Consider the following 57,671-nt stretch of genomic DNA (forward strand, 5'->3'; position numbering starts at 1 on the left):
ATAAAAAAATTAAAAGTATAAAAAAAGCCGATAAAATCGACATATTGAAAGAAATGGTTTAAATGTAGTTCTAAAAAATATAGTGATAACTTCTAAAGACGGGCTTTAGAAATGTTAAAGTGAATGTTAATGTCAATAAAATTAAATTCTAGGGATTGTCTAGCAATTCCTTTTTTATTGTGTTTATTTATTTAATTTCGTAAGAAACTATGATAGAATATGAATATATTTTGGAAGGAAATGTGTATGGAAAAAGTAAGAAAAAAATTAATTAGAGAAAAAGCTGTTATTGCAGTTTACCAATATCTTTTAACAAATTCAACAGAAGAAGAAATTATGAATTATTTAAACGAATGTTATAAACCAAGAATGGATGAAAGAGAAATTGAACTTTGTAAAGAAATTGTTTTCAATACGATTGAACGTATTGATGAATATGTGCCTCTTATTGAAAAGAATTTGAAAAAATCATGGTCAATTGATCGTCTTTCTATAATGGAAAAAGCAATTCTTTATGTAGCTATTTATGAACGAAATGAAGTTTCTAAAGAAATTTCAATTAATCAAGCAGTTGAATTAGCAAAAAAATACTGTGATGAAGATGCTTATAAATTTATTAATGGAGTTTTAGGTGCCATTGGATAAAAAATATATAACAGTTTCTACTTTAAATAACTATTTAAAGCGAAAAATAGATGTTGATATGCAATTACAGCATGTCTTCATCAAGGGTGAAATATCTAATTTTAAAAGAAATATGAGTTCTGGTCATTTGTATTTTACACTAAAAGATGGTAAATCACATATTAGTGCGATTATGTATAAAGGATTTGCTGAACAATTAAATTTTGATGTAAAAAATGGTGATTCAGTTTTAATAGAAGCAACTGTTTCTGTTTATGCAGTTACAGGATATAATCAATTAATAGTTAAAAATATTGAACCTGATGGAGTAGGTTCATTATTTTTAAAATTTGAGAATTTGAAAAAATCATTACTACAAGAAGGTTTGTTTGATGAAAAATATAAAAAAAATATTCCTTCTTACCCTAGCAAAATTGCTGTTTTATCAGCATATCCTAGTGCTGCATTAATGGATGTAATGCGTACTTTAAAAAAACGTTTTCCTGTGTGTAGAGTTATCATTTTTCCTATACCTGTACAGGGGAAAGACGCATATTTGAAAATTATTTCAACTTTGAAATTCGTAGATGAACTTCACTTTAATACCATTATTTTGGCACGAGGTGGTGGCTCGTTAGAGGATTTATGGAATTTTAATGAAGAAGCATTAGCAAGAACAATTTTTGAATTAAAAACACCTATTATTTGTGGAATAGGGCATGAAATAGATTTTACAATATGTGATTATGTATGTGATTTAAGAGCGTTAACACCTACCTATGCAGCTATTGAAGCCACACCTAATATAGAAGATATGTATAAGCATTTATCAATGTTAGATGGTCTTTTAAAATCAAATATGAAGTATAAAATTGAAACATTGAATACAAGATTAAATCGCTTAACACACTTTTATTTATTTAAAAATCCTGAAAAACTATATGGTGATCACTTACAATATGTTTCTTATTTACAAGATAAAATTTCTAATCTCATGGAAAAACGTTTAAATAATAATATGGTTATTTATACAAAACTTAATTTACAATTACAATCTCAAAATAAAGTATTTGTAAGTCATTATCAACAAAAGATTCAAACATATGAAAATTTATTAAAAATAAATTTTCATAATAAACTTAAAGCCAATCAAAATAACTTAAGTATGTTGATTTCTAAATTAAATGCATTAAGTCCTTTACAAACGTTAGAAAGGGGCTATGCTTTAGTAAAAAAAGAAAATCAATATGTTTCAAGTATAGATGATTTAAATAATGAAGATAATGTTTCTATCTATTTAAAAGACGGTTACGTTAAAGCAACGATTCATAAGGAGTAATGTATATGGAAAAAATGACATTCGAACAGGCAATAAAACGATTAGAAGAAATTGTCAATTTATTAGAAAATAACGAAACATCTTTAGATGATAGTGTTGAACTTTTTCAAGAAGGCGTACAGCTTTCTCAATATTGTTCAAAAAAATTAGGAAATGTAGAAAATAAAGTTTCTAAAATACTTATTGATGGTCAATTAGAAGATTTTGATGTAGAGGTAGAAAATAATGAATAATGTTATAAATGAAATTAATCAAAGACTTGAAAATATTTTATCTCAATATCCTGATAGTAAGGTTAAGGAAGCTATGTATTATTCTTTAAAAGCAGGGGGAAAGCGAATTAGACCATTAATTGTTTTACAAGTGATTAGAGCATATGGTCTTGATTATAGAAAGTATATTGATATTGCTTGTGCATTAGAAATGATACACACTTATTCATTGATCCATGATGATTTACCTGGAATGGACAATGATGATTTAAGACGTGGAAAACCAACATGTCATAAACAATTTGGTGAAGCAACAGCAATTTTAGCAGGAGATGGTCTTCTTAATGAAGCAGTAAACATCATTTTACAAACCAATCTAGATGATTCATTAAAACTTTCACTTGTTTCTTGTTTATATACATCAAGTGGTATAAACGGGATGATTTTAGGACAAGAATATGATATTGAAAATGAAGGTAAAAAGCTTTCAAAAGAAACATTAGATAAAATTCACCATTATAAAACAGGAAAATTATTATCTTGTGCCTTTCAAATGGGGGCTTTAATTGCCTCACCAAACGATTTAGAAATTTTAAAACAAATAGGTTATAAAATTGGCTTAGCATTTCAAATTCAAGACGATATTTTAGATGTGACATCTGATGCCAAAACATTGGGTAAAAATACAGGAAGTGACGAAGCAAATCATAAAGAAACTTATGTTACACTTTTAGGAATTGAAAATTCTCAAAAAGAAGTTGATTTACTATTTAATGAAGCTCAGCAACTTGTGTATTCTTTAACACTAAATCATGGATTGATTTTGGAAATTATTGAAAAATTATGGAAAAGAGTGAGATAAATGGATTTAACAAAAATTAAAGGTCCTTCTTTTTTAAAAGAATTAACAGAAAAGGAATTGAATGACTTAGCAAAGGATATTCGCCAATTTATTATTGAATCTGTTTCTCAAACAGGTGGACATTTATCAAGTAATTTAGGAATTGTTGAATTAACTATTGCTTTGCATTATGTGTTTAACTCACCTGAAGATAAAATATTTTTTGATGTAGGACATCAATGTTATGTTCATAAAATTTTAACAGGACGTGCAAAAGATTTTACACATTTAAGAAAATTCAATGGTTTATCAGGCTTTCAAAAACGTTGTGAAAGTAAACATGATGCTTGGGAAGCTGGTCATTCTTCTACAGCTCTTTCGGCAGCTGTAGCAATGGCAATCGCAAGAGACTTAAATAAAGAAAGTTTTAGCATTGTTCCTGTAGTAGGCGATGGAGCTATTGTAGGCGGCGAATCTTTAGAAGCTTTAAATCATCTTGGTTCAATTAATAATAAAGTAATTTTAATTTTAAATGATAATCAAATGTCAATCTCTAAAAGCATTGGTGGCATGAACAACTTTCTAAATAATGTGCGTATGTCTAATACATATAATAAAATGAAAGATGACTATCGTTCGATTTTACAACATGGGAAATTAGGAGAAAGTGTTTATAAAGCTACAAAATATATTAAAGACTTTGTAAAAAGAGGTTTTATAAATGATACTATTTTTGAAGACTTTGGTATTGATTATTTAGGTCCGGTGGATGGACATAATATTGTTGAATTGATAAGAGTATTGCAACTTGCACAAAAGAATAAAAAGAGTGTCGTTGTACATGTTGTTACTGAAAAAGGAAAAGGTTATTCATTTGCTGAAAATGATCAAGAAGGTAAATGGCATGGAACTCCACCATTTAATGTAAAAAATGGCCGTGTGCTTTCTTCTGGAAATCCTTCAAAAAAATCATGGTCGGAAATTATATCTGATCAGGTTTTACAATGGATGAAAATTGATAAGGATATTGTTTCAATTACTCCTGCAATGATTAAAGGATCTGCAATGAATACTTTATTTAAAGTATTCCCAGAAAGATGTTTTGATGTAGGAATTGCTGAAGAGCATGCTCTTACTTTTACAGCAGGTTTATCTATTTCTCAAAAAAAACCTTTTATTTCTGTCTACTCTTCTTTTTTACAAAGAGCTTATGATCAAATTAATCATGATATTGCTAGAATGGATTTACCATGTCTTTGCAGTATTGATCGTGCAGGTATTGTAGGAGAAGATGGCCCAACGCATCATGGGGTATTTGATGTAAGTATTTTATCACCTATTCCTAACATCGTTCTTTTTGCTCCTAAAGATGCTAGAGAACTTCGTCAATTTGTAAATACAGCATTTCATAATTTTAATAAACCTTATTTTATTAGAATACCTAGAGGAAGTATAGATGATATAAAAGTTGATTATAATAATCAATTAGAATTAGGTACTTGGACTATTGAATCTTGCAAAGATGACTATAAAATGACTTTAATTTGTTATGGTGATAATGTTGAAAAGATAAAAACAATAATCAAAAGTAAACATTTAAATATTAGAATTATAAATGCGAGATTTATTAAGCCTATAGATGAAGATATGGTACATAAAATATTTACTGAAAATGATAAACCGATTCTTGTATATGAAACTATTTTAAAAACAGGATCATTAGGTTCGATATTATTGACTTATTGTAATGAAAAACATATTTTAAGAACTTTTGAACATATTGCACTTGCAGATCATTATTCAAAGCAAGGATCTGTACAAGAAATATATGATGATGAAAAAATTGATTTAGATACTGTTATAAATAAATGTGAGGAATTAATGAATGGAAAAAAAGAGAATTGATGTATTACTAGTAGAACAAGGATTCTTTGATTCGCGTGAAAAAGCAAAACGTGCTGTTATGGCTGGAATAGTTCATAATGATCATGAAATTATTGATAAACCTGGTACAAAAGTTCCTGTGGATATGGAGCTTTTTGTAAAGGGAACGGTTATGCCCTATGTTTCTAGAGGCGGTTTAAAATTAGAAAAAGCACTAAAAATATTTGATATTTCAATGCAAAATCGTGTTATGGTTGATATTGGTTCTTCAACAGGAGGATTTACAGATTGTGCTCTTCAAAATGGTGCACAATGTGTTTATGCTGTAGATGTAGGTACGAATCAACTTGTTTGGAAATTAAGAAATGATCCACGAGTTATTGTTAAAGAAAAAACGAATTTTAGATATGCTACCCGTGATTTGTTTGAAAATGGGATACCTAATATTGCAACGATTGATGTTTCTTTTATTTCTTTGAAACATATTTTTATCCCTCTTAAAGATATATTAAATGAAAATGATGATATTGTAGCGTTGATCAAGCCTCAATTTGAAGCAGGAAAAGATGAAGTTGGGAAAAAGGGAATTGTAAAAGATCCTAAAACACATTTAAAGGTTATTGAAAATGTCATTGCGTATGCAAATGAATATCATTTGAGCTTACAAGCATTGTCTTTTTCTCCAATTACCGGTGGAGAAGGTAATATTGAGTTTTTAGCTCATTTTAAAGTTGGTGGAGTAAATAATCCTATTGATATTGAAAATGTTGTAAATGAAGCACATATTTGTTTTAAAGGGTAAAGGATGGGTGATACTATGATAGAAAGTTTATATATAGAAAATTTTGCAATCATTGATCAAGTTCAAATAGACTTTCAATCAGGAATGACAGTTTTAACTGGAGAAACAGGGGCAGGGAAATCAATTATCATTGATGCTATTGGTCAATTGATAGGTCAACGTAGTCAACCATCATTTGTAAAAAATGGAGCTGATTATGCATTTATTGAGGGTGTTTTTTCTTCTAATAAAGAAATAGATAAAATTTTATTGGATAATAATTTCCCCATTGATGAGCATCTTGTTATTTCAAAAAAAATTAATCGCGATGGTAAATCAGCAATCAAAATTAATTATCGTAATTCTAGTCAATTATTATTGAAAAAAATAATGTCACAAATTGTAGACATACATTCTCAATTTGAAACACATCAATTATTTAATGAATCCTATCATTTAAAGCTATTAGATAATTTTATTGGAAATGAATTAACTGATTTAAAAAAAGAATACCTTACTCTTTATCAAACGTATAAAAATCTAAATCAAAAATATCTTTCTTTAACAAAAGAAGAATTAACTGATGAACAATTAGATTTTTATTTAGCTCAATTAGAAGAAATAGAAGAATTAGATTTAGAAAATTTTGATGAAGAAGAGTTTTTAAAAGAGAGAAATAATCTATTAAATTATGAAAAAAATTCTCAACATATTAAAAACTATAAAGCATTAATGGATTCTTCAAAAGGAATAATGGATCTCTTCAAACAAAGTTTAAACGAACTTTCATATCTCGAAATTGATGATGTTAAGCACAATTATGATCAACTATATGATCTTTATTATACAGTAGATGGTATAAATCAAGATATTTATGATCAATTTTCTCAATCATACTTTAGTGAAGAACATTATAATGAAGTGCAAGAAACCTTTTTCAAATTAAACAAGCTTAAACGTAAATATGGCCAAACAATTGATGCTATTATTGATTTTAAAAATAGTTTAATAGAAAAAATAGAATTATTCAAAAATAGAGATCAAATGATTGAAAATATCAATTTAAAACTTAAAGAAACAGAAAATCAATTGATTTACTATGCTAAAAAAATTTCTATTTTAAGAAAAAATAAAGCATTAGAATTAGAAAAAGAAGTAAAATATATTTTAAATCAAATGTATCTTCAACAAGTTCAATTTAAATTTGATTTTCAAATTAATGATTTTAATGATAACGGAATAGATAATGTTAAAATTATTGTTTCAACAAATAGTGGTCAACCACTTCAACCACTTCAAAAAATTGCTTCAGGTGGAGAATTATCACGCATTATGCTAGCAATTAAAGCTGTTTCACAAAATTCAAAAGATGGTGGTACAATCATTTTTGATGAAGCAGATACAGGAGTCAGTGGTAAAGTGGCTGAAAGCATTGGGTACGTTATGAAAAAAATCTCAAAAAAACAACAAGTTATTTGTATTACACATTTAGCTCAAGTCGCATGTTTTGCTAATAACCATTTGTTTATTGAAAAAGAGCAAATGGATAACACAAGTAAAGTACATGTAAGATTACTTAATGAAAAAGAAAGTGTTTATGAATTAGCTAAAATGATTTCTGGTAAAGAAATTACACAACAATCTATAGACCATGCAAAAAAATTGAAAGAAATATGTGTATAAAATTAAAGCATAGATACCAAAATATGTTGTAGCAAAAAAAAGCTACAGGAGGTATCTATGCTTTTTAAAAAGCTTAAAATATCCTTCTATACCTGTTGTCTATCTATTATATTAATGATAGTACCTATTAATGCAATTGATGTTTTAATTGGAGGAGAATCTGTTGGAATAATATTAAATTATGATGGTGTTTGCATTACTGGTTTCTATAAAATAAAAGTTGACAATGAAATTATTGATCCATCTAATTATTTTGAAATCAATGATATTATTACCAGTGTTGAAAAGAAAAATGTTAAAACAATTGATGATTTAACAAATATAATAAAAAATTGCAATACAAGTAATTTAGAATTCACAATAAAAAGGGCATCGAATATTTATCATAAAACTATGAAAATTTATAAAAATAATGCTGAATTTAGTACAGGGTTATATGTAAAAGATTGTGCTAAAGGAATAGGAACTGTTACCTATTATCAATTAAATACAGGCAAATTTGCTTGTTTGGGGCACAATATGGTTGATGATGATCTTGATATAAATGATGGTTCACTGTATTCTGCTTCCATAAAAGGTATAAAGAAAACCGAGTCATACAATATAGGTCAAAAAATTGGTAATATTGATAATCAATCTATAGGTGAGATAGAAAAAAATAATAATTTTGGCGTTTATGGGAAAATTAATAATCTTCCAAATAAAAATGTTTATAAAACTGCTACCATAGATGAAGTTAAATTAGGAGATGCCTATTTTCTAACGGTTTTAAATGAAAATAATGTAGAAAAATGTAAGATAAAAATTACTGATCTATTAAAACAAGATAAACCTATGGAAAAAGGAATAAAATTTATTGTTACAGATCAAAAAATCATAGAACAATGTCATGGTATTATTCAAGGTATGAGTGGTTCTCCGATCATTCAAAATAACAAATTAATAGGTTGTGTTACACATGCAAGTAAATCAGAGATATTGGAAGGGTATGGCATGTATATACAATGGATGATAGATAACGAATAAAAGCCATGTTTTTGACATGGCTTTTATAAAAAAATAATACTAATTTTATCTTATTTTTAACAAAACATGTAATAATTTGTATTTCTTATTTTTCTAAAATTCGACAAATAATAAAAAATACTTAAGAAAAATGTAGATATATTTTTAAAAATACTAAATATTAGTTATTAAATTTATAAATTTATGTTAATTTTTATCTAAAATCTAAACATAAATTAGAATACTTTATATAATATGGTTGTTGGTAGTGGATGGGAGGTAATTATGGAAAAAAAGAAAATCTTTATTATTGTGGAAAATCATGAACTGTTAGAAGGTATAGCACAACAATTTGAAAAATTTTCCAATTATCAAATTGTAGGTACTGCTAATAGTGCAGGTGATGCAATTACTTTTTTTAAAACAAACAATTGTGATTTATTAGTTATTGATCTGATGCTCACTGATATTGATGGTGTCGGAGTATTAGAGAAAGTGAGGGAAGTCAATAAAAATGCTTATCAAAAAGTTGTATGTATTACAAGTTTTACTAGTCCATTGATAAGTAATGCACTAGAAAAATTAAATGTAAGCTATTGTTTTAAAATTCCTTTTGATTTTAATTATTTTATGGATGTTATTAAACGCGTTTTTTCAGATGAGACAAAAATCAATGAGACTCATGTTAATGAAACTGAAAAAATTCAAAAAGTTAAAATCGAAAATGAAATCACAGAAATTTTACATGAAGTGGGTATTCCTGCTCATATAAAAGGATATATGTATTTAAGAACAGCAATTATGAAAACATATGATAATATTGATATTTTAGGTCAAGTAACGAAAGTACTATATCCAGAAATTGCAAGAAATTATAATACCACTTCTTCAAGAGTAGAAAGAGCTATCCGACATGCAATCGAAGTTGCATGGAATAGAGGAAATACTGAGGCCATTGATGATATCTTTGGATACACAGTATCTGCTTCCAAATCTAAACCAACAAATTCTGAATTTATTGCAATGATTGCCGATAAATTGAGATTAGCACATAAAACAGCATTAGCAAATAAAGGGCACTATTTATAATTAAAATATGTTACAATGTTGCTAAGGGAGTGAGCTGCTATATGCAAATTATATTTCATATAGATTTAAATGCATTTTATGCAAGTGCTGAAATGGCAAATGATTCTTCTTTGGAAGGAAAACCTTTAGTAATATCTGGAAATAACAGGCGTGCGATTGTTTCTACTGCTTCATATGAAGCAAGAAAATATGGAATCCATTCTGCAATGCCATTATTTCAAGCTAAACAATTATGTAAAAATTTAATCATAAAACCCGTAAATTTTGATTTATATAGACGTTTATCAAGTCAATTTTTTGAATTGATTTCAACATATAGTCCTTTGTTAGAAATAGCAAGTATTGATGAATGTTATGTTGATTTTTCTAATTACATTATCGAACATAATATTCATCCTTACAAACTTGCAAAAATCATTCAAAATGATGTTTTAAATACATTAAAACTAAAATGTTCTATTGGAATTGCTCCTAATAAATTTATGGCTAAAATGGCTAGTGATATGAAAAAACCAATGGGTATTACCATTTTAAATAAATCTAATTATAAACAATTACTTTGGCCCCTTGATGTTTCTGAAATGTTTGGAATCGGTAAAAAAACTGCACCTAAACTCAAAGAAATGGGCATTTTAACTATTGGAGATGTAGCTAATTATGATAACTATAATAAATTACGTCAGATTATTGGGAAAAATGCACTTCTATTATATAGAAAAGCCAATGGAATAGATATTTCTAAAGTAAATACTGAAAAAAACGAATTAAAATCTGTAGGTAATTCAACAACCTTACAATACGATACAAATGATATAGAGACTATTTATGAAACTTTACGTATATTATGTTCTAGAGTTTCATTTAGAGCAAAAAAAAGAAATTTGATTGGCAATTCGATCAGTATTACGATTAAGTATTCTCGATTTGAGTCAGTTACACGACAAACTCCTTTAATTGATTATATCAATGAATATGAGATAATACTTTCTACTGCAAAATACTTATTTGATAAAAATTATAGTGGAAAACCTCTTAGACTTATTGGAGTTTCGTTAAATAATGTTATCAATCGAAGCAGTTATAAAAAACAAGTAAGTCTATTTGACAAAAATATTGAGAAAAATAAAATAAAAACAACAGAGGATGTAATCAATAAAATTAATAGTGAGAATAAATATCATTTGACAACGGCTTCTGCTTTATTAAATAAATCAAAAAACAAGTACAGAAAAGAATAATCATAAAAAAAAGAATACATCATATCCTATGCTATAGGAGGAGATATGATGTCTTTTTTTATTCAAAAGAAAAATATGTATTTACATCAATATTTATTCTTAAATTTTCTTTGTTCAACAATTATTTCAATTATATTTTTTTCATTAAATAAATATTCTCTTTATAAAATTTCGGTTGATCTCATATTCTTTAAAACACATCAACTAAATTCATATCTATTATGTACGTTTATGTACATAATAATCATCATGGTTTCAGCAACAAGTTTTATTGGTGCTCCAGTTATATCAATTGGAATCATTTATAGAATTTTATGTATTATTTCTTTTATTTTTAAATATTATCAATCGCTTCTTTCGTTTCATAATATTTTTATTATTGTATTACCTCAAATGATTATTGAAATTTTAATTACGTATGTGATGTCTTTTATGTCAACTTATCTTTCTATACAAAGTTTCAAATTAACTTTCATACAAAAAGATAACTTCAGTTTAAAATATTTATTTAATTATATTTTAAATTACTTAATTATTATATGTTTTTTAATATTCATATCTGCACTGTTAAAAATTTACCTTATATAAAATTGTTCTTCAATAATCATTCGTGATATAATAAATATGGTGGTAATATGAACATATATGATGCACTTAGCGAATATAAACAATATTTATTAATAGAAAAAAAGGTATCAGATAATACATTAAAAAATTATATGCGAGATCTTGAACATTTTATAAACTATATTCAAAAACAAAATCAAGTTGTTTTAATCAATCAAATTGATAAAGATATGATTAGAAAATATTTACAACAATTTACATCTTTAGCAGCATCTTCTTTATCACGAAAAATGGTTTCACTACGCTCATTTTATAAATTTTTGATGAAAGAAGAAATTGTTAAAAAAAATCTTATGGAGACTTTTGATTTACCAAAAAACACTAAAAGACTTCCACAGGTTTTAAATATGGAAGAAATAAAAACATTACTTGATAGTATTGAAATGGATAATTTTAAAAATGCTAGAACGAGAGCTATGCTAGAACTATTATATGCAACAGGTATGAGAGTTTCTGAATTGTGTAATTTAAAATTATCACAACTAAATTTAAAAATGAAATATTTAAACGTAATTGGAAAAGGGGATAAAGAAAGGCTTTTGCCTTTAAATGACTATGTATGTGAAATTTTATCATGTTATATTTATGATTTTAGATACCCTAAATTAGATTTTAAAGATAATGATTACTTGTTTTTTAATAATCATTTAAATAAAATATCTAGTGAGTATTTTTATAAAATCCTAAAAGAAGCATGTATAAATGCAAATATCAAAAAGAAAGTGTCGCCTCATACTATTCGACATACATTTGCAACTCACTTGTATGAAAATGGTGCTGATTTACGTTCTATTCAAGAATTACTTGGGCATAGTGATATTTCAACAACCACTATTTATACTCATGTTTCAAATAATAAAATTATTGATGATTATAATAAATATCATTTAAGAGCAAAAATAAAAAAAGGAGATAGTATTCATGAAATTTAATAGAATTTTTCTCATTGTTTGTGATTCAATGGGAATTGGAAATGCAAAAGATGCAAAAAAATATAATGATTTTGGAGCAAATACCGTTGGTCATATTTGTTCAATATGTGATGGTTTAAATATACCAACATTGCAAAATTTAGGATTTGGTAATTTAGGTGATTTTAAAGGTGTTGCCAAAACACAAAACCCACAAGCTTATATTTTAAAATTAAATGAAGCATCGAATGGTAAGGATACAATGACTGGACATTGGGAAATGATGGGGCTTAAAACAGAAAAACCTTTTATTACATTTACAGATACTGGTTTTCCTAAAGAATTTATTGACCTATTTGAGAAAAAAACTGGTAGAAAATGTGTAGGAAATATTGCATGTAGTGGTACTAAAATTCTAGATATGTATGGAGAACATCAAATCAAAACGGGGGATTGGATAGTCTATACTTCTGCCGATTCTGTTTTTCAAATTGCTGCAAATGAAGATATTATCCCATTAGAAGAATTATATCATGCATGTCAAATTGCTAGAGAAATAGCTATGGATGATAAATGGAAGGTTGGTAGAGTTATCGCTAGACCATATATAGGAACAAAAGAAGGACATTTTACTCGTACATCTAATAGACATGATTATGCATTAGCCCCATTTTCTAAAACTGCGCTTGATTCTTTAAAAGATGCGGGATTAGATGTTATAGGTGTAGGTAAAATACCAGATATATTTGTTGATCAAGGGATTACAAGAAAAATTAAAACAGTAAGTAATGAAGATGGTATGAATAAAACTATTGAATTAGCAAGTGACAATTTTAATGGTTTAGCATTTATTAACTTAGTTGATTTCGATGCGGTCTATGGGCATAGAAGAAATGCTGCTGGTTATGGAAAAGCAATTGAAGAATTCGATGTACAATTAGGAGAATTAATAAATGAATTAAAAGAAGATGATTTATTAATAGTTACTGCTGATCATGGAAATGATCCAACATATAGAGGAACAGATCATACACGTGAACAAGTACCACTTATAATTTATTCAAAACAATTTAATGAAATGAAAGTATTAAATGATGGTGATTCTTTTGGAATTATCGGTTCTACAATTTGCGATAACTTCAATGTTAAATATAATGGTATAGGTTCATCTATATTAGAATTATTAAAATAGGGATAGAAAAATGGAAAATAGAAAAATCATTCTTTATTCATTATTTGCGGATTTATTAGGAGTTTTATTATTTATATTTGCAATTCAAATGCACAGTAATGTTATTTTATATTCATTTTATCTTTTATCTATATTATTATTTATCGTTTCATTTCTAGCTTTATATAAAAATCTTAAAAGTAATAATAAACTTATATTCATATTTGTTATGTTTATTTCCGTAATACTTGTCATGTTATGCACATATTTTATTATTATCTAATACAAGTATATAAATAGTTAAAATAATAAAAAACTATTTATATATACTATAAAAGTTATATAATATACATTATGCGAAGTTTGTCTAGTCGAAAAAGTGTTGCATTTCAAAAGTCTTTCCCTGTAACGGATAAGGCTTTTTCTTATGGTTTTTATAATGCATCACTATTTTTTATCTATTATATTCCAAATATGGATTGTTAATCTTTATAGTGTTGCATTATTTTTAAAGAAAAATAGTATCTATATAATCTTTTTTTATATTCAAAGTTATAGATTATTTATAATTTAGAATATTACGAATTTTAAGAATTTGTATTAATTAGATACTATTTTATAAACTGATAGATTAATAAATGTTATATAAATATTTTAATTAGTTACTATTAGTGAATGCATCTACTAATTGATTATAGCTTTCTTTCAATAACATATAATCTTGCTCTCTCTTCTTTAAGAGTTCAATTTCATGCTCTAACATTTTTATATGTTCGTTTAAATTTCCAGTTTTATTTTTAATTGCTAATAATTCTTCATTTGCTTTTTCAATTCTATCTGTTAATTCTTTATTTCGATGAATTGTACTTCGATTAATGTTCAATTCTTTTGCTACATCAGTTACAGTTATCTTTGGATTATTAATTAATGCAATTGAATTATTTAAATCTAATTTTCTTTTTTCAATAAATACATCTAATTGTTCTGCATATTCATCAAGTCGATTTTCTTTTGCCATAATTCTAGTTCCTTGCTTATTTCTTTTCTTTTTCTAATAATTTTATCCATTTCAGGATGATCTTCTATGATATCTTCAACTGTATTTGTTTTAAGTTTGTTATCCAGTTCATCAAGTTCTGGAATTAATTTCACTCTCAATAAATGTTTTATTTTATATAATTCTTTTTCCGTAGCATTTTTATGATTATTGTCCAGATTCATAAAAATCAAAGTATAGATTGCATTCTTTACAATAATGAACGGAAACATTCAATAAGTTATAGAGTTTATTCACTTTAGAAACATAAGGTATGTTGACTACAACATCCTTTATAACATGATCTTTTTTTAAATGATTATTTGTACTTTTGATCAATTGTAATTTTATAATTGTGCCATTAACTTCGTATAATTCAAAAATATTTCGGGTGTAGTTTCTTTTAGGATTAAATTTTGATGTTTTATTTAATTGTTTTTTTGTTTTGGTATTTTACTTTGTACTCTTGTATTTCGTTTTTTTGAATGTTTTAATGAATCAATTTGTTTTCTATCTGCTAACAATATTTTGTAATAAGGATATTTCTGAAGAATATAAAATTCTATTATATTCCAATCCTTATAAAACCTTATCCTGCTGCAAAAGTGATCGCCAGAAGAATAATTAAAGCAAAAAATAGTTTACGAGGAAGATAAAAAAATCTTTTTCTTTTTTCTCTGGTTGCTCTTTTTTGTGCTTGTAACCTTTCTTCCTCTAATCGTTGTTTCTCAAGTCTATCTTCAACACTTATTCTTCGTTTCTCAAAATATTCATCTAAATCCTTTTGTAATTCTTCTGGATCATCGTTATCTTCATCACTAAAGCTCATTTTTACAACAAAATTATCTCCATTTTACCATTCTTCGTATAAACGAATATTACCATAACCTCTAAAATGTCTATCTATCTTTCTAAAAATATCATTGCTAAATCCTGTGTAATAGAAATTTTTATCAACATTATACAAAGCATAAGCACCTTTAAATTTATAATTTTTTAATACTTTTATATCAGCTCTTTTAGAATCAAAGTTATATGCTCTCATATCATATAAATCAAGAAATTCTTCAATAGGTACATCGATATCATCACAAGTGACTTTCGATAAAAAATCTTCCAATCTTCTTTTAATATCACTATAGTTTGAATACATTTTTAATGATCCAAATAATAAATCGGCCATATCTTCTGTTAATTGTTTTGAAAAAGATTTCATATTATCACCACACTCAAATAAAATTCTTTATACTTATTTTAGCATAGATTAATAATTAATCATTTAATTAGTTGTAGAATAGCAATATCTTCAATTATTTTTAATAAAATAAAAGTCAAGTCTTCAATTTAATTTCTTTCTTGATACAATTAAGCGTATCGAGGTGAAATTTTTAACATGGAAAACACACTATATTTCAAAGATATGCGTACTAAAATTCAAAGTTATTGGGAATCAAACAACTAAATACAATTAAATCCACCCAAAAATTATTAAGTAAAGGATTTTTAGATTGTATGGATGAAATAACAGGAATTCTAAAAATTATTTGGGGTAGCAAAAATAAGCATATCCCCAAAATAATCCATATCATGTTTTTTAGATTTTTTTATAGAGTATACAATTAAAACTATTGGTAAAATACAAGTTATAAAGAAAAATATTCCTAAACTAATAATAGCCCGAAGTGTAATCATAGTGTCTTATAATAATAGCCATTTAAAATCGAATACAATAGAAACAATACCTAATATTATTAATATTGTTGAAATCGTACGAACAATATATACAGTATTTTTTATTCCAATTGAATCTATAGTGTTTCCAAAAGGAAATATAAAAAATGTTAATCCTAATACTAAAGTCAAAATTTTAGATACAATGATATATTCAGGGTATAAAGCAACCTGCATGATAATTACAAATATACTTATTGCTATAATTAATCCAAAGAAGTATTTATATTTTTTCCAATAATTAAAATATCTTTCTCCCTTGTTTTTACAATCGTCACTACAAAAATCATCTTCTATATTTTTTTTGTTGCAATACTTACATTTTTTCATAATTTCTCTCCTTTTGTATATCTCAATTAAATTATAGTGTAAATCTAAATATATTTTACTATTTTTATTTCAAAAATTAAATTTAAAGGTAAATATAAAATTGTTCTAATTAAAAACGTGATGTTCGTTAGTATTGTTTACTTTAAAAAATCATAAATTTGTATATAATAGATCGTAAGCGCCAAATAAAATAGTGTATTTAAAGAAGTCGATTGAATTGATATAATAATCAATTTAGTCGGATTTTATTTCAAATTCTTCTTTTATTTCTTCACTCCATGGTAAGAACCAATCCAATTTCTTTGGATCCTCAACAAGATCTTGTTGAGGTAAATAATCCAGAATGAATTCAATATAATCATATGGATTAAGTTTGTTGGCTTTAGCTGTTAAAGAGGATGTATATTACGTTGATAAAATAAACATTGTTTTTGACACAATGAAAAGAATTGATATAAATGGATATAAGATGATAATGATAATTTTTAATCAGTATTTTTATGAAATGTATTTTGAATTGACAATAGTTGATGGACTTCATTTAAAAGAATATGAATTTAAGTAGAATAGTAAGAAGGATGTAAAACAAAAAGTTAAAAATTAGAAAAAGGTGCAAAAATAAAAAGGACAACTTAATGTCCTTTTTGCTAACGGCAATAATATATTCTACACTTCGAAATTTTGGATTGAGAATTTTTTTCTAATATAGTTTTTCTGTCATATTCGCGCTGTTTAAACTAGACGCAAATTTGATTTGATTAATTTTAAACAATAACTATCCTAGTGCTAAATACACTAGTTTTTTGTCATCAGTAAATTAATTTTACCACGAATTAGAAATTTTGAAAACAGGAAAATAAGCAAGTCGTTTTTATTTTCTTATTTTTAAAAAGTTTAAAACGTTTAAAAGATTGAAAAGAAAAAAAGTAATCACCAGCCTGGAAAGTTTGTGATTACTTTTCTATGTAATAAGATAAACTAATCAGAGCAATCTTTTTACTCCTCTTATATTTTATTCTTTTATTTTAATTTTTCAATGAACGGGATTTTTATTCTTGAAATTAGTCCTAAAAGTTATATAATCTATACCCCCCCCCCACCAAATTGGCTAATATTTTTTGACTATTCATAACTTCTGTTTCGACGCCTTCTGGGCAAATTACATTACTTTGCTAATAGTTAAAATTTAAAAGGAGAATAAATGCAAAATGTAAATTATTCTCCTTCTATAAATAATAGATCTTAAAAATTATAATAGTATTTTTATTAAAATTTATTCATCCATTAGTTTTTTAGCATAATTGTATACTTTTTCACCATTCATCATTCCATAATCTTTCATATCAATAACATCTACTGGAAGTCCTGGATTGACTTTGGCAGCTTCTTCTTTAATTTTTCCTAAATTGAATCTAACTTGTGGGCCAAGTAAAACACAATCCACAGTTGAAAGTCTGTTAATTCCATCAGACATTGGAAGAGCAAAGATTTCTACTTCATCTCCTACTTTTTCTGCTGCTTGTTCCATTTTTGTTACTAATAAACTTGTCGACATTCCAGCCGAACAAACTAACATGATTTTTTTCATTTGAAATTCTCCTTTATCTTTTATCTACTATAATAAGTTTATATTTTTTTAGCAATTTAATCTACTCGAATTCAAATTTTGTAATTTGATTTCAAATATTATCATTTATAACAAAAACTATTAAATTTATTTTCATAAATAACTTACCCTGTTCGATTTCATACAAAATAATTTGTAAATTAACAACTCCAATTCGTACATTTTAATCTTATACTAAATGATTTCTATTTTTAACATCTAGAATGCCAAACAGTAAAACAACAAGTATTATAGTAATATAAAAAATCATTTCAATGAGAGCAAATATATTTTATTTATTTGTATATAATGTTGTTAAAATAAAAAGCAATATTAAAAATAAATAGAGTAACTAAAAAATCGTGGGGATTTCTCAAGCTATAAATAATCCAGGGGCATTATAGTGAACCGACTTTGTTGGACAAAAAATAATTAACTTAATGATAAGGCTTGATTCCTAATTTGTAAAGGAGTTAAGCCTTTTCCCTTTACTGTATTTCTAAAATTATTATGATAATGAATATAATCTATCATCGCTTGTTTTAAATTATCTAATGATTCAAATGTATTTTCAAATCCATAAAACATTTCATTTTTCATTTTCCTTGTCATTCCAACGGTTTGATCATTCATGCCTACTATGATCGCTATGTCGATATCTTTGATCGAAATCATACCATCAGAATATTACGCCTTAAATGCCCATCTTGTAATTCTACCCATGCTGTCCTGATTGAAGATACGATTCCTTATTCTATTGTTTCTTTTGATATCATCATTGATGTTTTAAAAAATAAAGATTTTTTATCGTCTTCTCATGTTTCCTTTATTATTGATTATATTTCTTTTTTTTGGAGGTAGACTCTCTATTGTTACTGTATCCAATGTTCTCAAGGATCTTAAATCTCCAAATGCAACCTTAGCTTTATCATTGTAGATGACAAATCAAAAAGAAGAATGAACACTACCATCGTTGAAAACAGAAATAAGACTATTAAACTTATCAAACATGCTTCGAATGGCTATCTGAACTGGGAAAGATTCCGTAATTGTATTCTCTGCACTTTAAATGATGATACGACATACTATTTTACATGTATAAGAAAGGACAAAAATTAAAATGAAAAAAGTATTTACACTTGTTATTGATGAAGATAATGAACCAATTATTGTCGAAGAAGATGTAATTTTAGAAGATATTCTTAATAGTCTGGCATCGATTTCTAACCGAATAGGTGATATACAGCTGGCTCTAATAAAAAATGATGATGTTGATACATCGTCAGATTTAGATATTTCCAAAATTGACTTCTAATGTATAAAAAAACGTGGGGCAAAATTTGCCCCACATCATTTGATAATTAAAATATGAGAAACCCCCTCGTTATTTTAAATTACCAATAAATATCGCTCTTGTAGGATATCTCTAATTTTAAGATGATCCTACTACCAACATCTAAAGAATACAGTAAAAATTGAAATATTTCAATAAATATGATCAATAATTGTTGAATAATATCAAAATAAATTATTTTTCAAATTTATTTGCTTTATCAAATGAATCATATAGATTAGTTACATAATTTCCATTAAAGCAAGACATACATAACCCACATGTATGTTCTTTTGAAAAATGAATAGATTTTTTTAATCCTTCTTCACTAATAAACGCAAGGCTATCAGCTTCAATATATTTACATAATTCTTCAACATTCATTTTATTAGAAATTAATTCTTCTATTGTAGATGTATCTACACCATAAAAACATGGAAATTTAATAGCTGGAGAAGCAATTCTAACATGTACTTCTGTTGCACCAGCATCTTTTAAATGTCTTACGATTCTTTTCGAAGTTGTTCCTCGTACAATTGAATCATCAATCATAACTACTTTTTTTCCACTGACAATTGCCGATACTGCAGACAGCTTCATTCGTACACCTTGTTCTCTCATTTCTTGAGTTGGTTGTATAAATGTTCTACCCACATATTTATTTTTTACCAATCCCATTTCATAAGGAATTCCTGATGCTTCTGAATATCCAATTGCTGCTGAAATCGATGAATCTGGAACACCAATAACAACATCTGCATCGATAGGATTTTCATAATATAATTGCTTACCAGCTAATTTTCTTGTTGTATGAACGTTTATACCATCTAAATTACTATCAGGTCTTGAAAAATAAATATACTCCATAGCACATATTTTATCTTGTAATGGATCTTTTGTATAAATCTTACTTAATAATTTTCCATCTTTTACCCTAACAATTTCACCTGGTTCAACATCTCTTACAAATTTTGCTCCAACGACATCTAATGCGCATGTTTCTGATGCAAACACATAAGCACCATTTGGTAAAATTCCAATTGATAAAGGTCGTAATCCATATTTGTCCCTTGCAGCATAAATTCTATTATCAACCATGATTAAAAATGCAAATGCACCATCTAATTTATCTAAAGAAGTACATATTCTATCAATCATATGTCCACTTTGTCTTTTAATAAGATGCCCTAATACTTCAGTATCAGAAGTTGAAGAGAAAATGCTTCCTTGTTCTTCTAATTCTTGTTTTAGAATATTTGCATTAACTAAGTTTCCATTGTGACATATACTCATAGATCCTTGCATAGTTCTAAATACAAATGGTTGAACATTAGCAATTCCACCTCCACCAGCAGTAGAATATCTAACATGTCCAATAGCTGAATTACCTTGTAACTCTTTTAATTTATCTTGGTTAAATACTTCTGTAACAAGTCCTTCGCCTTTATGAAAAATCATTTTACCATTGTTTTCACAACAGATACCAGCAGCTTCTTGACCTCTATGTTGTAAGCTATGTAATCCATAATAACATATTTGTGATGCATCTTGATGACCAATTATCCCAAAAACACCACATTCTTCGTGTAATTCTCTATCCATATAATCCATATAATACCCCCGTGACGTAAATATTGTATAATGCAAATTTATTATCGTCAATATTTTTTATATATTAAAAAATTAGAGTTTCCTCTAATTTTTAAAACTATGAATTGGTGCTGGTATTCTTCCACCACGATTTATAAATTCTGAACAATCAAATTCATTAACAGGCATAATAGGAGCATAACCTAATAATCCTCCAAATTCAACCGTTTCACCTACATCTTTTCCAGTTACTGGAATGATTCTTACAGCTGTTGTTTTTTGATTGATCATACCAATAGCCATTTCATCAGCAATAATACCAGAAATAGTAGCTGATGATGTTTTACCAGGAATAGCAATCATGTCTAATCCGACACTACATACACATGTCATTGCTTCTAATTTTTCAAGTGTTAATGCTCCATTTTCTACAGCATTAATCATTCCTTGATCTTCACTTACAGGAATAAATGCACCACTTAGTCCCCCAACATAAGATGATGCCATTACGCCTCCTTTTTTTACTTGATCATTAAGTATTGCTAATGCTGCAGTAGTTCCAGGTGCTCCTACACTCTTTAATCCCATACCTTCTAAGCAATCTGCAATACTATCACCAACAGCTGGTGTAGGTGCAAGAGATAAGTCAATAATTCCAAATGGGATATTTAACATTTTTGAAGCTTCTTGAGCAACAAGTTGACCCACACGAGTAATTTTAAAAGCAGTTTTTTTGATTGTTTCGCATAATTTACCAAAATCTTCACCTTTACATTTTTCTATTGCGTTTTTCACAACTCCTGGACCACTTACACCAACATTAATAATACAATCAGCTTCACTTACACCATGAAATGCTCCAGCCATAAATGGGTTATCATCAGGTGCATTACATAAAACAACAAGTTTAGCACATCCAATTGAGTCATTTTCTTTTGTTAAATCAGCAGTTTCTTTAATAATTTCACCCATTAATTTAACAGCATCCATATTAATTCCAGTTTTAGTAGAACCAACATTTACTGAACTACAAACATTGTTTGTTACTTTCATTGCTTCTGGAATAGATTCAATTAAAAGTCTTTCAGCAGGTGTCATTCCTTTAGAAACAATAGCGCTATATCCCCCAATAAAATTAACTTTAAGTTCGGCAGCACATCGATCTAAAGTCTTAGCAATTTTAACAAAATCCTTTGTTGATTTACATGCATTAGAACCTACAAAACCAATAGGTGTAACAGAAATACGTTTATTAACAATTGGAATACCATATTTCTTTTCAATTTCTTCACCCGTTTTAACTAAATCTTTTGCTACAGTTGTTATTTTGTTATATATATTTTTGCATAAAACATCAATATCATGATCCATACAATCTAATAAACTGATCCCTATAGTAATTGTACGTACATCTAAATTTTCTTGTTCAATCATTTTATTTGTTTCTGCAACTTCAAATAAATTAATCATTCTAATCTCCTTTAAATTCGATGCATTTTATTAAAAATATTTTCATGTTGTAACTTGATATTAACACCTATTTCATTTCCTAATTCATTAAGTTCATCACAAATAGCACCAAAATCTTTTGTTGCATTTTGTAATTCAATAATCATCATCATATTGAAATATCCTTGAATAATAGTTTGAGAAATATCTAAAATATTAAGTTTGTTATCAGCTAAATATGTACAAACTTTAGCAATAATTCCAACTTGATCTTTCCCAACAACAGTAATAATACCCTTTTCCATAATTATCCTCCTTATACTTTTGGAATATTATAGCATATGAAAAAAAATTAAAAAAGACTAAAATAAAAAACGACTGTTTAACAGTCGTCTCTAGTGAATTATTCACCCATCATAGCTTTAGCTTTTTTATAAACAGCTTCACCATTCATCATTCCATAATCTTTCATATCGATTACGTCACATGGTTTGCTTACACCAGCAGCTTCCATAGCTTTTTCAATAGTATTTTTTTGGAATCTAACTTGTGGGCCAAGTAAAATACAATCTACATCACCAACACGTTTTTCTCCTTCAGAAATTGGTAAGGCGAAGATTTCAACTTCATCACCCATTGCTGCAGCAGCTTTTTCCATTTTAGTTACTAATAAACTAGTAGACATACCAGCAGCACAAACTAACATAATTTTTTTCATAATAATAAATACCTTCCTTAACTAATTTTTTAAAGGGTTAACCCCAATTTTTACTATTTTATGTGATTAATCACCAATTAATTTTTTAGCCATTTCAAAAACAGCTTTACCATTCATTGTTCCATAATCTCTCATATCAATTACTTCAACAGGAATTGGTCCTTTTTTACGTCCAGCAGCTAATTTTTCAATAGCAGATTTTTGGAATCTAACTTGTGGGCCAAGTAAGATAACATCAACGTCTTCTAAAACTCTTGGTGCATCAGAAAATGGTAATGCGAAAATTTTTGCATCATATCCAGCATCTTTAGCAGCACCTTCCATTTTAGTTACTAATAAACTAGTAGACATACCAGCTGAACAAACTAATAAAATTTGTTTCATTTTTAACACTCCTTCTCATTTATAACCTATATATATTTTATCAATTATCCCTTTAAATGTAAACCCTTTCCGCTCTTTTTTTCCATTTCAGAAAATAGATTTGAAATAGATTTTTTATTAAAATTAGACTATAATAATTTATATTGATATAATGGAGGTTTTTTATGAAGATACTTTTGGTAAGCGATAGCCATGGCTATGATGATGAATTAAAAAAAGTTTTAGAAAATGTAAAATGCGATCTAAAAATACATTGTGGAGATAGTTGTTTTGATAGAAATTCTCCATTTATAAAAGAATTTGCTGCTATTGTAGATGGAAATCATGATCAAGGTTTTTTTCCTTTAACTGCAACATTACCAACAGCATTAGGCAATATATTAATTACACATGGCCATAAATTTAATGTTTATGCAGGGTATGATTATTTAGTTGAGTACATGAACAAAGCGGATATTCATATTTGTTTTCATGGACATACACATGTCCCACATTATGAAATATATAAGAATAAAATATTTATTAATCCTGGTAGTATTATGTTTAATAGAGGGCAATCTCAATGTGGAAGCTATGCTATTGTATCTGTTGATGATAAACTTCATGTTGATTTTTTTGACTCAAGAACACAAAAAAAAATACCCCAATCTTTAATTGATAAAGATCAAGATATTTTGAATGAATTTAAACGTTTTGCTTGTCAAAAATAATATTATTTCAAATGACGTTCTTCATTTCTTTTTCTTTTATATTCAATAATAAACATGATTTCTTTTAAATCATCATCAGGAAGTTCAGTAAGTAAACGAGCGATATTGGCAATATTATAATAGTCATATTTTTTCCCGCTCATAATTTCTTCTACACTTCTACCATATAAATTTGAAAACACTTTTAACTCGCTAACAGTAATGTCTCTTTTACCATTTTCTATATCGGAAATTGCAGAATGAGGAACATTTAAATGCGCAGCAACATCTTTTTGTGTTAAATGTTTAAAATTACGATATGAACGTAATCTTTTTGCTAATTCAGTATCAATCGCCATACAATAATCCTCCCATATAAAAATTTTAGCATTTTCATTAAAGACATTCAATTATATTTTTTTTAATTATTATTTTTAAAAAAAACATTTAATAAAAATTATTTTTATTTTGTAAAATATCCTTGAAAAATATCATAATTATTCTTATTTTTAGATAATAAATGTTTTGTAATATTAAGATAATCATTAACAATTATTTGAATTTCTTGAGATGTTTCATCTAAAAAATTCAATAAAATATAATCCACATTTAGATCATTGATTTTATCAAAGTAAAAACGATGCGTATGTAAAACATAATTGTTACAGTATTGATCTGTTACTATTTTAAAATTCATTTCTTTTCTATCTTTTAAACAATATTGATGTTGTTTACACAAATGACAGCCTTTTTGTTTTCTAGAAAAATAATGATTTGAAATAATACAATGTTTTAAATTCATATTAATAATTTGTGAGTAAGCTGTAAAATAAATGTCCTGATTTGTTTTAAAAGATTGTATATCATTTTTCGATGCTTCATAAGAAACAACAAATGGTAAATCGAATTCTTGAATTGCTTTATTATTTGTAATATTCATATGATATCCTAAGACTATATTTTTATCATTAACAAGATTCAATGCACCAAAATCATTCACTTGAATTGATTGACACTTTTGATAATAAACACTATTTAAAAATTCAATAAAATCTTGTTCATCATATAAAAATGGCACATAAGGTATATATTTATCGCATTGCGCTTGATATTGGTAAAAAGGGACAAATACTTGCTCAACACCATGCAAATCAAGCTGTTCAAGTTGAGAAATATCAGATACTTGAATTGCTATTTTCTTATGATCTTCTCTTTTTTTAGAAAGGCAATTAAATTGTTCTAAATCATTCATCTTTCTAAAAGACATATCTAACATTTCTTTTTCAAGTTCATCAATAGCCACTCTTCTTAAATTATTTAATTCTTTAATGGAAACAATTCCATCATTTGGAAAACGTATTGAACATTTTTCTAAATAAAAAATTGTATTTCCTAATTTAGATAATTGTTCTTTTATTCTTTCATTTGTTAAAGGTACGTTTTGTGCTTTTTCAATGTATTGATCGCTTTTAACACTAATTTTTTTATTTTTATAAATCACTGTTAATTGTAATGGTAAACCAATTAACCCAAAAACTTTCATTTGAATTGGTAATTTAATATGTTCATTTTTTATATATTTACTATTTTCTTCAACAATTTTTGCATCAACAACCTTATAAATATCTTGAAAATCCAATAACTGGTCCATTTCAATAGAAACAAGATCACCTTGATATGCAGTATTAACTAATCGATTATTTTTATATAATTTAGTAATTGTACGTGTAAAATCATTTTTAGGAAAATAAATACGATCATTTTGATAAAGGGTATCTGATAACTTAATATCCAGCATTTTTCTTTTTTTAGAATAATTAATCATTTTACCAATTTTGATGCCTTGGTTTCCAGGTATATCTTGTGCTAGATTAAGATAATCTTGAAATAGAAATCCCTGTGTAAATCCCCTATTAAATACTTTTTTCATCTGTAAAATATCAGGCGTGTAATTTTTTTGATCAAAATAATAATCTATAGCTTGACGATATGCTTTTACGACTTCACCAACATATTCAGGTCTTTTCATACGTCCTTCTATTTTAAATGATTTAATACCCGCATCAATAAGTTTAGGTACTTTTTCAATTGTACATAGATCCATTGGTGATAATAAGTATTTTTGTTTTTTGATTATTTTATTATCTTCTAATAAAGAATACGGCAATCTACACGGTTGACCACATTCGCCTTTATTCCCACTTCTTTTAGCAATCATTGATGACATTAAACATTGACCAGAATATGACATGCATAATGCACCATGAACAAACACTTCAATATCAATTGAACAATTATGACATATTTCTTCAATTTCACGAATGTTCATTTCTCTTGCAAGTACAACACGATCTACATTTTGTTTAGCAAAATATTTGACTCCTTCAATATTTCTAACACTTGCTTGTGTTGACATATGTATCTCTATATCAGGAAAATGATTTTTAATAAGAGAAAAAAGCCCCATATCTTGAATAATAAGAGCATCTACACCAATATGGTAAAGATATTTTAAATAATCAAAAATTTCATCGATTTCTGCATTATTATAAAGAGTATTTACAGTAACATATAATTTAACATTTCTTAAATGACAATAATCTACAGCCTCTTTTAATGCAGCATAATCAAAATTATGAGCAAACGCTCGTGCCCCAAATTTTTGGCCACCTAAATAAATAGCATTAGCGCCATTTTGAACAGCAGCGACTAATGCTTCAAAGCTCCCTGCAGGAGCTAATAATTCTATATCTTCTCTTTTTTTCATAAAAAACCTCCTTAGGCTTTTACTAATTCAACACATAATTTAGCCGAATTTTCACTAGCAATTTTTAAATATTCATCAAATTGCATAGAAGATTCACCATGACCATAAACATCCGATAAAGATCTTGTTATAATAAAAGGAACTCCAAATTTATAACAAGTATGTCCTATTGCAGAAGCTTCCATTTCTGAACATAATGCATTTGGAAAATTTTTTTTTATTTTAGAAACTTGTCCTTCTTGAGCAATAAATTGATCTCCAGAAACAATTAATCCAACATTTTCATGAATATTCATTTTATGAAGAATATCTTTTGCTTTATTAACCAAATTTTCATCTGCAGGAATGAATACAGGAAGTTCTGGTAATTCACCCATAGGACGCCCAAAAGCTGTTAAATCAACATCATGATATGCTACATGACTAGAAATTACAACATCACCAACATTTTGATAATCCTTTAAACCACCAGCAGAACCAATATTAATAACATATTCAATGTCATAATTTGTAAGTAATAATGTTACACAAATAGCAGAATTTACTTTTCCTATTCCACCTTGTAAGATAACGACTTGTTTATTATCTATTTTTCCTTCGTAAAAAACACAATCTAAAATTTTATTTTCATGAATATCTTCTGTTTTATCTAACAAAGCCTTTACTTCTTCTTCCATTGCTCCAATAATACCTATCATAAAATCACCCCTTTTGACATACAAATATAACTCTTTCACATTCAGTATCATATTTAGAAAAATCACTATATAACTTAATGTTTTTAAAACCAATTTTTTCTAATAATTCAATATAGGTTTCAACATCATACGTTTTTTGATAATGTTCTTCATAAACTCGATCATTTTCTACTTTATCAATAATTTCTACACTATGTTTTACATATCCTTTACTGATACGATCAACATGCCAATGAAAATAAAAATCATCTTCATCATTTTCTTCATCATAATCTTTTAAAATTGTTTCCATTTTATACATAGAATCAATATCAAAAATAAATGATCCACCTTTTTTTAAAGCATTATACGTATTTTCAAATACTTGTTTTACATTTTTTAAATCAATAACATAATTTAAAGAATCACATAAACAAAGAATAAGATCTAATTGACTATCAACTGCAAAATCACACATATCAATACGTGATAACATCACATCCACTTTAAAATCAATACATTTGTATTTAGCAACCTCTAACATATCTTTTGAAATATCTGTAGCACAAACTTGTTTTCCTAAATGAGCCAAACGTATTGCAATTTCTCCTGTACCACATCCAAGCTCTAATACAGTTTGATAATCTTTTACATGCTCATTAATAAATTGAATATAATCATTATAAAAATTTTGATCCATTAAACTATCATAATAATAGGCAAATGCTTCGTACGACATTATAAAATATCCTCTACTTGGACAAATGGCTTATCAGACCATAGTTTTTCAATTCCATAATTTTTTCTTTCTTCTGGATCAAATAAATGAACAACAATATCACCGTAATCCATTAAAATCCATTTACAATTTTTTCTACCTTCAATATTTTTTACATAGTATCTTTCTTTATCACAAGCATCTTCAATATGATCTTTTAATGCAAGAAGTAATCTTTCGTTACTTGCACTTGCAATTACAAAATAATCACAAATAGGACTGTCAATTGACATATCAATAACAACAATATCCTCTGCTAATTTTTCATCTAATACTTTTACAATTGTTTTTAATTTATCCATTTAAATCTCCTTTACAATATACTTGATAAACATCAAAAAAACATTCATCAATAGGTCTATTTTTCTTCTTCGAAAATTTATAAAAATTCTTTAGTTCTCCTTTAAAACCTTCTATGATATCTTCCTTACATAATGCAATTTGTTTTGAAGAATCATACCCTCTTAAAGGATCAAGTTTATCTGCACAATATACGCACATATCTAACAAGGACATGTTTGTTGAAGCTGTTGTGTGATGACGAATTGCTTGTAATATTTCAGCATCTTCAATCATAAAATCTTTTTGTGCTAAATATGTTGATAACCATTGATGATAAATTGCTCTTGGTTTATCAACATATTTACTAAAATACTTTTCCATCAAATCATCTTCTTGTTTTTTATCCATTTCTTTGGCAATATCATGCAACATTCCTGCAATATATGCTTTTTTACCATCAATTCCATTTGCAACAGCAAATTCTCTAGCAAGTTTTGCAACAGAACATGTATGCTTAAATCTTTTTTCGCTCATATATCCTGAAACAAAATTTTCTAAATATAAGCCATTTTGAAATGCATATGTATAAACATTTCGATCAACGATTTCTTTATTTCCCGCTTTAAATTGAGTGCTTGATTCAGCCGTTGAATCAGCTTGAATAAATTCAAAATGATAATCATTTAAAACATCATTTTTTTGATATCCTTTTCGATTAAAAGCTACTAATTGAACAAGTTCACTAATTTCTTTAGCAGATTTCCATTTATCAAATTGGCTTGCCTGATCCATTCCCATCATAAAATAGAGCTGATCATTTTTATATATTTTTTTTAATTCTTTAATTGTATCTATCGTATAATTTTTTTCATTATCTTGTCGATCAATTTCTAATGTACAAACTTCACATTTTGAATTATCTTTAAGAGCAATTTGAATCATTTCTATACGTTGTTGATTATTTGCAACACTGTCTTCTTTCCAAGGATTGTGTTTGGTAGGTACAATTAACATCTTATCAAGTTGAAGAGATATAATTGCTTCATTAATGATTCTTGTATGACCTAAATGAATAGGATCAAAAGAGCCTCCAAAAATTCCTATTTTCATGGTAAACGATAAATTTCCTTTTCGCTTTCACGGTATAAAATGATTGTACGCCCTAATATTTGAACAACTTCAGCATCAGTTTTTAAAGATAATTCTTGTGCGATTTCATTTTTATCTTGTTGACAACTTTCTAAAATTTTTACTTTAATAAGTTCTCTTGATTCTAAAGCTTCATCAATTCCAATAATTTGATTTTCATGTAAACCATCTTTTCCAATTTGAAAAATAGCGTTTAAATGATGCGCTTCATGTCTTAAAAATCTTTTTTGTTTTCCAGTTAACATAATATATCCTCCTTTAAATTAACGCTTCTCTTATAAAGACTCCAACTTGTTCGGGAGCTTTCACTTCTATTAATGCATTTGGACAATGAATTGTCACAAATCCTAATCCTGAAATAACAACATCGACTTTATTTTCAGGTAATCTAAATTGATATGTTTTAAATGATTGAATATCTTTTAATTCTTCAACTTCAGGTTTTAATGTTTTATGTCGATTATAAAGAGCATCCGCATTTTCTAATTTTGTACGGTGAATTTGCAATCTTCTATGAAAATAACATGTCATTGATGTTTTTGAACCATTTAAAAAATCTAAACGTGCTAATCCACCAAAATATAAAGTTTGTTTACAATTCAACTGATAATTAACAGGTCGTAATTCACTTTGTGGTAAAATATCTTTTAATGTATTTTCATCAATAAGATGTGCTATTTGATGTCTATTGACAATACCTGGACTATCATAAATGGACGAATTTTCATCTAATGGAATTTCAATAAGATCCAATGTTGTACCAGGAAACTCACTAGTTGTAATTAAATTATCTTGAACATCACTATAGGCTTTCAATAAAGAATTGATTAAAGATGATTTACCAACATTAGTAACTCCTACAACATAAACATCTCTACCTTTTCTATATTGATCAATCATTTGCATTAATTCATCTAAATGATAATTCTTTTTTCCACTTGTAAGTAACACATCTAACGGTTTAATTCCCTCTAATTTAAGTTGCCTTCTCAACCAATGAATAATTTTCGTATCTTTGATTGAACGAGGTAAAATATCCCTCTTATTACCAACAACAATGACATCATTATAATTAATATGACGAACCAATCCTTGAATTAAACTTCCATTGAAATCAAATAAATCAACAAGATAAACAACTAAACAATCCTTTTCTCCAATTTTATTCAAAATTTCAAGAAAATCATCATCTGATAAATTTGTTGCTTGTAATTGATGATAGTTTTTTAAACGAAAACATCTTTTACATAATACTTGACTTCGATCTAGTGCATTTTTAGGAACAAAACCAATCTTTTTTTCATCTTCACTTTGAATAATAGCTCCACAGCCGTAACATCTTAACTCTTCCATAAATTACCTCTCTTTATCACATAACAATTGTACTCTATTATACTTGATTTTTAAAGAAATGTTAAGCAAAAGAAATATTAATTTTATTTATCATTTTTTGTCAAAAATAGCATTAATTATAATGAGGTGATCAACATATTTTCTTTATTACTTTCATTATTGAATAATGCTTACTTTATATCTTATATCAAGTCTAAAACTTTTGATTTACCACTCACTTTCAAAGAAGAACAATTTTACTTACAAAAAAAATGTAATGGCGATAAAGCCGCCAGAGATCTACTTATTGAAAAGAATCTTAGGCTTGTTGCCCATATTGCCAAAAAATATAATAACAATAGAGATTTGCAAGAAGATCTCATTTCAATTGGCACTATTGGACTTATTAAAGCCATCGATAGTTACAGTATTGATAAAAAAACAAAATTAGCAACTTATGCTTCAAAATGTATAGAAAATGAAATTCTAATGCATTTAAGATCAGCAAAAAAAATAAATCAAGAAGTTTCTTTAAATGAAGTAATTGGAGTTGATAAAGATGGCAGTGAAGTTGTTTTAGAAGATTTAATTGATAATAAGGAAAAACCTATTTTAGATCAAATATATGATGCTGATAATCTTCAAAAGCTTATTCAATGTTTTGATGTATTAACTTCAAAAGAAAAAGATATTTTAATAAAACGCTATGGGCTAAATTCATCTAAAAAAATGACCCAAAAAGAAATTGCTAAAGAGTATCACATTTCACGTTCTTATATTTCTCGAATAGAAAAAAGAGCATTAATTAAATTATTAAAATGTTATTTACAAGAAAAAGAAGGATAATCAATCATCCTTCTTTTAAAATTCATCATCATTTAAAATATCTTCTAACGTAATCTTTTCATATTTAATTGTATTTTTCTTTTTTGAATTAGATGTTTCTTTTTTAATAGGAACTTCTTGAATATCAAAATCATCTAATAAAGTTTTTTCTTTACTTTCTTTTAATTCAATAACACCACTTTGTAAATTTTGATTTTCTTGTTTTACATTGTAATCATTTGTTGTGATTACTCGATTTATTTGACTCCATAAAATAGTTTCGTCTTTTTCTAACTTAATAAATGATGAAAATCTTGATTCTAATGAAGCGTTATTGAAATCTGTTGGCTTAAATGTATACTCTTTAGATTTTGAAGTATAGACAGAAGCACTTTCTTTAGATGAAAGTACAAATGCATTCTTTACATAAATAGTTTTCGTTTTTAAATTTTTATACAATGTTGTTCCTTTAGTTGTACGTTTACATGCTGGTATATCATTCAATTTTAAACGTTTCATTTGACCGTCTTCACTAAGAATCAATACTGAATAATTTTCTAAAGGATCAAACACATCAACCGCTGCTATTGAATCATTTTTTAAATTAAGAGCTTTTATACCTGCAGCTTTTAAACCAACAATCGATACTTCTTGTTCACTATATAATCCACCATAGCCAGCTTTAGAAACAATAAATATTCCTTGTTGGTTATCAGTAAGTAAAGCACAAATCATAGTATCTTGTTCTTTTACTTTCATGCATGTGATTGCTTTTGAATATCTAGAAACTTCAAAATCTTTTAAAAGCGTCCTTTTGATTTGACCATTTTTTGTTGCCATTAAAACATAAAGAGGTAAATTAAAATCTTGAACAAGAATTGAAGAAATAATTTTTTCATCTGCACCTACTTTTACAAGATAACTTACATGTTTACCTAAATCTTTCCATTTAAATTCTTCTATTTTATGAACTGGTACAAATAAATAATTTCCTTTATTAGTAAATAATAATACATGATTTAAAGTATTTGCATGATGTAAAGAAATAAGAATATCATCTTCTTTTTTACCAAATGGAATATTCGTACTTGCTTTCATTGATCTTTGTGAAATACGTTTAATATAACCATCTCTAGTAACAGATACATAGATATCTTCAGAAATAATCATAGCTTTTTCATCAATTTTAATTTCACTAACTTCTTCTTTAATTTGTGTTAAACGAGGCATAGGATATTTTTGTTTGATTTCTTTAAGACGTTTAATGATGACTTGTCGTAAAACATCATCACTTTCTAATATTTCATTCAATCTTTGAACACGTTTTTCAAGTTCTGCTTTTTCTTCTTGTAAAGAAACAATATCAGTATTAGTCAATCGATAAAGTTGTAGCATCACAATTGCTTCTGCTTGCTTTTCAGAAAATGCATATTGTTTTATTAAATTGTTTTTTGCATCGCTTTTATCTTTTGACGCACGAATTGTTTTAACAACATCATCTAAAATAGAAATTGCTTTAATTAACCCATCAACAATATGCAAACGTTCATTTGCTTTATTTAAATCATATAAACTTGCTCGTGTTACAACATCAATTTGGTGATCAATATAACCATCTAGAATTTCTTCAATTCCCATTAAAACCGGTCTTTTATCCTTAATGGCTACCATATTATAGTTATAGTTTTTTTGTAAATCGGTATTTTTATAAAAATAATTGAGAGTATTTTGAACATTTACAGTCTTTTTCAAATCAATAACAATTCTCAAACCTTCTCTGTCTGATTCATCTCTTACTTCTAAAATACCATCAATATTCTTATTAAAACGAATCTCATCAATTTTTCTTACTAATTCAGCTTTATTGACTTCATAAGGAATTTCAGTAACCACAATTTGATTCATGTTTTTTTCTTCAATAATTTCAGTTTTTGCTCGAACAATAACTTTTCCTTTTCCTTTTTCAAAGGCCTTTTTAATACCATCTAATCCTTCAACAATAGCGCCTGTAGGAAAATCAGGCCCTTTGATAAATTCCATTAATTTATCTAAATGACAATGAGGATATTTAATTCGATGAATTGTTGCATCAATAACTTCTTGTAAATTATGTGGTGGAATATCTGTTGCATATCCAGCTGATATTCCAGTAGATCCATTGACTAAAAGATTAGGATATGCAGCTGGTAAAACCGTTGGTTCATACTCTGTATCATCAAAGTTTAAAGACATTAATACAGTATCTTTATCTAAATCTCTTAATAATTCACTTGCAATTGGTGAAAGTCTAGCCTCTGTATAACGCATAGCTGCAGCAGGATCATTATCAATTGATCCATTATTTCCTTGCATATCAATTAATGGTGCTCTGATTTTCCATTCTTGCGAAAGACGAACCATTGCATCATAAACTGACGTATCACCATGAGGATGATAATTACCAATAACATTCCCTACCGTTTTTGCCGACTTACGATAAGGTTTATTAGCCGTATTTCCTTCTTTATTCATTGAATAAAGAATTCTACGTTGAACAGGTTTTAATCCATCACGTACATCAGGAAGTGCACGTTCTTGAATAATATATTTTGAATATTTTCCAAAGCGATCACCCATGATTGCTTCTAAATTCATTACAATTTTTTTATCAGACATAAAAACCTCCTAAATTTGATAATTATCTTCTAATGTAAATTGTACATTTTGTTCAATCCATTCACGTCTTGGCTCAACTTTATCACCCATTAAAACAGTCACATTACGTTCAACCACAGCAGCATCATCAATTGAAACTTGAATCAAGGTTCTTGTTTCGGGATCCATGGTCGTTTCCCATAATTGAGAAGCATTCATTTCCCCTAGACCTTTATAACGTTGAACATTGTATCCTCTGCCAATTTTCTTTTTAGCATCTTCAAGTTCATAATCTTCCCAACAATAAATAACCTCTTCTTTTTTTCCACTTTTTTTAGATACTTTATAAAGAGGTGGAAGAGCAATATAAACTTTCCCTGCTGTAATCAAATCTTTCATATAGCGATAGAAGAAAGTTAATAATAATATTTGGATATGAGCCCCATCCGTATCTGCATCCGTCATAATAATAACTTTATCATAATGACTATCTTCAACTTTAAAATCTGCACCAAATCCAGCACCAATAGTATTGATTAATGTCGCAAGTTCTTCATTTTTCAAAATATCTTGTAAGGATACTTTTTCACTATTTAAAACTTTTCCTCTTAAAGGTAAAATTGCTTGATATTTTCTATCTCGTCCTTGTTTAGCACTACCTCCGGCAGAATCCCCTTCGACTAAATAAAGTTCATTTTTCTTTTTGTTTTTAGTTTGAGCAGGAGCTAATTTCCCACTTAATATTCTTTCTTGTCTTGCACCTTTTCCTTTTCTTGCTGCTTCTCTTGCTTTTCTTGCTGCATCCCTTACTTGAGCAGCTTTAATCATTTTTTTAACAAGATTATCTGCAATTTCTTTATTTTCTTCTAAGAAATAAGATAATTTTTCATATACGATACTATCTACAATATTTCTAGCTTCTGGTGTTCCTAATTTTGATTTTGTTTGCCCTTCAAATTGTAAATAATGTTCAGGAACTTTAATGGAAATAATCGCTGAAAGCCCTTCTCGTACATCATTTCCTTCTAAATTTTTATCTTTTTCTTTTAATAGACCATATTTTCTCGCATAATCATTGAATGTTTTTGTAAGTCCAGATTTAAAACCTGTTTCATGTGTTCCACCATCACCCGTTCTTACAAGGTTAACAAATGATAATGTCGTTTCTTGATATCCAGAAGTAAATTGTAAAGCAATATCTACTTCCATCCCATTTTGTTCACCTTCAATAGAAATTGTTGGATGAAGTACATCTTTATTAGTATTTAAATAATCAATAAATGCTTCTAATCCATTTTCAAAATGGAATTCATCCATTTTTCCAGTTCTTTCATCTTTTAAAACAATTTTGATGCCTTTTAATAAAAAAGCACTTTCCATTAGTCTTTCACTAATTGTTTTATAATTAAATTCTATTGTTGAAAAAATTTGATCATTTGGTAAAAAATGAATCAATGTTCCCGTTTCTTTTGTTTTTCCAATAACTGTTAATTTTCCTATTGTTTCTCCGCCATCTTCAAAACGTTGCTTAAAAATCTTTCCATCTCTACAAACAGTCACTTCTAACCAATGAGAAAGTGCATTAACAACAGAAGCACCTACTCCATGAAGTCCTCCCGAAGTCTTATAACCACCATCTTCAGAGAATTTACCCCCTGCATGAAGAATTGTCAAAATAACTTCTGTTGTTGGCCTTCCTGAAGCATGCATGCCTGTTGGCATTCCACGTCCATGATCTTGTACCATAATACTATTATCTTTACAAATAGTGACTTCTATTAAATTACCATATCCAGAAAGAGCTTCATCTATTGCATTATCAACAATTTCCCAAACTAAATGATGTAATCCTCTACTATCTGTAGATCCAATATACATACCAGGTCTTTTTCTAACTGCTTCTAATCCTTCTAGAATCTGTATATTTGACTCATCATATGTATTCTTTTTTGCCATATAATCACTCCTTTTGTTATACTTGAACTATTATATCAATACTCTTGTTTTTTTTCAAAGTTTAATTGCATTTTTATAGGATAACTGTATAATTTAGCTTGGTGATAAAAATGTATGAAATATTATTGATTCTATTAGGTTATTTATACGGTTCTATCCCCTTTGCCCTAGTTATTGGAAAAGTATTTTATAATACGGATGTTAGAGAAAGTGGCTCGGGCAATTTAGGAGGAACAAATGCTGGCAGAGTCTTAGGAAAAAAAGCAGGTATTTCTGTAATTGTACTAGATGCTCTTAAAGCAGTTATTATATTTTATTTAAGTAGTTATTTATCTTTAAAATTCAATTTAAATCCTGATATTAAATATATCGCTGGATTAGCATGTATTTTTGGACATTGTTATCCTATCTTTGCTGAATTTCGAGGAGGGAAAGCTGTTTCAACAAGTCTAGGTTATTTTTTATGTATTGAACCATTATATGCAGTTGTTGCTATTGTTGTATTTTTACTTGTTTTAAAAATTTCAAAATATGTATCTTTATCTTCAATTTCTACTGCTTTGATTGTTTTATGTATTACACCGTTTCTAGCGGTGTCCATAACAGCAAAATTATGCATGCTTATAGCTGTTATCTTATTAGTTTATAGACATAAAGATAATATCAAACGTATTAAAAATCATACTGAATCAAAAATTCAATGGATGTAAAAAAGATTAGTTTATGATCGTTAAACTAATCTTTTTTATTTATAACTAATTTTTTCTTTTAAAGGTGTTAAAAAACAATCTTTCCCAATAAAATCTATTTTATGTTTTTTTCCATCAAATTCAAACAACGAAAGCGAACATCCTCTTACAATTTCTTGATTAACTTCATTTAATCGTTCAACAGGTAAATCTAAAAAAATTCCATGTAATATTGTAAATAACATACCATGAATTGTTATAAAAATTGTTTGTTGAGGATCTTCGTTATATTTTTCTAAAATAAAATCATTCAAACGAAAAACAACTTCTTCATATGTTTCTCCATTTGGCAAAGAAAATGACAATTGCGGTTGATGCCACAAACAAAAATAATCATGTTTCTTTTTTAAATCTTGAATATATTCTCCTTCATAATCACCGAAGTTCATTTCCTTTAAACGACTATCTTCAATAATATTTTCATTTTTAAAAATAAGTCTAGCTGTAGATTTTGCTCTTAATAAAGGCGAAGAATATACTTGATCAATATGTATTGTTTTCATATATTCACCTAATTTTAAAGCATCTTCTTTCCCTTGCTTAGTAAGCGGTGAGTCTTTCCATCCTTGTAGTCTTTTTTCTTCGTTCCATGCAGTTAAGGAATGTCTAGTAATATATATTTTCATATAAACAAAAATAAGGGTATCCCCTTATTTATATTGTGATTTAACTGAAGCCATGATTCTTTTAATTTGAGCCTCACTTGGTTTTCTTCCCATTTCCATATACATAGCACGAATCATTTTTTCATTGATAGGTGGATTTTTTTGTAATTGTTTTTTAAAGAAATAACGAGACGCAAAGAACCCAGCAATTAATCCAACGATTAATCCAAGAATTGCATATAACATTGATAATACCTCCCTTACAAATTCTCATCTATTATAACATAACTTTTTAAATTATGATAGAGAATATCAAAGAATATGTTTGTTTTATCTTTCGATTCAATAATAATTTTATAATTTTCAACATATAAACGACTTATTTCATGTGTAAGTTCATTTTCAAATATATGCATTTTCCCAACTCGATGATATTCTTTTCTATTGTGCAATTCTTTATAAATAAGTTCATTCATATAATCAACACTGTTATAGACGCAATTTATAAATTTATTCATAAAATCATTATCTAATGTAAGATTATCAAAATATTGTTTTAAATTTGGATACTTTTCAAATAATTGTTTTATACCTTCTTCGTATTCATATATAACATATTTCATCTCAATCACCTATTACTAAGGTATCATAACAATCAAGGGAAGAATGTAAAAAAAAGGGAGTACTCCCTTTATTTTAATAATTTTTCAATATTTTCTACAACTCCATCAACAGTAAATCCATAAGATTGGATAACATCTTGTGCTGGAGCACTTTTACCAAATTCATCAATAGACATTGTTATACCATCTAAACCAACATATTTATGCCATCCAAATGAACTAGCCATTTCTACTGATAAACGTTTACGCATTGCATTTGGTAAAACAGCTTCTTTGTATTGTTCATCTTGTTGATCAAAGAATTCTTGACATGGCATAGATACAACACGTACATCAATACCTTTTTCAAGAAGTACTTTTTTAGCTTTCATAGCTAAATTAACTTCTGATCCAGATGCAATAATGATAGCATCTAAATGATTTTCTTCTTTACCAATAACATAAGCACCCTTGCTTACACCTTCAACAGAACTATTTTCCATTGTTTCTACATTTTGTCTTGTAAGAATAAGTGCTGTAGGATTTTCAGTTGATTCAATCGCTAATTTCCATGCTGCTGCCATTTCTACGGCATCTCCTGGACGAATAACATGCATATTTGGAATTGATCTTAACATAGCAAACTGTTCAATTGGTTGATGAGTTGGCCCATCTTCACCAACTGCAATAGAATCATGAGATAATGGTAAAATAATTGGTAATTTCATTAAACAAGCCATTCTTACTGCTGCTTTGAAATAATCAGAGAATACTAAGAAACCACCAGCTGAAACTTTTACACCTTTATGCAATGTCATACCATTCATAATAGCAACCATTGCAAACTCACGAATTCCAAATACTAAATTACGTCCATTATAATTTTCAACACTAAAGTCATCTTCATCTTTAATTTTTGTTTTTGTTGAACTAGCTAAGTCTGCAGTTCCCGATAAGAAAGTTGGATTTTGTTTAGCAACTTCTTGAATAACTTCTAATGAAGTATTTCTTGTAGCGTCATTATGTCCTACAGGATAATTCTTTAAAAGTTCATCAATGTTTAAAGAATATTTACCAGCAATAGCATCTTCTAATTGTTTTGCTTCTGTTGGATATTGTTCTTTATACTCATTGAATAATTTATTCCATTTATTAAATTTAGATTTTCCTCTTTTAATTGTTTTCTTTTTAAAATCTTCATATACTTCTTCAGGTACATAGAATTCATCATGATCAAAACCATAAGATAATTTAGCGTTTTTACCATCTTCTTTACCTAATGGTGCACCATGAACTTTATTTGTTCCTTGATTTGCTGAACCAAATCCAATAACTGTATTTACAATAATTAAAGTTGGCTTGAATTGTTCTTTTTTACCTTTTTTAATAGCTTTATGAATTTCATTAATGTCATTTCCATCTTTAACTTCTAAAACTTGCCAATTACAAGCTTCATAACGTTTTTTTACATTTTCACTAAATGACATTGATAAAGGTCCATCCAAAGTAACCTTATTTGCATCATATAAAACAATTAATTTACCTAATGATAAATGACCTGCAAGAGATGCTGCTTCATAAGTAACTCCTTCTTGCATATCGCCATCACCACATAAAACATATGTATAATGATCAATAATATCAAAGTTTTCTTTGTTATATTGACTTGCTAAAAATTTTTCAGCCATTGCCATTCCAGCTGCCATTGGAATACCTTGTCCTAATGGTCCACTTGAAGCATCAACACCATGTGTCATTTCAATTTCTGGATGCCCAGGTGTACGAGAATTCAATTGTCTAAAATTCTTTAGATCATCGATTGTAACATCAAACCCTGTCAAATGTAACATGCTATATAAAAGTGCAGAAGCATGTCCACTTGCTAAAACGAAACGATCTCTATTAATCCATTCAGCTTCTTTGTTATAAATGTTTAGTTCTTTATTAAACAATGTATATAAAGCAGGTGCTGATCCAAGAACCATTCCTGGATGTCCAGAATTTGCTTTATTGATTGTATCGATTCCTAAACTTCTAATTGTTGCGATTGATAAATTTGAAATATCCATTTACATTTTCTCCCATTTTTAAATAAGTCAAGACATATTATACACATTTTCTATAAAAATTAAATATCTTCTACTAGAATTCCTTAATTTTTTAATTTTTCTTGTTTTAATTTAAGCGGTGTTATATCATTTCCTTTTTCATCTACAACTTTAATTGCTTTTAATTGAGATTTAAATCCTTCTCTAAAAAGCTTAATATATTCTTTTCTCAATTTATCCTGTTCTTTTAATTCTTCAGGAGTAATTGTACCTTCTTTTTTCTTTTTAGCTAAAACATTTATTCTATCTATAAGTTTTTGATCTATTGCTGCCATTTTGATTTCTCCTTTTAAATAAAAAACTAGAGAGCTTTTAGATTATCCCTGTTACGTACAGGTGGGCACCTTTAAATAATTTTAGGATTCCTATTCAAAGATAGGCTTTCAACACCATTATTTAGATCAGGTTCCCGTATCTAATGTGTAGGAAATTTATTTACACTCTCTAGTCGCATTACATTATACCATAAATTATTTTTAAATATACCCCTTTATTTATCTTTTTTAACAATATAGCTTGAAGCATATTCCTTATTAAAGTATCTTTTTACTTCATTTATATCTGCCAATGTCATTTTACTTACATAATCTACTAAATCAAATGAACAAATTCCTTCAAAATAATAACGGCTAAAAGTATTCGCAATACTTTCTGGACTATTGTAACTATTGATGAAGTTTCCAATTGTTTTTCTTTTAATTCTTTCAAAGTCATCTTCTGCTATTTCTAAATCTTGAACATGATCTATAAAATTAAAAATTGTCTTTTGCAATAATTCATAATCATCTTGATCTCCACCCATTAAAATAAAAGCATAATCTCTTTCTTGCGTAAAACTTGCACTAAATGTTTCATTAATATACCCTTTTTCTAACCATTCGTTATATAACGAAGAACTTTTAGAAAAATATAAATCAAATAATAAATTTAAAGCTAATTCTCTTTTAATTTTATCTTGAGGATCATCAAGAATTTCATTAATTTTAATAGAAACAATCAATTTATTCATTTCAACTTGCATTGTATCAATTTGTTCTTTAACAGCCACTGATGTTGGTTCTTCTATTTTTAATCTTTGAATTGCATTTTCAGATAAGAAATGCTTTTTATTTTGATTTTCTTTAATGACACCTATTAATTCTTCAGGATTAATATTACCTACAACAAAAAGCATCATATTATGTGGATGATAAAAAGTTTGATAACAAAGTTCCAACATATCTTTATACGTATTATTAACAGTTTCACAAGTTCCAGCAATATCAATCTTAACAGGATGTTTATGATACAAGTTGGCAATAGCTCCAAAATAAACACGCCAATCTGGGTCATCATCATACATTTTTATTTCTTGACAAATAATTCCTTTTTCTTTTTCTACGCTTTCGTCTGTAATATTTAGACTTTGTACAAAATCTAGTAAAAGTTCAACACAATCATTTTCATTTGTTGTCGTTGAAAATAAATAGGCCGTACGACTTGATGATGTAAATGCATTTGAACTTGCCCCAAGTTTAGCAAACTCATCAGCAGCATCCCCATTTTCCATATCAAACATTTTATGTTCTAAAAAATGAGCAATTCCGTCTTCGACTTTTATCATTTCTTTTTGTCCTAAAGGTACAAAAGTTGTATCAATCGATCCAAATCTTGTTGAAAATAAACCATATGTTTTTTCAAAACCAATTTTAGGTAACAAATATACTTCTAAACCATTTTCCAATTTCTCATGAAATAACGTTTCTTTTAAAGTTTGATAATATATTTTTTCCATTACTCATTTCTCCCTTTCAACAAAAATATTGTATCAAGTTCAATATTTTGACAAACATCTACAATATCTTGATAAGTAACATTTTCAATTTTTTCTAAATATTGTTCATTTGTTTCTTTTTTTCCCGTAATATCTCTATTGTATTGAACGGCAACTTGACTTAATGGCTCATCGTTTGTTTTTTTCATAGAATTTTTAATCATTAATTTTGCAGTATCAATATCATCTTGATCAAAGCAACCATCTTGCATTTCTTTTAATTGTTCTTTAATTAATTGAACGGTTTGATGATAATCTTTTCCTTCTATGCCAGCTGTAATGACCATCACTCCATTAAAAGCATCATAACTTGAAGAAATATAATAACATAATGAATTTTTCTCTCTAACAACTTTAAATAATTTAGATTGACTCATTCCACCAAAAATCGCATTAAATACTACAAAAGCATAATGATTTTGGTGATTGTAATTTACTGATATACGATATCCCATATTAAGTTTAGCTTGTGTAACATCTTGCTTTTCGATGATTTCTAATAAATCTTTTCTATTTTTTTCAAATGAATATACACTTTCAAAAATTGAATTATTCTTTTCAAAAGATAAACACTTTTCAAAGACATGAACAATAGATTCATCTACATTTCCAACTACATAAATATGTTTTTGGTCATTTTTTATACATTCCTTAAAATACGAAAATAATTCTTCATTTTCAATTTTTTTTATATCTTCAATATTTCCATGAGAAGAAATCCCTAAACATGTCCCCTTTCCCATATATTCAAACATTTTTTCTAAACTATAATAAAATTTATCATCTTGATTATTAATAAGACGTTCAACCAATTCTTTTTTCTTTCTTTCAAACATTGTTTGATCAAAAACTGTTTTTGAGGCATTAGGTTTAAAGAAAATATCATTTAACAATTGGATTTGCCGTTGAATAAGATCTTCTTTGTAAGGTAAATATTCTTGATTAATACAGATTGAATTAATATTAATAATATGACTCTTACCTTTAGTAACAACATTAGCTCCTAATTTCATGCCATACATGCTTTCTAAATATATAGAAAGTTCTTGTGTTGAGGGATATTTTTCTGTACCCGTAGTCAACATAAAAGATAGTAATGTTCTTTTAGCAACCGTTTTTTCATCTAGTGTATTTTGTAATTTTAATGAAATTGTAATATTTTTAAATTTATTTGTAGGGATCAAATGTAAATCATACCCTGGCATTTTATAAACTTTTTCCATAATCATTTCCTTTCATTCTCATCTATTATACACAAATAATCAAAAAAATAAAAAAGTATTATTTCCTAAGAAACAATACTTTCAAATATTTTAACGTTTTGATTTATCATAAGGAATCCCCGAAGCCTTAGGAGCAGCAGAATTTTTAGAAGTAAACGCTAATAAAATCAATGTTGCTACATAAGGAATAAGTTTATAAACAACACTTGGGAAACCTAATGCTGATAAAAATGGAATTGCTGTATAAGTATATGCTAATGTCTTCATAATTCCAAAGAATAATGAAGCAGTAGCAATACGATATGGTTGCCAGTTACCAAAAATCAAGATTGCAAGAGCTAAGAATCCATAACCACCAACATCACTATTAAATACAGTTGAAATTGGGATGATATAAATAAGTCCACCTATACCACCTAGAAAACCAGATAACAGAACACCCATATAACGATATTTATAAACACTTACACCTGCAGCATCAGCAGCTTGAGGATTTTCACCACAAGCACGTAATCTTAATCCTGCTTTTGTTTTATTTAAGAAAATAACCGATAAAATCAAAATAACAATTCCAAGATAAGTTGTAATATAAGCACCTTTAAATAAGATAGGTCCTAAAATTGGAATTTGTGATAAGACAGGAATTTCATGAATTCTAAATGTATTTGAAAAAGGTACACTTGAATTTCCATTGAAAATCAATTTAGCTAAGAATAAACCCAATCCAGGAGCTAACATATTAATTGCAGTTCCTGAAATTGTTTGATCGGCTTTTAAGTTAATCGCTGCAAAAGCATGAAGTAAACTTAATAAAGCCCCAAAAATACCAGCTACAATTAATGCTAAAATCAATAATAATTGCGGATTCATTGTTGTGTTTGCTGATTGCATTAAATAAATGAAATAAACCCCCACGAATGCTCCACCAATCATGATTCCTTCTAACGCGATATTAACAACACCACTTCGTTCACTAAACATCCCACCTAAAGCAACTACTAAAAGAGGAACTGTAAAGACTAATGTTTGATTTAAGACATTTAAAATAATATCCATTATTCTTGACCCCCTTCAACAGCAACTTCTTTTTTATGTTTTTTCTTTTCATGATTTTGTAAATATAAACGGATCATTAAAGCAAATGAACTAAAGTAAATAATAACCGCTGAAATGACATCAATAATTTCAACTGGAATATTACATGCTTGCATATAGTTTCCACCAACATTAATATATGAAACAAATAATGCCGCTAAAATACATCCAAGTGGACTGTTCATTCCTAACAATGCAACTGGAATTCCATTAAATCCTTCTGGAAGTGTGACTTCAGCAGTTGTAAAGGCTCTACCTGTTCCTCCGATATAAACAAGTCCACCACCAATACCTGAGAAAAATCCTGAAATAACCATTGATAAAATAACAATTTTCTTTTCAGACATCCCAGCATAACGACTTGCTTCTGGATTATAACCACATGCTTTTAATTCATAACCAAATGTTGTTTTATTTAAAATAATATAAGCAACGATACATAATGCAATAGCAATAATAATACCACCATTAACATCTGAGCCTGGGAAAATATGATTTAATCCCATTTTAGGAACAGCAATCTTAGATGTTTGAGAACGAGCACCAGCTGAATCATAAATAAAAGCTTTAACACCCTCAATAACAAGATACATACCAATATAGTTAAACATGATACCTGAAATAACAATATTAACATTTCTATACGCTTTTAAAATTCCGGGAATCAATGCCCAAATTGCTCCAGCAAGTCCAGCAGCAATTAAACAAATGATCCATAATAATGAATCAGGTACAGTTTGATAAAGCGTATTGGCTAAAAATAATGCCACAAAGCCACCAACTGTATATTGACCAGTTGTCCCGATATTAAAGTTACCGCATTTAAATGCAAATGCAACAGATAACCCAGTCATCATAATTGGAATTGCAGAATAAAGAACTTGTCCTGTACTTCTTAATCCTTTATAAAATCCCCCAGACATCATAATACCCATTGCTCTAAAAGCTTGAGATGGATTTGCTATTAAAATAACGATAAATCCTATAAACAATCCAATTAATATAGCAAGTAAAGAAGCTATCAGATTTTGTTTTGACTCACTATTTTTCATATCCTTCACCTCGTTTACTTCCTGACATATAAAGTCCTAATTCTTTTTCATCAATTTGTTTTGGATCTAAATTAGCAACGATTTCACCTTCATACATTACTAAAATACGATCTGAAACATTCATAACTTCATCTAATTCTAATGAAACAAGTAAGACAGCTTTATTTTCATCTCTTTGTTTAACAAGTTGTTTATGAATAAATTCAATAGCACCAACGTCTAATCCACGTGTTGGTTGTACAGCAATTAATAAGTCCGAATTAGATTCAACCTCTCTAGCAATGATTGCTTTTTGTTGATTTCCTCCTGACATTCCTCTCGTAATAGATTTTGCACCTTCACCAGAACGAACATCATATTGTTCAATTAACTTATTAGCTGTTTCATACATCTTATCAAATTTAATAAAACCTTTATTTTGATATTTTGGATCAAAATAACTCTTTAAGATAAAGTTTTCGGCTAGATTATAATCTAATACTAAACCGTGTTTATGACGGTCTTCTGGAATATGAGCCATTCCTTTTAAAGAACGTGAACGAATACTTTCATGAGATAAATCTTCTCCATTTAATAGAATTTGCCCACTGTTATGTTTAATAAGACCTGATAATGCATAAACAAGTTCTGTTTGTCCATTTCCATCAATTCCCGCAATACAAACGATTTCTCCTCGACGTACATTGAATGAAACGTTATTTAAAACATTCTTGGACGAATGAGCTGGTTTATAACATAGATCTTTTACCTCAAGAACTGCATCACCAATTTGAGGTTCATCTTTTTCTACAATAAAGTTAACTTTTCGACCAACCATTAATTCTGATAATTTTTCAGCAGATGTTGAAGCTACATCAACTGTACCAATATATTTACCTTTTCTTAATATTGTACAACGATTAGCTACCGCTTTAATTTCATTTAATTTATGAGTAATAAAAATGATAGATTTACCTTCTTTTGCTAAATCTTTCATAATCATCATTAGTTCATCGATTTCTTGAGGTGTTAATACCGCAGTAGGTTCATCAAAAATCAAAACATTATTATCTCTAAATAACATTTTCAAAATTTCAACCCTTTGTTGCATCCCTACAGTAATATCCGAAATTAAAGCATCTGGATCAACATTTAATTTATACTTTTGAGATAATTCAATAACTTTTTTTCTTGCCGCACCTTTTTGAATAAAAGTATGCTTTGTTTCTTCAATACCCAAAATAATATTTTCAAGTACTGTAAAGTTATGTACAAGTTTGAAATGTTGATGAACCATACCAATGTTATATTTATTGGCATCGTTGGGATCATTAATTTCAACAGGTTCTCCATTAATTTTTATTTGTCCTTCATCCGGTTGATATAAACCAAATAAAATAGACATCAGCGTCGATTTTCCGGCACCATTTTCTCCTAACAATGCATGTATTTCACCTTGTGCAACTTGCAAGGTAACATTATCATTTGCTTTGATACCAGGAAACTCTTTCGTTATGTTAAGCATTTCTATTGCATATGACATTAAGCTTCCCCCTTTTCGATACAATTATACATGAATTTATAAATATAGAAAAGAATTTTTGTTTTTTCATAACAAAGAAAAATATATTAAAAATAAGAATTTTAAATATCTATATAATAAAATTATTCTACTATAAGAAGCAATTGTTTCTAATTATAATAATTCCTCAAACATAATGTTTGAGGAATTAATTAGTAGGAAATAAATATCATTGGTAAGATATCAATATCCTATTTTTAGTTTGAAATTATAACAAAAAAGATGTTACGATTTTAAATTATTTCGTAACATCCCCAATTTATCTTATTCAAAATTAACTGTTAAATTATCAAATGAAATTCCTGAAGGATCTCCAGTTTTTTCATCAACATCAGCAGATGATTTTAATTCTAAAGAACCATCTTTGATTTTTTTATCAACAGCATCATGATCTTCTTTAGAAAAGTTCTTTAATAATCCTGGATAAACAATACCACCTGTATTTTTCAAAGTAACTGTTTTTCCACCTTGGAATTTATCTTTCTTATAAGCATTTAATGCTTCAATAGTGGCACCTTTTACATCTTTTAATGCAGATGTAATAACAGTATCAGAATCACCACTTTGGTCAGTATCTACACCAATAGTGTATTTACCAGCTTCTTGTCCAGCAGCGAAAATTGAGTTACAAATTTGTCCACCACATGAGAAGATGACTTCAGTTCCACCTGCATACCATGATGAAGCTTTAGATTTGATATCTGGTGATTCAGAGAATGTACCAGTATATGTATAGTTAACATCAACATTAACATTCATTTCTTTAGCAGCATCACTAGCACCTTGAAGGTAACCAACACCATAGTTTTCTACAGCTGGTAAAGCCATACCACCCATGAAACCTAATTTAGTATATCCTTCTTTAACAGCAGCATATCCAGCAACATATCCAGATTCTTGTTCAGAGAATAAATAGCTTACTGTATTATCTCCAACTTTTGTTTCTCCACTACCATCTTTTTGTGGTTCAAAGTCGATAGTAACGAATTTAACATCAGGATATTTTTCTTGAGCTTGGTATAAAGCCCCAGAGAAGTTGAATCCTGGAGTTACAACAACTTTTGCTCCATTATCTACAGCATCATCAATTGTAGATAATAATCCAGCTTGATCAGTATCTTTTGGTGCATAATATTTATATGAAATATCATTTTTTTCACCAAATTCTTTTACACCTTCATAAGCAGATTGATTGAATGATTTATCAGTAACTGATCCAGAGTCAGTGATCATTGCGATTTCATAAGTATCATCGCCACCACTTGTACATCCAGTAGCACCAAAAATCATTCCTAAGCATAAAATACTTGCGAATAATTTTTTCATGTTCTTCTTCCTCCATTTAATTTTCCTCTATCATTGTAGCATTTAAAAAAACATTTGAAAACAGTTAACATAATAAAAAACGGTAAATATCGTTTTTAAATTTCTTCTTCATTATAGCCACGTACATATACTTCACGTGGTTTAGATCCAATTTGTGGACCTATAATACCATCCGCTTCTAATTGATCAATAATTCTGGCTGCTTTGTTATAGCCTATTCTAAATTGTCTTTGTAAAAGTGATGTGCTCGCTTTTTGTGCTTGAATAACAAATGCTCTGCACATTTCATACTCTTCATCTTCTTGTTCTTCTTTAGAAGCAGCTACTGCAGAAATTGGTTTTACATTTGTATATCTTTCATCATATGAGGCTTCTTGTTGTTTCGTTGTATAATAAGTGATTGCTTCCACTTCACTATCATCAACATAAGCTCCTTGCACACGAATCGGCGAATTCGATCCCATTGGTAAAAAAAGCATATCTCCTTTTCCTAAAAGTTTCTCTGCGCCTGTACAATCAAGAATCGTTCTAGAATCAATACTTGAAGAAACAGCAAAAGCAATTCTTGATGGAATATTAGCCTTAATAACACCTGTAATAATATCCGTTGATGGTCTTTGTGTAGCTACAATTAAATGAATCCCAGCCGCACGTGCTAATTGAGCTATACGCATAATACAATCTTCAACATCTTTACTAGCTACCATCATTAAATCTGCAACTTCATCAAGAATTACTACAATATATGGAAGTTTTTCTAATTGATGTTCCGCATCATTTTCTTGATTTTTCTTTTCAACATATTGATTATACGTTTCAATTTTTCTAACATTTGCCCCTGCAAATAAATCATAGCGTCTTTCCATTTCCGAAACGGTTTCTCTTAAAGTGGCCGCTGCTTTTTTAGGATCAGTAACGACCGGTGCTAATAAATGAGGAACCCCATTATAATTGGATAACTCAACCTTTTTAGGATCAACTAAAATAAGTTTGACCTCATCCGGTTTCGCACGCATTAATATGCTGCTAATGATCGTATTAACACATACAGATTTACCTGAACCTGTTGCTCCAGCAATAAGTAAATGAGGCATTTTATTAAGCTCTGCATAAATGACTTGACCATTAACATCCTTTCCTAAAGGAACAACAAGTTTATTGCCTTTATATTTATCAGGAATGTTTTTAAATACCTCTTTAAAAGAAACCATTGATGATACTAAATTAGGTATTTCAACACCAACCGCTGGTTTTCCAGGGATAGGCGCTTCAATACGAATATCTTTAGCTGCTAAAGCTAATTTAATATCATCTTGTAAAGACATTATTTTATTGACTCTTGTCCCCGTTTCTAATTTTAATTCATATTTTGTAATTGAAGGACCAATAGAAATATTATTAATAGAAGCATGAACTCCAAATTCATTTAAAACAGCTGTTAATCTTTCAGCACTTTCTACAGCATGATTTTTATTTTCACCTTGTTTTTTATTAACCACATTATGTAAAAGAGATAACGGTGGTAAATGATAATTTTTATTTGTATGCTCTATGACTGGTTCTTCAATTTGTGATTGATCATTTTGAACTAATTCTTCATCCACCGATGGAATAGGTGGCTCTTTATCAACAATTTCTATTTCTTGATGTTCATCATTAAAAGTAAAAGCTTGTGGCAAAGTCACATCTTCTTTCGCTATTTCTTCAAATATAGTCGTTGGGGTTTCATCATCTTCGAAAATAGCATCATCAAAAAAAGTTGTCTTATTTTGTTTTTTCTTAAAGAAATTTCCAAAATAATTTGAATGCTGTTTTAAAGAATCTTTTGTTTTATTAAAATTATTTTTTGCTCTTTTTTGAATTTCTTTTTTGTGTTCAAAATAAAACTTACTTCCTAATAAAATAATTCCTGTTACAACAATAAAAACCGCTGCAATGATTGCTCCCATATAATCAAACAATGCACTTAAAAAGCCATATAAAACTGCCCCCAATAATCCTCCTCTATTTAAAGGAACTTGATTAAAATAAGACTGTATGACTTTTATCCCTGTAAGTGATGGCGTAGCAGAAATAAATAAAGTTAAACCTATAAAGAGCAAATAAAGACCTACCGCCTTAGGACCATTAAATTTAGGGAAATCCGCCTTAATAACAATATATCCTAATAAAAGAATACAAGTAAGATAAATAATCCCATTTAAATTCCCAAATACATACATAAAAACATAATTCAAGTGGTCTCCAATCACTCCTAATTGCATAGCAGCAATAATTACTAAAAAAATGAAAAATAAACAAATAATTCTTAATTTTAATTCTTCACTCACTTGTTCTTGCTTACTTTTTCTTTTTCTTGCGGTCTTAGCCATCATATCACCTCTTTACATATCATATTTAAAAAACAAAACAAAAGCAAGATATTCCTTGCTTTTATAATTCTATAATTACTGGTAAAATGACAGGTCTTTTGCCAGTCTCTTTGATAATATATTTGTTCACTTTATCTTTAATATTTTGACGTACATCTCTAATATCTTCTTCCGTTTTGTTTTTATAAGACTCTAACTCAGTTTCAGCAATATTCATAATTCCTTTTACAACATTTTCTGAATCCTTTAAGTAAATAAAACCTCTTGTTTGTACATCTGTATTGGCAACAATTTCTCTTGTTTTACCATCAATTGTCATACCAATAATAACAACACCATCATTTTGTAATTGATTTCGGTCATCAATAACTTTAACACCAACATCACCAATTCCAAGGCCATCAATCATCACATCTTCAATTGTAATAGAATCTCGATAACTTTGCAATTTTCCATCTTTAAAAGTAATCATTTCTCCATTATCAACAATAGCAATATGATCATCATTTATATTCATTTTTTTAGCAACATCACTTGCAGCAATAAAATGTTGATATTCTCCTTTGATTGGTACGAAATATTTTGGATTTAAAATTTGAATCAATACTTTAATATCCTCTTCACTTGCATGCATAGATTGCAATTCTTTGTTTTTCAAAACATGAATATGTGTATCAGTTTTATAAAGTTCATTGATTGCTCTATTAGCTATTTTTTCAGTCCCTGGTAAAACAGGTGAAGCTACAATAAATGTATCACTATCTTGTAATTTAAGCTTATCATCTCCTCCATCGATAATATCTAAAATATCATGATAGATACGACGAGGACTACCACTTAATAAAACAACCAATTTATCATTATCTTTATTTTTTTGAATATCATTATTATCACCAATACAAGCTGGATGAATATCCAAGATTGGTTTTTTCTTATTTTTAGCAATTCTCATTAAAGAATTGGTATTATCATATTTATCTCTTCCATAGAAACAAATCTTACGATTATATTTTTTAGCTAGTTGAGCAATTTCTTGAGTTCTAAAAGCATTTTGTGCATAACTTGAAATAATAATACGTCCTGAAGCATCTTCAAAAATACTTTCTATTTTAGCAGTTAACTTATGATTAGGAGAAGTATAGCCATCATTTTTTGAATATGATGATTCACAAAGTAAAGCTAAAACTCCTTTTTTACCAATTTCCATCATCTTTTGAATATTACACCTAAATCTTTCAGGTGCTCCAAAATCAATAATAAATTCACTACTATAGACAATATAACCATAATCTGTTAAAAATGCTAACCCTACACTTCCAGGAATAGAATGCGTAATTGGGAAAAAGTCCACTTGAACTCCAGCAACTTTAATTGTTGCATTCATATTTACTCTTTTGATTTTATATTTATATGAAACATGAGAATGTCTCATATATCTTTGTAATAATTGATCAATTAAATCAGCTGTAAGATCTGTTGTATAAATAGGAACATTCACTTCTTGTAATAAATAAGGTAGTGCTCCCATTACATCATCATGACCATGCGTAATAAATATAGCTTTAATTTTATCTTTATTATCTTTTAAATAATCAAAATTAGGAATAATAACGTCCACTCCTAATTTATCTACTTCTGGAAAACGATAACCTGCATCAATAATAAACCAATTATCATCTATTTCTAAGCAGTACATGCTTTTACCGTTTTCAGCTTGACCACCAATTGGCATCAATTTTATAATACTTTTTTTCATTATTTCCTCCTTAATTATATCTTCTTACACTCACTTTGCTATTATTCTAACAAATTATTAACAAAAGAAAAAGTATCATTTACTCTTTCTTCATTAAAAATAAAGGTTGAATTTGTTTATCAACCAATGCATTGATCATCGTTTGAATAATTAAATCTCGCCGTGCAATCAAACTATTTGGTTTCTTGATTACATCATCTTGATACATTGGCACCAAATAAAAATGCTTTGTATTAAAAATCTTCATCATGTTCATTCCGCTTGTTGAAAGTAAGTCATTACTACATAAACCAAGAACGATATTGTGTTGATTTCTAAGTGTTGATTTAACAGCCATTGTCACCGCATTATCATTGATTCCATGTGCCATTTTAGCTAATGTATTGGCACTGCATGGATAAACTACCATTAAATCCAAGGGTATTTGTGGCCCAAAAATTTCTGCTTCAACAACTGAACAAATAACCTTCTTTTCAATAATTTTTTCAACTTCTATGATTAACTGATTCGCCTTAAAAAACCGTGTATCACAAGAATTCACTTGATCACTTATAAAAACATAAATATCTACAGGATATTTTTTTAGTTCCTTTAAAAATCTCAAACAATTACTTAACGAACAAAAAGAGCCTGTAATCCCAACCCCTATTTTCATTCCATTAAACATGTCTCATCACTCCGTGAATATATTGAAACATCAATAATGCCGATTCATATGGAAAATACAAATTAGGTATATTTCTTAGTGATTGATAATCTTTACCCTCAACTGTTTGTGCCAAATCATAAATTTGTTTATATTTTAATTTTTTATAATTGATTTTACAAACAGGAATCGTATTAATAATTAAATCATACTTTCCTGATAAAGCATTTAAATCCAAATGATGATAGATTTGTTTTATTTCATCTAAATCCTTGTTATTTCGATTACAGATTGTAATATCATAATTACTTTTTAAAATATTTGCAAGCTGTTTTGCTAAATCTCCATAGCCCAAAATAAGTATATTATTATAATGTGCTTTATCTTGTATTATTTTTAAATAGAGTCCCATTGCTGTTAAAGTATTATTTAAATGTTTAAAAACTTTATCTTTATTAATAATATATTTTGTATTTATATTATTAAGAGAAAACGTATTGTCATGATCTATCTTTTGATTTTTAACAACATAAAAATCAAGGTTTTGTGCTTGTTTATCATTTATTTGATAACCATGACTTAAAAAAATATCTTTTAAAAATTGTGTTCTTTGATCATATACTTCAATAAACCCTTTCATATGCCACCTCATTATACTATATGAAAGGGTTTGATAAATGTGAAATTAGCTCGCTTTATTTTTCATTTGTGATGTCATCAAAGCTATAATTTCTTCTACTTTTGGACTAATAACACTCACAGCTGACATGATCATCTCTTTTTCATTTTGATAATCATGACATAAAAACGCATACTCACATTTTAGATGAAATAAACATTGTTCCTTTTCATTAACAGTCGTTAGAAACATTAAATTGATTGCATTACTATCGCAAATTTTGTAAGAAACAGACATGACTGCCCGAATATCTTCTAAATTACGAATAACACTGTCTTTTTCAGCATTTAAGTGTACACTTAATAAATGAATTTGTGATATACTGTTTTCCATATTTATTTTACCTCCTTCACTATATATATTGTTATTTTTTAGGTTTTTTCTTTTTATTTTTTTAGAAATGAGGAATTTTATGCAAATTATTACACTTATTTATTCAATCATCTTATTATTTTTTTATCATCCACTTTATCAAAACTACACAAGTTTAATGAATACGTCATTTTCTTTTTTTTATTACAGTTGGTGTGTTTTATTAACTCTTTCTTTATGCTTAACTTTTTTTAAAGTAACTTCTTTAAAAAAATTCATTATTTTTCTTTCTCTGTTCTTTTTTATTGGATTAATTTTACCCTATCATAAAAATTATCCAATCTTTTCAACTTTACATGTTTTTATTCCTTTATCTTGCATTATCATTGCACTTTTATTCTTAGCATATCTTATTAAAAATAAACAAAAAAGTGAGCCAATTTTAGCTCACAAAATTTATTTATGGTTTTCCTACGGTCTTTCAATCATTGCCATGTTCATTATTTTCTTTTCTCAAATCAATGGTCTTATCGAAATTAGCGTTTTACTATTTATCAATTTTATTCTTTATGTGCTTCAACGTTCATAAGATATTCATATTGCATACCTTGTCTTAAGTTTGATGAATCGTACCCTAAACTTTCTAAAATAGTATATCCAAATTCTAAGGCAGCCGCTGGTCCTTTACCTGTAATAATATGATCATCTTTTTGAACAATAGCTTCTTGATAATTAGCTCCGGTAAGTTGTGTTTCAAAACCTGGAGAACAAGTACAGATTTTATCTTTTAAAATACCTGCTTTAGCTAAAACAATTGGTCCTGCACAAATAGCAGCAATCAATTTATGTTCCTGATTGAATTGTTGAACAATTTCAATAACACGTGCATCATCTCTTAAATTTGTTGCTCCAGGTAAACCACCAGGAATAACAATTCCATCATATTCTTTGATTTGATCATTAAAGACGCAATCCATTTGAATTGTAATTTGATGAGAACTTGTCACCTTTAAATCATCCATCCCTACTAAATCAACATGAACATTTGCTCTTCTTAAAACATCAACCGGTGTCAATGCTTCGATTTCTTCAAATCCATCTTTACATAATACAGCTATTTTCTTCATAAACACTCCTCTTTTCTTTTAAAGATATTTTATCATGAAAACCAAAAAATAAAAGAATGAAATACATTGTATGGGATTTCAAAATATATTATAATGTTGCATAGATGTAAAAATCACCCTTGGAGGTTTTATGAAAAAAATTGTTATTGGTATAACAGGAAGTATTGCAGCATATAAAACATGTGAACTTATTTCCCGTTTAAAAAAGAAAAATTATAATATTGAAGTTATTATGACAAAAAATGCGGCTCAATTTGTAACACCACTTACCTTTGGAGCACTTATCCATAAACCTGTTTTAATTGATGATTTTGATGAAACAGGTTATCAAATTAAACACATTAACATTGTTAAGGATGCTGATTGTTTTATTATTGTTCCAGCAACTGCAAATGTTATTGCCAAAGTTGCTCATGGTTTAGCAGACGATGTTTTATCTTCCGCCTTTTTAGCAGCAACATGTCCAAAAATCATTGCCCCTGCAATGAATGTACACATGTATGAAAATACTGCAACTCAAAAAAATCTTGATATTTGTAAATCTTATCATATTAAGATTGTGGAACCTGAAATTGGTGAACTCGCATGTGGTTATCAAGGAAGAGGACATTTAAGTGATATTGAAGATTTACTTGATGCTATTGAATATGCGACATCTCCTCATCCATTAGCTGGAAAGTATGTTCTTATTACCGCTGGTCCTACTCAAGAGCCACTTGATCCAGTGAGATTTATTTCAAATCATTCAAGTGGAAAAATGGGCTATGCACTAGCAAAAGTTGCTCGTCAATTAGGAGCTCATGTCACATTGATTAGTGGGCCATCATCTCAAAGAGCTCCTTACGAAGTAGATGTAATCAAAATTCAAAGTGCACAAGGTATGTTTAAACAAGTATTAAGTTATTTTGATTTTCAAGATTATGTTATCATGTCTGCTGCTGTTGGTGACTATCGTCCTTTAGAATATAGCGATCAAAAAATAAAGAAAAAAGCTGACGAATTTTATTTAAAATTAGGAAAAAACGAAGATATTTTATCTTATATCGGAAAACATAAAACAAAACAAACTATTTGTGGGTTTGCTATGGAAACAGAAAATGTTATTGAAAATGCTCAAAATAAGTTTTTTAAGAAGAATTGTGATTTATTAGTTGTTAATGATTTATTTGAAGATGGTGCTGGGTTTAAAACTGATACAAATAAAGTTGCTTTAATTACAAAAAACTTTGTTGATTATTTAGATTTAATGAGCAAAGAAGATCTAGCACATATTATTTTAGAAAAATTAATGAAAGTTAAAGGAGAATAAAGATGCTAGTAGTTGTAGATATGGGAAACACAAATATTACAATGGGACTTTTTAAAGATGATCAGCTTATTGGCAATTATCGTTTAACGACTAAACTGCAAAGGACATCAGACGAATATGGTTTTATGATTCTTGCTTTTTTAAGCGCCTATAATGTAACCGTTGAAGATATAAAAGATGTTATTATTTCTAGTGTCGTTCCTAAAATCATGTATTCTTTTACAAATTCCATTCGTAAATATTTCCACAAAGAACCTATTATTGTTGGTCCAGGAATTAAAACAGGCATTTCTGTAAAATATGATAATCCTAAATCTTTAGGAAGTGATCGTATTGTTGATGCTGTTGGTGCCTACTATAGTCACCATTGTGCTTGTTTAGTAATTGATTTTGGCACTGCTACGACATTCGATGTTATTTCTTCAAAAGGTGAATTTATGGGTGGCGCAATTGCTCCTGGTATTGGTATTTCTGCTGAAATGTTATCTAATCGTGCTGCTCAACTACCTGAAGTAGCAATAAAAAAACCACAACATATTATTGGTAAAAATACTGTTGAAGGTATGCAATCAGGGGTTGTTTATGGTTATATTGGTTTAACAGAGAAACTGATTGAAGAAATTAAAAGCCAATATCCTGAACCATTAAAAGTCGTTTCTACAGGT

General features: G+C 28.0%; 58 protein-coding genes, 1 other RNA gene and 1 pseudogene (1 of these 60 running past the window's edge). 19 read left to right on the top strand and 41 right to left on the bottom strand.

What is annotated here, in order from left to right; genetic code table 11:
- Positions 1-246 precede the first annotated feature (246 nt).
- The 12 genes from nusB (at position 247) to LJD32_RS04685 (ending at position 13,426) form a co-directional block, all read left to right on the top strand.
- Positions 247-645: a transcription antitermination factor NusB gene (gene nusB / locus LJD32_RS04630; RefSeq protein WP_032090068.1), complete on the top strand. Its 399-nt coding sequence runs from the start codon at positions 247-249 to the stop codon at positions 643-645.
- Positions 632-1,963, top strand: a complete 1,332-nt coding sequence (xseA, locus tag LJD32_RS04635; protein WP_227392735.1) for an exodeoxyribonuclease VII large subunit — start codon at positions 632-634, stop codon at positions 1,961-1,963. The genes nusB and xseA overlap by 14 nt, the downstream gene beginning before the upstream one ends.
- A gap of 5 nt (positions 1,964-1,968) precedes the next feature.
- Positions 1,969-2,196 carry an exodeoxyribonuclease VII small subunit gene (xseB, locus tag LJD32_RS04640; protein ID WP_227392734.1) on the top strand — a complete coding sequence of 76 codons (228 nt, stop codon included), beginning with the start codon at positions 1,969-1,971 and terminating at the stop codon, positions 2,194-2,196.
- Positions 2,189-3,037 carry a polyprenyl synthetase family protein gene (locus LJD32_RS04645; protein ID WP_032090066.1) on the top strand — a complete coding sequence of 283 codons (849 nt, stop codon included), beginning with the start codon at positions 2,189-2,191 and terminating at the stop codon, positions 3,035-3,037. Before xseB ends, LJD32_RS04645 begins: the two co-directional genes overlap by 8 nt.
- Positions 3,038-4,921: a 1-deoxy-D-xylulose-5-phosphate synthase gene (dxs, locus tag LJD32_RS04650; RefSeq protein WP_227392733.1), complete on the top strand. Its 1,884-nt coding sequence runs from the start codon at positions 3,038-3,040 to the stop codon at positions 4,919-4,921.
- Positions 4,902-5,702: a TlyA family RNA methyltransferase gene (locus tag LJD32_RS04655; RefSeq protein WP_227392732.1), complete on the top strand. Its 801-nt coding sequence runs from the start codon at positions 4,902-4,904 to the stop codon at positions 5,700-5,702. The genes dxs and LJD32_RS04655 overlap by 20 nt, the downstream gene beginning before the upstream one ends.
- Positions 5,703-5,717: 15 nt before the next feature.
- The gene (recN, locus tag LJD32_RS04660) at positions 5,718-7,364 is read left to right on the top strand and encodes a DNA repair protein RecN (protein WP_227403805.1); all 1,647 of its coding nucleotides are present in this window, start codon (positions 5,718-5,720) and stop codon (positions 7,362-7,364) included.
- 57 nt (positions 7,365-7,421) lie between these two features.
- Entirely contained in the window at positions 7,422-8,390 is a 969-nt protein-coding gene (locus LJD32_RS04665; RefSeq protein WP_032090062.1) for a SpoIVB peptidase S55 domain-containing protein, read from the top strand.
- Between the two features lie 264 nt (positions 8,391-8,654).
- Positions 8,655-9,458, top strand: coding sequence for a sporulation transcription factor Spo0A (gene spo0A, locus LJD32_RS04670; protein WP_032090061.1), 804 nt, complete (start codon positions 8,655-8,657; stop codon positions 9,456-9,458).
- A 41-nt stretch (positions 9,459-9,499) separates the two neighbouring features.
- Positions 9,500-10,696 (top strand): DNA polymerase IV, encoded by a 1,197-nt coding sequence (locus tag LJD32_RS04675; protein ID WP_032090060.1) that lies wholly within the window; start codon positions 9,500-9,502, stop codon positions 10,694-10,696.
- A 635-nt stretch (positions 10,697-11,331) separates the two neighbouring features.
- Positions 11,332-12,255: a site-specific tyrosine recombinase/integron integrase gene (xerA, locus tag LJD32_RS04680; protein WP_227392171.1), complete on the top strand. Its 924-nt coding sequence runs from the start codon at positions 11,332-11,334 to the stop codon at positions 12,253-12,255.
- Entirely contained in the window at positions 12,245-13,426 is a 1,182-nt protein-coding gene (locus LJD32_RS04685; protein WP_032090057.1) for a phosphopentomutase, read from the top strand. Before xerA ends, LJD32_RS04685 begins: the two co-directional genes overlap by 11 nt.
- Positions 13,427-14,063: 637 nt before the next feature.
- On the opposite strand, the gene LJD32_RS04690 is transcribed toward LJD32_RS04685, so the two are convergent.
- From LJD32_RS04690 to LJD32_RS04725, 8 genes and pseudogenes are all read right to left on the bottom strand, one after another.
- Positions 14,064-14,423: a sporulation transcriptional regulator SpoIIID gene (locus LJD32_RS04690; RefSeq protein WP_227360031.1), complete on the bottom strand. Its 360-nt coding sequence runs from the start codon at positions 14,421-14,423 to the stop codon at positions 14,064-14,066.
- Positions 14,381-14,635, bottom strand: a complete 255-nt coding sequence (locus LJD32_RS04695) for a hypothetical protein (protein WP_227403806.1) — start codon at positions 14,633-14,635, stop codon at positions 14,381-14,383. The genes LJD32_RS04690 and LJD32_RS04695 overlap by 43 nt, the downstream gene beginning before the upstream one ends.
- A gap of 395 nt (positions 14,636-15,030) precedes the next feature.
- Positions 15,031-15,270: a hypothetical protein gene (locus LJD32_RS04700; RefSeq protein ID WP_227392172.1), complete on the bottom strand. Its 240-nt coding sequence runs from the start codon at positions 15,268-15,270 to the stop codon at positions 15,031-15,033.
- 24 nt (positions 15,271-15,294) lie between these two features.
- Positions 15,295-15,657, bottom strand: a complete 363-nt coding sequence (locus LJD32_RS04705; RefSeq protein ID WP_227360035.1) for a hypothetical protein — start codon at positions 15,655-15,657, stop codon at positions 15,295-15,297.
- 482 nt (positions 15,658-16,139) lie between these two features.
- A complete protein-coding gene (locus LJD32_RS04710) occupies positions 16,140-16,502 on the bottom strand; it encodes a hypothetical protein (RefSeq protein WP_227392173.1) in 363 nt (120 codons plus the stop codon).
- A gap of 234 nt (positions 16,503-16,736) precedes the next feature.
- Positions 16,737-16,880: pseudogene (locus LJD32_RS15605) on the bottom strand (hypothetical protein); the annotation flags it as partial.
- 895 nt (positions 16,881-17,775) lie between these two features.
- A complete protein-coding gene (locus LJD32_RS04720) occupies positions 17,776-18,090 on the bottom strand; it encodes a PTS sugar transporter subunit IIB (RefSeq protein ID WP_032090055.1) in 315 nt (104 codons plus the stop codon).
- A gap of 450 nt (positions 18,091-18,540) precedes the next feature.
- Positions 18,541-18,741 carry an IS3 family transposase gene (locus LJD32_RS04725; RefSeq protein ID WP_227392174.1) on the bottom strand — a complete coding sequence of 67 codons (201 nt, stop codon included), beginning with the start codon at positions 18,739-18,741 and terminating at the stop codon, positions 18,541-18,543.
- Between LJD32_RS04725 and LJD32_RS15610 the strand changes: the two genes are divergently transcribed.
- Together LJD32_RS15610 and LJD32_RS04735 are read left to right on the top strand one after the other, a co-directional pair.
- On the top strand, positions 18,730-18,969 hold the full coding sequence (locus LJD32_RS15610; RefSeq protein ID WP_227392175.1) for a DUF6431 domain-containing protein: 240 nt from the start codon (positions 18,730-18,732) through the stop codon (positions 18,967-18,969). The two genes, LJD32_RS04725 and LJD32_RS15610, sit on opposite strands and share 12 nt — an antisense overlap.
- Positions 18,970-19,228: 259 nt before the next feature.
- Positions 19,229-19,423: a hypothetical protein gene (locus tag LJD32_RS04735; RefSeq protein ID WP_175300895.1), complete on the top strand. Its 195-nt coding sequence runs from the start codon at positions 19,229-19,231 to the stop codon at positions 19,421-19,423.
- A 213-nt stretch (positions 19,424-19,636) separates the two neighbouring features.
- Here the strand turns inward: LJD32_RS04735 and purF are convergent, their stop codons facing one another.
- The 5 genes from purF to LJD32_RS04760 all read right to left on the bottom strand — a co-directional run bounded on the left by purF (position 19,637) and on the right by LJD32_RS04760 (position 23,582).
- Positions 19,637-21,052 (bottom strand): amidophosphoribosyltransferase, encoded by a 1,416-nt coding sequence (gene purF, locus LJD32_RS04740; protein ID WP_032090053.1) that lies wholly within the window; start codon positions 21,050-21,052, stop codon positions 19,637-19,639.
- An 84-nt stretch (positions 21,053-21,136) separates the two neighbouring features.
- Positions 21,137-22,501 carry a PFL family protein gene (locus tag LJD32_RS04745; RefSeq protein WP_175300893.1) on the bottom strand — a complete coding sequence of 455 codons (1,365 nt, stop codon included), beginning with the start codon at positions 22,499-22,501 and terminating at the stop codon, positions 21,137-21,139.
- An 11-nt stretch (positions 22,502-22,512) separates the two neighbouring features.
- Positions 22,513-22,785 carry an ACT domain-containing protein gene (locus tag LJD32_RS04750; protein WP_022000844.1) on the bottom strand — a complete coding sequence of 91 codons (273 nt, stop codon included), beginning with the start codon at positions 22,783-22,785 and terminating at the stop codon, positions 22,513-22,515.
- A gap of 98 nt (positions 22,786-22,883) precedes the next feature.
- A complete protein-coding gene (locus LJD32_RS04755) occupies positions 22,884-23,198 on the bottom strand; it encodes a PTS sugar transporter subunit IIB (RefSeq protein ID WP_022000845.1) in 315 nt (104 codons plus the stop codon).
- 66 nt (positions 23,199-23,264) lie between these two features.
- Complete coding sequence (locus LJD32_RS04760; protein WP_022000846.1) at positions 23,265-23,582, bottom strand: PTS sugar transporter subunit IIB; 318 nt, start codon at positions 23,580-23,582, stop codon at positions 23,265-23,267.
- A gap of 164 nt (positions 23,583-23,746) precedes the next feature.
- On the opposite strand from LJD32_RS04760, the gene LJD32_RS04765 reads away from it, so the two are divergent.
- A complete protein-coding gene (locus LJD32_RS04765) occupies positions 23,747-24,292 on the top strand; it encodes a metallophosphoesterase family protein (RefSeq protein ID WP_227392176.1) in 546 nt (181 codons plus the stop codon).
- 2 nt (positions 24,293-24,294) lie between these two features.
- Here LJD32_RS04765 and LJD32_RS04770 read toward each other — a convergent pair whose 3' ends face one another.
- The 8 genes from LJD32_RS04770 to yqeH form a co-directional block, all read right to left on the bottom strand.
- Positions 24,295-24,630, bottom strand: a complete 336-nt coding sequence (locus tag LJD32_RS04770) for a helix-turn-helix domain-containing protein (RefSeq protein ID WP_022001265.1) — start codon at positions 24,628-24,630, stop codon at positions 24,295-24,297.
- 104 nt (positions 24,631-24,734) lie between these two features.
- On the bottom strand, positions 24,735-27,038 hold the full coding sequence (locus LJD32_RS04775; RefSeq protein WP_227392177.1) for a peptidase U32 family protein: 2,304 nt from the start codon (positions 27,036-27,038) through the stop codon (positions 24,735-24,737).
- Between the two features lie 11 nt (positions 27,039-27,049).
- Positions 27,050-27,736, bottom strand: a complete 687-nt coding sequence (locus tag LJD32_RS04780; protein WP_227392178.1) for a 5'-methylthioadenosine/adenosylhomocysteine nucleosidase — start codon at positions 27,734-27,736, stop codon at positions 27,050-27,052.
- A gap of 4 nt (positions 27,737-27,740) precedes the next feature.
- The gene (locus tag LJD32_RS04785) at positions 27,741-28,454 is read right to left on the bottom strand and encodes a class I SAM-dependent DNA methyltransferase (RefSeq protein ID WP_119363369.1); all 714 of its coding nucleotides are present in this window, start codon (positions 28,452-28,454) and stop codon (positions 27,741-27,743) included.
- On the bottom strand, positions 28,454-28,795 hold the full coding sequence (gene rsfS, locus LJD32_RS04790) for a ribosome silencing factor (protein ID WP_022001269.1): 342 nt from the start codon (positions 28,793-28,795) through the stop codon (positions 28,454-28,456). Before rsfS ends, LJD32_RS04785 begins: the two co-directional genes overlap by 1 nt.
- Complete coding sequence (locus tag LJD32_RS04795; protein ID WP_117346907.1) at positions 28,788-29,885, bottom strand: nicotinate-nucleotide adenylyltransferase; 1,098 nt, start codon at positions 29,883-29,885, stop codon at positions 28,788-28,790. Before LJD32_RS04795 ends, rsfS begins: the two co-directional genes overlap by 8 nt.
- Positions 29,882-30,169: a ribosome assembly RNA-binding protein YhbY gene (gene yhbY / locus LJD32_RS04800; RefSeq protein WP_022001271.1), complete on the bottom strand. Its 288-nt coding sequence runs from the start codon at positions 30,167-30,169 to the stop codon at positions 29,882-29,884. The genes LJD32_RS04795 and yhbY overlap by 4 nt, the downstream gene beginning before the upstream one ends.
- A 13-nt stretch (positions 30,170-30,182) precedes the next feature.
- A complete protein-coding gene (gene yqeH, locus LJD32_RS04805) occupies positions 30,183-31,277 on the bottom strand; it encodes a ribosome biogenesis GTPase YqeH (protein WP_032090046.1) in 1,095 nt (364 codons plus the stop codon).
- Positions 31,278-31,412: 135 nt separating this feature from the next.
- Between yqeH and sigK the strand changes: the two genes are divergently transcribed.
- Positions 31,413-32,102: an RNA polymerase sporulation sigma factor SigK gene (gene sigK, locus LJD32_RS04810; RefSeq protein WP_107029510.1), complete on the top strand. Its 690-nt coding sequence runs from the start codon at positions 31,413-31,415 to the stop codon at positions 32,100-32,102.
- A 15-nt stretch (positions 32,103-32,117) separates the two neighbouring features.
- On the opposite strand, the gene parC is transcribed toward sigK, so the two are convergent.
- Together parC and parE are read right to left on the bottom strand one after the other, a co-directional pair.
- Positions 32,118-34,736, bottom strand: coding sequence for a DNA topoisomerase IV subunit A (gene parC, locus LJD32_RS04815; protein ID WP_175300890.1), 2,619 nt, complete (start codon positions 34,734-34,736; stop codon positions 32,118-32,120).
- 9 nt (positions 34,737-34,745) lie between these two features.
- Complete coding sequence (gene parE, locus LJD32_RS04820) at positions 34,746-36,671, bottom strand: DNA topoisomerase IV subunit B (protein ID WP_022001275.1); 1,926 nt, start codon at positions 36,669-36,671, stop codon at positions 34,746-34,748.
- Between the two features lie 110 nt (positions 36,672-36,781).
- On the opposite strand from parE, the gene plsY reads away from it, so the two are divergent.
- Entirely contained in the window at positions 36,782-37,381 is a 600-nt protein-coding gene (gene plsY / locus LJD32_RS04825; protein WP_147580268.1) for a glycerol-3-phosphate 1-O-acyltransferase PlsY, read from the top strand.
- Between the two features lie 35 nt (positions 37,382-37,416).
- On the opposite strand, the gene LJD32_RS04830 is transcribed toward plsY, so the two are convergent.
- The 18 genes from LJD32_RS04830 to LJD32_RS04915 form a co-directional block, all read right to left on the bottom strand.
- Positions 37,417-38,046 (bottom strand): histidine phosphatase family protein, encoded by a 630-nt coding sequence (locus LJD32_RS04830; protein ID WP_117792905.1) that lies wholly within the window; start codon positions 38,044-38,046, stop codon positions 37,417-37,419.
- Positions 38,047-38,070: 24 nt separating this feature from the next.
- A complete protein-coding gene (locus LJD32_RS04835; RefSeq protein ID WP_022001278.1) occupies positions 38,071-38,271 on the bottom strand; it encodes a YneF family protein in 201 nt (66 codons plus the stop codon).
- A gap of 14 nt (positions 38,272-38,285) precedes the next feature.
- Positions 38,286-38,648 carry a sporulation inhibitor of replication protein SirA gene (locus LJD32_RS04840; RefSeq protein ID WP_022001279.1) on the bottom strand — a complete coding sequence of 121 codons (363 nt, stop codon included), beginning with the start codon at positions 38,646-38,648 and terminating at the stop codon, positions 38,286-38,288.
- Between the two features lie 68 nt (positions 38,649-38,716).
- Positions 38,717-40,696 (bottom strand): transketolase, encoded by a 1,980-nt coding sequence (gene tkt, locus LJD32_RS04845; RefSeq protein WP_227392179.1) that lies wholly within the window; start codon positions 40,694-40,696, stop codon positions 38,717-38,719.
- An 83-nt stretch (positions 40,697-40,779) separates the two neighbouring features.
- Positions 40,780-41,010, bottom strand: a complete 231-nt coding sequence (locus LJD32_RS04850) for a DUF896 domain-containing protein (protein ID WP_022001281.1) — start codon at positions 41,008-41,010, stop codon at positions 40,780-40,782.
- A gap of 19 nt (positions 41,011-41,029) precedes the next feature.
- Positions 41,030-41,189: non-coding RNA, 6S RNA (gene ssrS, locus LJD32_RS04855), on the bottom strand.
- Positions 41,190-41,225: 36 nt separating this feature from the next.
- Positions 41,226-42,509 carry an EF-P 5-aminopentanol modification-associated protein YfmH gene (gene yfmH, locus LJD32_RS04860; RefSeq protein ID WP_119363363.1) on the bottom strand — a complete coding sequence of 428 codons (1,284 nt, stop codon included), beginning with the start codon at positions 42,507-42,509 and terminating at the stop codon, positions 41,226-41,228.
- The gene (yfmF, locus tag LJD32_RS04865; RefSeq protein ID WP_147580270.1) at positions 42,509-43,771 is read right to left on the bottom strand and encodes an EF-P 5-aminopentanol modification-associated protein YfmF; all 1,263 of its coding nucleotides are present in this window, start codon (positions 43,769-43,771) and stop codon (positions 42,509-42,511) included. Before yfmF ends, yfmH begins: the two co-directional genes overlap by 1 nt.
- A gap of 90 nt (positions 43,772-43,861) precedes the next feature.
- Positions 43,862-44,827: an ABC transporter permease gene (locus LJD32_RS04870; RefSeq protein ID WP_147580271.1), complete on the bottom strand. Its 966-nt coding sequence runs from the start codon at positions 44,825-44,827 to the stop codon at positions 43,862-43,864.
- The gene (locus LJD32_RS04875) at positions 44,827-45,918 is read right to left on the bottom strand and encodes an ABC transporter permease (RefSeq protein WP_032090037.1); all 1,092 of its coding nucleotides are present in this window, start codon (positions 45,916-45,918) and stop codon (positions 44,827-44,829) included. Before LJD32_RS04875 ends, LJD32_RS04870 begins: the two co-directional genes overlap by 1 nt.
- On the bottom strand, positions 45,908-47,440 hold the full coding sequence (locus LJD32_RS04880) for an ABC transporter ATP-binding protein (RefSeq protein ID WP_227392180.1): 1,533 nt from the start codon (positions 47,438-47,440) through the stop codon (positions 45,908-45,910). The genes LJD32_RS04875 and LJD32_RS04880 overlap by 11 nt, the downstream gene beginning before the upstream one ends.
- A 303-nt stretch (positions 47,441-47,743) precedes the next feature.
- A complete protein-coding gene (locus tag LJD32_RS04885) occupies positions 47,744-48,805 on the bottom strand; it encodes a BMP family lipoprotein (protein WP_032090035.1) in 1,062 nt (353 codons plus the stop codon).
- A gap of 95 nt (positions 48,806-48,900) precedes the next feature.
- Positions 48,901-51,177, bottom strand: a complete 2,277-nt coding sequence (locus tag LJD32_RS04890; protein ID WP_412296650.1) for a DNA translocase FtsK — start codon at positions 51,175-51,177, stop codon at positions 48,901-48,903.
- A 61-nt stretch (positions 51,178-51,238) separates the two neighbouring features.
- Positions 51,239-52,933: a ribonuclease J gene (locus LJD32_RS04895; protein WP_227392407.1), complete on the bottom strand. Its 1,695-nt coding sequence runs from the start codon at positions 52,931-52,933 to the stop codon at positions 51,239-51,241.
- A gap of 79 nt (positions 52,934-53,012) precedes the next feature.
- The gene (locus tag LJD32_RS04900; RefSeq protein ID WP_022001290.1) at positions 53,013-53,600 is read right to left on the bottom strand and encodes a dipicolinate synthase subunit B; all 588 of its coding nucleotides are present in this window, start codon (positions 53,598-53,600) and stop codon (positions 53,013-53,015) included.
- Positions 53,593-54,219 (bottom strand): hypothetical protein, encoded by a 627-nt coding sequence (locus LJD32_RS04905; RefSeq protein WP_032090032.1) that lies wholly within the window; start codon positions 54,217-54,219, stop codon positions 53,593-53,595. Before LJD32_RS04905 ends, LJD32_RS04900 begins: the two co-directional genes overlap by 8 nt.
- Positions 54,220-54,264: 45 nt before the next feature.
- The gene (locus LJD32_RS04910) at positions 54,265-54,591 is read right to left on the bottom strand and encodes a hypothetical protein (protein ID WP_117574681.1); all 327 of its coding nucleotides are present in this window, start codon (positions 54,589-54,591) and stop codon (positions 54,265-54,267) included.
- A gap of 539 nt (positions 54,592-55,130) precedes the next feature.
- Positions 55,131-55,697 carry a DJ-1 family glyoxalase III gene (locus LJD32_RS04915; protein WP_032090029.1) on the bottom strand — a complete coding sequence of 189 codons (567 nt, stop codon included), beginning with the start codon at positions 55,695-55,697 and terminating at the stop codon, positions 55,131-55,133.
- Positions 55,698-55,827: 130 nt separating this feature from the next.
- Between LJD32_RS04915 and coaBC the strand changes: the two genes are divergently transcribed.
- Together coaBC and LJD32_RS04925 are read left to right on the top strand one after the other, a co-directional pair.
- Positions 55,828-57,006 (top strand): bifunctional phosphopantothenoylcysteine decarboxylase/phosphopantothenate--cysteine ligase CoaBC, encoded by a 1,179-nt coding sequence (coaBC, locus tag LJD32_RS04920; RefSeq protein ID WP_227392408.1) that lies wholly within the window; start codon positions 55,828-55,830, stop codon positions 57,004-57,006.
- Between the two features lie 2 nt (positions 57,007-57,008).
- Positions 57,009-57,671, top strand: the 5' portion of a protein-coding gene (locus LJD32_RS04925; protein WP_032090027.1) for a type III pantothenate kinase. The gene runs 108 nt beyond the window's last position; only the first 663 of its 771 coding nucleotides appear in the window; it begins with the start codon at positions 57,009-57,011; the stop codon falls past the right edge of the window.

This window comes from Faecalibacillus sp. TM498 (assembly GCF_020589955.1).
Lineage (GTDB): Bacteria > Bacillota_I > Bacilli_A > Erysipelotrichales > Coprobacillaceae > Faecalibacillus > Faecalibacillus intestinalis.

Coding starts and splice junctions, on each gene's coding strand:
- recN (WP_227403805.1), top strand. CDS start 5,718: ATGATAGAAAGTTTATATATAGAAAATTTTGCAATCATTGATCAAGTT.
- tkt (WP_227392179.1), bottom strand. CDS start 40,696: ATGGATATTTCAAATTTATCAATCGCAACAATTAGAAGTTTAGGAATC.
- LJD32_RS04655 (WP_227392732.1), top strand. CDS start 4,902: ATGGAAAAAAAGAGAATTGATGTATTACTAGTAGAACAAGGATTCTTT.
- LJD32_RS04890 (WP_412296650.1), bottom strand. CDS start 51,177: ATGGCTAAGACCGCAAGAAAAAGAAAAAGTAAGCAAGAACAAGTGAGT.
- LJD32_RS04710 (WP_227392173.1), bottom strand. CDS start 16,502: ATGAAAAAATGTAAGTATTGCAACAAAAAAAATATAGAAGATGATTTT.
- LJD32_RS04875 (WP_032090037.1), bottom strand. CDS start 45,918: ATGAAAAATAGTGAGTCAAAACAAAATCTGATAGCTTCTTTACTTGCT.
- yfmH (WP_119363363.1), bottom strand. CDS start 42,509: ATGGAAAAAATATATTATCAAACTTTAAAAGAAACGTTATTTCATGAG.
- LJD32_RS04835 (WP_022001278.1), bottom strand. CDS start 38,271: ATGTTATATGCAATTCTTGGATTAATCGTTGGATTAATTGCTGGGTTC.
- LJD32_RS04830 (WP_117792905.1), bottom strand. CDS start 38,046: ATGAAAATATATATTACTAGACATTCCTTAACTGCATGGAACGAAGAA.
- LJD32_RS04850 (WP_022001281.1), bottom strand. CDS start 41,010: ATGGCAGCAATAGATCAAAAACTTATAGATAGAATAAATGTTTTAGCT.
- LJD32_RS04885 (WP_032090035.1), bottom strand. CDS start 48,805: ATGAAAAAATTATTCGCAAGTATTTTATGCTTAGGAATGATTTTTGGT.
- purF (WP_032090053.1), bottom strand. CDS start 21,052: ATGGATTATATGGATAGAGAATTACACGAAGAATGTGGTGTTTTTGGG.
- nusB (WP_032090068.1), top strand. CDS start 247: ATGGAAAAAGTAAGAAAAAAATTAATTAGAGAAAAAGCTGTTATTGCA.
- coaBC (WP_227392408.1), top strand. CDS start 55,828: ATGAAAAAAATTGTTATTGGTATAACAGGAAGTATTGCAGCATATAAA.
- LJD32_RS04780 (WP_227392178.1), bottom strand. CDS start 27,736: ATGATAGGTATTATTGGAGCAATGGAAGAAGAAGTAAAGGCTTTGTTA.
- LJD32_RS04755 (WP_022000845.1), bottom strand. CDS start 23,198: ATGAAAAAAATTATGTTAGTTTGTGCTGCTGGTATGTCTACTAGTTTA.
- LJD32_RS04785 (WP_119363369.1), bottom strand. CDS start 28,454: ATGTCGTACGAAGCATTTGCCTATTATTATGATAGTTTAATGGATCAA.
- LJD32_RS04910 (WP_117574681.1), bottom strand. CDS start 54,591: ATGGAAAACAGTATATCACAAATTCATTTATTAAGTGTACACTTAAAT.
- LJD32_RS04720 (WP_032090055.1), bottom strand. CDS start 18,090: ATGAAAAAAATCATGTTAGTTTGTTCGGCTGGAATGTCGACAAGTTTA.
- LJD32_RS04770 (WP_022001265.1), bottom strand. CDS start 24,630: ATGGCGATTGATACTGAATTAGCAAAAAGATTACGTTCATATCGTAAT.
- LJD32_RS04900 (WP_022001290.1), bottom strand. CDS start 53,600: ATGTTTAATGGAATGAAAATAGGGGTTGGGATTACAGGCTCTTTTTGT.
- LJD32_RS04905 (WP_032090032.1), bottom strand. CDS start 54,219: ATGAAAGGGTTTATTGAAGTATATGATCAAAGAACACAATTTTTAAAA.
- yqeH (WP_032090046.1), bottom strand. CDS start 31,277: ATGGAAGAGTTAAGATGTTACGGCTGTGGAGCTATTATTCAAAGTGAA.
- rsfS (WP_022001269.1), bottom strand. CDS start 28,795: ATGGATAAATTAAAAACAATTGTAAAAGTATTAGATGAAAAATTAGCA.
- xerA (WP_227392171.1), top strand. CDS start 11,332: ATGAACATATATGATGCACTTAGCGAATATAAACAATATTTATTAATA.
- LJD32_RS04645 (WP_032090066.1), top strand. CDS start 2,189: ATGAATAATGTTATAAATGAAATTAATCAAAGACTTGAAAATATTTTA.
- LJD32_RS04765 (WP_227392176.1), top strand. CDS start 23,747: ATGAAGATACTTTTGGTAAGCGATAGCCATGGCTATGATGATGAATTA.
- LJD32_RS04840 (WP_022001279.1), bottom strand. CDS start 38,648: ATGAAATATGTTATATATGAATACGAAGAAGGTATAAAACAATTATTT.
- LJD32_RS04705 (WP_227360035.1), bottom strand. CDS start 15,657: ATGAAATCTTTTTCAAAACAATTAACAGAAGATATGGCCGATTTATTA.
- LJD32_RS04700 (WP_227392172.1), bottom strand. CDS start 15,270: ATGAGCTTTAGTGATGAAGATAACGATGATCCAGAAGAATTACAAAAG.
- LJD32_RS04750 (WP_022000844.1), bottom strand. CDS start 22,785: ATGGAAAAGGGTATTATTACTGTTGTTGGGAAAGATCAAGTTGGAATT.
- yfmF (WP_147580270.1), bottom strand. CDS start 43,771: ATGGAAAAAGTTTATAAAATGCCAGGGTATGATTTACATTTGATCCCT.
- LJD32_RS04735 (WP_175300895.1), top strand. CDS start 19,229: ATGAAAAAAGTATTTACACTTGTTATTGATGAAGATAATGAACCAATT.
- LJD32_RS04685 (WP_032090057.1), top strand. CDS start 12,245: ATGAAATTTAATAGAATTTTTCTCATTGTTTGTGATTCAATGGGAATT.
- LJD32_RS04745 (WP_175300893.1), bottom strand. CDS start 22,501: ATGATTAATTTATTTGAAGTTGCAGAAACAAATAAAATGATTGAACAA.
- LJD32_RS04915 (WP_032090029.1), bottom strand. CDS start 55,697: ATGAAGAAAATAGCTGTATTATGTAAAGATGGATTTGAAGAAATCGAA.
- spo0A (WP_032090061.1), top strand. CDS start 8,655: ATGGAAAAAAAGAAAATCTTTATTATTGTGGAAAATCATGAACTGTTA.
- parE (WP_022001275.1), bottom strand. CDS start 36,671: ATGGCAAAAAAGAATACATATGATGAGTCAAATATACAGATTCTAGAA.
- LJD32_RS04870 (WP_147580271.1), bottom strand. CDS start 44,827: ATGGATATTATTTTAAATGTCTTAAATCAAACATTAGTCTTTACAGTT.
- LJD32_RS04880 (WP_227392180.1), bottom strand. CDS start 47,440: ATGTCATATGCAATAGAAATGCTTAACATAACGAAAGAGTTTCCTGGT.
- plsY (WP_147580268.1), top strand. CDS start 36,782: ATGTATGAAATATTATTGATTCTATTAGGTTATTTATACGGTTCTATC.
- LJD32_RS04665 (WP_032090062.1), top strand. CDS start 7,422: ATGCTTTTTAAAAAGCTTAAAATATCCTTCTATACCTGTTGTCTATCT.
- xseB (WP_227392734.1), top strand. CDS start 1,969: ATGGAAAAAATGACATTCGAACAGGCAATAAAACGATTAGAAGAAATT.
- yhbY (WP_022001271.1), bottom strand. CDS start 30,169: ATGTTAACTGGAAAACAAAAAAGATTTTTAAGACATGAAGCGCATCAT.
- LJD32_RS04760 (WP_022000846.1), bottom strand. CDS start 23,582: ATGAAACAAATTTTATTAGTTTGTTCAGCTGGTATGTCTACTAGTTTA.
- LJD32_RS04675 (WP_032090060.1), top strand. CDS start 9,500: ATGCAAATTATATTTCATATAGATTTAAATGCATTTTATGCAAGTGCT.
- dxs (WP_227392733.1), top strand. CDS start 3,038: ATGGATTTAACAAAAATTAAAGGTCCTTCTTTTTTAAAAGAATTAACA.
- LJD32_RS04725 (WP_227392174.1), bottom strand. CDS start 18,741: ATGAATGATCAAACCGTTGGAATGACAAGGAAAATGAAAAATGAAATG.
- LJD32_RS04690 (WP_227360031.1), bottom strand. CDS start 14,423: ATGGCAAAAGAAAATCGACTTGATGAATATGCAGAACAATTAGATGTA.
- LJD32_RS04775 (WP_227392177.1), bottom strand. CDS start 27,038: ATGAAAAAAAGAGAAGATATAGAATTATTAGCTCCTGCAGGGAGCTTT.
- LJD32_RS04795 (WP_117346907.1), bottom strand. CDS start 29,885: ATGAAAATAGGAATTTTTGGAGGCTCTTTTGATCCTATTCATTTAGGT.
- LJD32_RS04895 (WP_227392407.1), bottom strand. CDS start 52,933: ATGAAAAAAAGTATTATAAAATTGATGCCAATTGGTGGTCAAGCTGAA.
- parC (WP_175300890.1), bottom strand. CDS start 34,736: ATGTCTGATAAAAAAATTGTAATGAATTTAGAAGCAATCATGGGTGAT.